Genomic DNA, 55,071 nt, shown 5'->3' with positions numbered 1-55,071 from the left:
CTCGCAGCCGTCCGCCGCGCCGCCCCCCGACTGCCCCTGGGCCTCGCCCCGTACGCCGGGCGCCTCGTCCCCGGCGGGCGGCGGGACGGAGGTGCGCTGGGCCGGAGGCCGCGCGGCGCACCACGCGCGGGCGACCCCCTGGGCGGTTCTCGTGCTCGACTCTGCTGGCCTTGTCATGTCTCGTATTCCGTCCCCTCGAACGGTGCGGTGCACCGCGTGGGAAGCATCGTGCCACCCCGAGTGCTCCCCATGTGTCCCACTGACTCCATTCGCTCCCTGATCGCCCGGTAGCGACCGCTTTAGGCGGGCACGTCCTCGCACGTCCGGGGCATGGACAGGCGGATAAACCCTTCCTCATACGGCCATAAGGGCTATTCCGCTGCACACGGGGAGGCACACCGGCGCACGGCGGCGTACGGAGGGAGCAGGGGGAGCCCGGAGGGAGCCCAGGGGAGCACGGTGCCGGGCGGACGCGGGGGCGCGCGGCCCGCACGGCACAATGGCGGCATGCGAGCGGTGGTGCAGCGGGTGGACGGCGCGAGCGTCCTGGTGGACGGCGAGACGGTCGGCGAGATCAAGGGCGAGGGGCTGTGCGTCCTGGTCGGGGTGACCCACGAGGACACCCCGGAGAAGGCGGCCCAGCTCGCCCGCAAACTGTGGTCGGTGCGGATGCTGAGCGAGGAGCGGTCCTGCTCCGACGTCGACGCGCCGCTCCTGGTCATCAGCCAGTTCACGCTGTACGGCGACGCGCGCAAGGGCCGCCGCCCCACGTGGAACGCGGCGGCCCCGGGCCCCGTCGCCGAGCCGCTGGTCGAGGAGGTCGTACGGCAGTTGCGCGCGCTGGGCGCGACGGTGGCCACGGGCCGCTTCGGCGCCTCGATGCGGGTGTCGCTGACCAACGACGGCCCGTTCACGGTCCTGCTGGAGATGTGAGCGCCACTAACGGACGCCCCGGCCAGGACGGCACGACACCCGCCGGGAGGCGAGGCCCCCCGGCCAGGGCGTACGGCCGCCCCGGCTACGGCGCGACGACGACCTCCTGTGCGGCGGCCGTGGCGTCGGCGAGCAGCGGGGCGTCCACCGGGACGTTGCGCTTGATGAGGGCCAGCGCGATGGGCCCCAGTTCGTGGTGGCGGGCCGAGGTGGTCACGAAGCCGAGCTTGCGGCCCTCCTGCCCCTCCTCGGCGAGGCGGACGGCGGCGCCGTGCGGCGGCAGCAGCACCTCGCTGCCGTCGAGGTGCAGGAAGACGAGGCGGCGCGGGGGCTTGCCGAGGTTGTGCACGCGGGCCACGGTCTCCTGGCCCCGGTAGCAGCCCTTGTCGAGGTGGACGGCGCTGCCGAGCCAGCCCAGTTCGTGCGGGATGGTGCGGTGGTCGGTCTCGAAGCCGAGCCGGGGCCGGTACGCCTCGACGCGCAGCGCCTCGTGGGCGAGCAGCCCGATCGCGGGCCCGGCGCTCCCGGCGAAGGACTCCAGGGCGGTACGGGGCAGGAAGAGGTCCCTGCCGTGCGGGGTCTCGCGGACGACGGCGCCCTCGGGGGCCGGGGTGATGGAGCCGGCCGGGAGGTGCACGAGGGCGGTGTCCCCGGTGCGGTCGGCGACCTCGACGCGGTAGAAGAACTTCATGCTCTCCAGGTAGGCGATCAGCGCCTCCTGGGTGCCGGGCTCGACGTGCGCCCACGTGGTCTCGCCGTCGTCGACGAGGTACAGGGCGTGCTCGATGTGGCCGTGCGCGGAGAGGATCAGCGCCTCGGTGGCCTGCCCGGTGGGCAGGGCGCTGACGTGCTGGGTGAGCAGCAGGTGCAGCCACGCGAGCCGGTCGGAGCCGGTCACGGCGACCACCCCGCGGTGCGAGAGGTCGACGAAGCCGGTGCCGTCGGCGAGGGCGCGCTGTTCGCGGAAGAGGTCTCCGTAGTGCGCGGCGACCCCGTCGTCCACGCCCTCGGCGGCGACGGCTCCGGGCAGCGAGAGGAACGGGCTCGGCCGGTGAGTCTTCATATCCACGAAGGGTACGACGGCGCGGCCCCGGCCCTTATTCCGCCCCGGGCCCCCGGGACTGCCCCGCCCCGGGCTCCCCGGGGGCCTTCCCGGCCGCTCCGGGGGCGTCCCCGGCCCGTTTCCCGCAGTCCGCGCACTGGCCGAAGATCGCGAAGTGCTTCATGTCGGTGTCGAAGCCGAAGGTCTCGCGGAGCTTCGCGGTGAACTCGGCGGCGATCCCGACGTCGGCCTCGATGACGTCGGCGCAGTTGCGGCACACCAGGTGCAGGTGGTGGTGGCGGTCGGCGAGGTGGTAGGTCGGCGCCCCGTGCCCGAGGTGGGCGTGGCTGACGAGTTGCAGCTCCTCCAGGAGTTCCAGCGTCCGGTAGACGGTGGAGATGTTGACCCCGGAGGCGGTTCTGCGCACCTCGCTGAGGATGTCGTCGGGGGTCGCGTGTTCCAGCGTGTCGACGGCCTCCAGCACGAGCTGGCGCTGCGGCGTCAGCCGGTACCCGCGCTGCCTGAGATCGCTCTTCCAGTCGGTGCTCACCACAGACCCAGTGTAGGCAGGCGAGTTCAGTCCAGGACGAGTCCGAGCCGATCCCGCAGGGCGGTGTGCCCCTTCCCGGTCACCGAGACGGCCCGGCCGCCGCCGATCCGCACCACCCAGCCCGCGGCGAAGGCCCGCGCGCACAGGGCGGCGCCCACCGCCCCGGCCAGGTGCGGGCGGCGTTCGGTCCAGTCCAGGCACGAGCGGACGGCGGGCCTGCGGGAGGCGCTGGGCAGGGTCACGCCGTTCTCCGCCAGCCACTCCTTCCCGGCCCCGGTGAGCCCGGGCCCGGCCGCCCAGTCGAGCAGCCCGCGCCCCGCCATCGCCTCGGTGACCGCGACGCCGAGGGCCCCCGCGAGGTGGTCGTAGCAGGTACGGCCCCGGGCCAGGGCCTGCTGTCGCCCGGCGACGGCGAGACCGCGCGGCGGGCCGGCGGCCGGGGCGAGGGCCGCGAGCGACTCGACGAGCTCCGCGACCCGCTCGTCGGCGATCCGCACGTACCGGTGCCGCCCCTGCCGCACCTCGCTCAGCAGCCCGCCGCCCACCAGCAGGTTCAGGTGCCCGGTCGCGGTGGACACGGCGACGCCCGCCGCGCGCGCCAGCTCGGTCACCGTCCAGGCCCGCCCGTCGAGCAGCGCGAGCGCGAAGGCGGCCCGCGTCCGGTCGGCGAACAGCCCGGCGACCGCCGCGAGATCCGGCGCCGTCTCCGCGACCGCCACCACCGGCCCCGCACCCGAAGTCGTCTTCATCCCTCCAGTGTCACGGACAAGCACTTCGGCGGCCGCCGAAGCGTCCGCGAGGGGGAAACCTGCGCCTCAGCCTTGAGATGCCGTTGAGGACGGCGATCAGTGGAGACTCACACCGCGATGTCGGCCACCAGTATTGGGGCAAATCCGCGAACTCACGCACGTTCCGTGGTCGAGGGCCGACCCTTCGTGAGGAGCGTCGCCACGGGGAGCCTCACCTCTGGGATCGTCCGACCCGCGCCGGGGTGGTGACGCGCAGGCAGCAGGAGCCCCCGGAGTTTCCTCCGGGGGCTCCTGGAATCTGTTGGCCTCGCCGTCCTACTTGAAGAAGGCGATCCCGTCGTCCGGCAGGTCCGGGAGGCTGCGGGCCATGTCGGCCACGTCCTCGGGGGAGACGACCTTCTTGAGGTGGGCCGACATGTAGGGGCGCAGGGTGACCTCGGGGGTCTGCTTCTCGCCGACCCACATCAGGTCGCTGTTGACGTAGCCGTACAGCCGCTTGCCGCCGCTGTAGGGGCCGCTGGCCTCGGTGCGGGCCACGGCGTCGGTGACGACGTCGACCTGGGGCTTCTTGTCGGCCAGTTCGCCGTACCAGACCTCGACGACGCCCTCGTCGCGGACCATGACGATCTCGACCTTGCGGTCCTTGCCCACCCGCCAGTAGCCGGACTCCGACTCCAGCGGCCGCACCTTGTTGCCGTCCTTGTCGAGCACCCAGGTGTGCGAGTGGTACTCCAGGAAGGGGCGGCCGTCGTGGCTGAAGGCGACCTCCTGGCCGAAGTTGCACTTCTCGGCGCCGGGGAAGTCGAAGACGCCCGCGCCCGCCCAGTCGCCCAGCAGGAAGGCGAGGGGGACGAGGTCGGGGTGGAGGTCGGACGGGATCTCGATCATGGTCTGCTCAGGCGATCTGTCGGAGACGACGGTCAAGGCGGCGGGGCCGCCGGGTGCGGTGCGCGACCGCGCGGCGGTACGGGGTCAGCGCTGGCCCTGGTACAGCTTCTTCAGGGAGAGCCCGGCGAACGCGACGACACCGACGCAGACGAGGACCAGCAGGGTGGTGAAGACGGCCTCAAGCACAGGTGCTCCTCGGGTGAGCGGTTGGGCGGCGGGACGGTAAAGAGCCGTGGCCCAGCTTAATGGGCCGGGCCCCGCCGCTCAGCCCGAGGTGGGCCGGTCGGGGCGGGGCGCCTCGCGGCGCGGCCCCGGCGGCCCGCCCGGCGCGTCCACGGCCGGTGGGCCGCCTCCGTACCGCCGCCCCGCCCCGCCCCGCCCCGCTCACTGCAACAGCTGCGTCTGGAGGATCAGCGTCTGGTGGAAGGGGACCGCCGGGAGGCCGCCCGCGCGGTCCTGGATCACCAGGGCCACCGTGTCGCCGCACTGGGCGTAGGCGTGCCGCACCCGCTTCTTCCCGTACGGCTTGGTCTCGGCGTACACGTGGAAGTCGCCCGTCAGGTCCCAGCCGTCCGGCAGGGACCAGCCCTCGTCCATGTCGCTGTAGTCGGACCCCACGGGCTCCTGCCCCGGCGTGGAGGCGGCCCCGAGCCGGGCCTCCACGAACCCTCCGGCGAGGCCCGCCGAGTCGAAGCGCAGCAGGTACACGCGGGAGTGCGTACCGTCCGGCATGGTCCAGCCGCGCGCCACGACCTGCCGGACCGCGTAGTCCTTCAACGCGGTACCGAGCCGGCCCCGGGCCTCGGCGGGGTACTCCGCGAGGAACCGCTTCTCCGGTACGAGGCCGCCGGGCAGGTCCTTGTCCGCGCGGGCCCCGTCGGGGGCCGGGAGCAGCAGGTCACGCGGGTCGGCGTAGTGCCGCCCCGCCTCGTTGGCCTTGTTGCCGGGGCGGGGTTCGCCGCTGTGGAGGGCGGGCAGCTTCAGCTCCGGGTAGTCCCAGCGGCCGTCGCTCGCGGTCGCGAGACCCGGTACGTCCCCCCGGTCCTGGGACGTCACCCAGGCCGCGGCCCCCGTCCCGAGCCCGGCGCACAGCACGACGGCGGCGCCCCAGCGCACCACCGCCCGCAGCGCGCGGCGGTCCCTGGGGGCGGCGGGCGGTCCTGCGGGCGGGGCGGCCTCGGGAACGGCGGACGGGGCCAAGGGCGCGTCCGGCAGAGGCGCCTGCGGCAGGGGCGCGGGGACGAGTTGTTCGGTCATGCCACCGCTCCTGTCGACTTGAGCCGCTCCACCTGGCGGCTGAAGAACGCCGCCGCCTCGTGCGTGTCCAGCTTCTCGGGTTCGCCGTCGGTGGCGGTGAACGCCAGGGTGAGGTCCCCGTGGCGCGCGATGCACTGCATCAGCGTGATCCCCGCCCCCGCCGGTGTGTCCCCCTCGTTCTCTCCGGCGTTCTCTCCGCCGTCCTGTGAGGTGGAGAGGGTCGCGCACCGGGTGTCCGCCCGGTGGCCCGCGATCACCGGGCCCGCCTTCCCGTACTTCTTCAGCGCGGCCTCCTTCAGGCTGTACCAGCCGGTGGCGCCCGCCGCCGACCTGGCCCGCATGACCTGCGTGCTGAGCAGGAGGGTCCGCCCGTCGGTGGTCGCGTAGGTGCGCTGCGCCAGTCCGCGCGGCGCGTAGCGCCCCACCGCCTCCTCCCACGACGTGTCGCTGCGGCCCCCGTGCAGGGCCTTGCCGGTCCCCTTGAGCAGGGCGGTCATCCGCCGTCCGTCGAGCATGGAGTCGTTGCCGTACTCGTCGAGGTCGGGTCCGAGCCGGTAGCCGTCCGGCACCGGCAGGAGCTGACGCGACAGCGCGGAATCGGTTCTGCCCTTGCCGTAGCCGCTCGCCGGGTCCTTGCCCGCCGGGTGCGGCCGGCCCCAGTTCCTGGTCGGCGCGGTCGTGTCCGCGCCCCGCGCCGCCGAACCGGCGTAGGCCCCGCCCACGCCGAGCGCGCCGAGCACGAGGACGACGGGCACCGCGACCGCGAGGACCCGGCGCGGCCGGCTGCGGCGGCGCGGGTCAGGCGGCGCGAGGACCGCTTCCCCGCCGCCCTCTGGCGACTCCTCCCGGCCCTGGTGGACCGGGGGCGCCTCGGAGGCCGGGGGCATCTCGGGGGCCGGGGGCGCCTCGGGGTCTTCCCCCCGCTGCCCGGACGGGCCGGCCGACGGGCCCACGGGGCCGGCCGCCTCGTTCTCCCCGGTCGTCACGGCCGCCTCTTCAGTTTCAGTCGTCACAGCCGCCTCCGCTGTGGTCACGGCCTCCTCCCCCGTCGTCACAGCCGCTCCAGTTGGTCTTCGGCCAGCTTCCGCAGCGCGGACTCGCTGACCGGCTTGCTGTCGTAGAGGTAGAGGGCGAAGGCGAGGTCCCCGCGCGCTCCGTACGCCTCGGCGGAGTACATGCCGGGGGTGCCCGGGTCGGGCTCGTCCCGGACGTAGAGCCGCCCCTCGTCGCTGCCCTTCAGCGGTTCGCCCGGCGGGTCCGTGTAGACCTGGTCGACCACCCAGGCCAGCGCTCCGGCACTTGAGCCGGGCGCGAACTGGAGGAGCCGGACCGATCCGCGCGCGTCACCGGGACCGGACCAGTCCCGGGTCGCGGTGCGCCGCAGCCCGTCCGTCATGAGCGACCGGAACGCGGGTCCGCTGTACCTGTACTCGTCGGCCGTCCGGGTCAGGTCCATGAAGCCGCCCCGTTGCGTGCTCGCGGGGCCGGAGTGGATTTCGTCGGTCTCGATGCTGCCCTCCGGCCGGGCCACGAGCAGCGTGCGCAGATCGCCCTCGGTGTGCAGGAGCCGGTCCTGACCGCGTTCCAGCGGCTTGCGCCCCTCGCCCTTCGCGAGCGGTTTCGCCGGGTACTCCAGCTTCGGCTGGGAGAGCGCGGGCAGTGGCTCGGGCGCGCGGTCGGCCTGCACCCCGTAGCCGTAGGCGGTGCCGCCCGCGAGGCCGAGCACGGCGGCACAGGCCAGGATCACGGCCGTACGGCCCCGGGGGCGCCGACGCGCCCCGGCCTCCGCCACCTCCACGGACGCCCCCGCGTCCCCCGCCGTCCCCACAGAACCCTGAACTTCCACAGAACCCCCCACAGGTGTGCGTGAAGCGTGGATTCCGCGTCCACGCGCACAGGAGACCTGCGGCCCGGGGATCTCGTTGTACGGAACATGATTACGATTCGGCCATGGCAGAGAAGCTGGTGATCAAGGTGACGGCCGGGGCCGACGCCCCCGAGCGGTGTTCCCAGGCCTTCACGGTCGCGGCGGTGGCCGCGGCGAGCGGGGTGGAGGTCTCGCTGTGGCTCACGGGCGAGTCCGCGTGGTTCGCGCTGCCGGGGCGGGCGGCCGCGTTCGAGCTGCCGCACGCGGCGCCGCTGCCCGAGCTGATCGAGACGGTCCAGGGCGGCGGGCTGATCACCCTGTGCACGCAGTGCGCGGCCCGGCGGGACATCACGCAGGCCGACGTCCTGGAGGGCGTACGGATCGCGGGCGCCCAGGTGTTCGTCAGCGAGATCATGAAGGACGGCGTGCAGGCGCTCGTCTACTGATACCGACACCGGCACCGGCACCGAAACGCCCGTCCGCCCCCGCCCGGGTCAGCGGCGCGGTCCCGGTCCCCTCGGGTCGTCCCACCACCGGTCCTCGGGGCCGCGGCGGTTCGCGACGATCGCGGCGACCGGGGGGATGACCATGGCCACGACGCACATGCCGACGGCCGCCGGGACCGACCAGATGCGGACGACCGTCCAGGCGAGGACGAACAGGGCCAGGCACACCCCCATCATCAGGAAGTAGCCGCGCCGCCGACGTGCGTACATGCCTTCAGCGTAGGTCCGTCGCGCCGCGGGCCCAACCGCTCACGTTCGCGGCCAACCGCGCGGCCCGCGACAGCCACAGGCCCGCGACGGCCGGAGGGCCGCCCCCGGGAAAGCCGGTCGGTGTCCGGCTTCCTCCGGGTGCGGCCCTCCGGCGCGCGCGACCCGTACTGCGGGGCGTCAGGGCGTCATACGGCGATGGCGACCTCGGCCAGGCCACCGGTCTGCGCGACGACCGTGCGGTCCGCCGTTCCGCCGGGGACGAGCGCGCGCACGGTCCACGTGCCCTCGGCCGCGTAGAACCGGAACTGCCCGGTCGCCGAGGTCGGGACCTCGGCGGTGAACTCGCCGGTCGAGTCCAGCAGCCGTACGTAACCGGTGACGGGCTCGCCGTCGCGGGTCACCTGGCCCTGGATGGTCGTCTCGCCGGGCTTGATGGTCGAGGCGTCCGGGCCGCCGGCCTTCGCTCCGCACATAGAACTTCTCCTGTAGCAGGTCGGGGGTGGTGAGGGGTGCGCCGGGAGGGCGCGTTACTTGTTGGCGCCCAGCTCGATCGGGACGCCGACGAGGCTGCCGTACTCGGTCCAGGAACCGTCGTAGTTCTTGACGTTCTGGACGCCGAGCAGCTCGTGCAGCACGAACCAGGTGAGCGCCGAGCGCTCACCGATGCGGCAGTACGCGATGGTGTCCTTCGCGAGGTCGACCTGCTCGTCGGCGTAGAGCTGCTTCAGCTCGTCGTCCGACCGGAAGGTGCCGTCGTCGTTGGCGTTCTTCGACCACGGGATGTTGCGGGCGCTCGGCACGTGGCCGGGGCGCTGCGACTGCTCCTGCGGAAGGTGGGCGGGGGCGAGCAGCTTCCCGCTGAACTCGTCGGGCGAGCGGACGTCGACGAGGTTCTCGGCGTTGATCGCCTTGACCACGTCGTCGCGGAACGCGCGGATCGAGGTGTCCTGCTGCTTCGCCTGGTACGAGGTCGCGGGGCGGCTGGGGACCTCGGAGCCGTCGACCAGGTCGCGGGAGTCCAGCTCCCACTTCTTGCGGCCGCCGTCGAGCAGCTTCACGGAGTCGTGGCCGTAGAGCTTGAAGTACCAGTAGGCGTAGGACGCGAACCAGTTGTTGTTGCCGCCGTAGAGAACGACGGTGTCGTCGTTCGCGATGCCGCGCGCGGAGAGCAGCTTCTCGAAGCCCTCCTGGTCGACGAAGTCGCGGCGGACCGGGTCCTGGAGGTCGTCCCTCCAGTCGATCTTGACCGCGTTCCTGATGTGGTTCTTGTCGTACGCGGACGTGTCCTCGTCGACCTCGACCAGGACGACCTTCGGGTCGTCAAGGTGGGCCTCGACCCAGTCGGCGTCTACCAGGACGTCACTGCGGCTCATACTTCTCTCCTCCGGGGCAGGTGGCGGCGGGCTGTTCGGGAAGGTGCGGGCGTGCGCTCGGGGCCTTGGACGCGACGGTCCCCGGACGGGGAGGCCGACGCGGACGGCGGCGGTGGCGTACGGCGCGGGGGAAGCGGGGCCCGGGCGGGGCCGGCTCCCGGGCGGGTGCCCGGTGGACGGGGCCCGCGGGGGCATCAGAAGTGGCGACAGAGCATGGCGGCGACGCGGCACAGGTCCACTGCCCGCCGCTTCGTGAGGTCCGCCTGGTGCGTCATGGTTTCGATCGTAGGGATCGTTTCCCGGGCATGTCACCGGCGTATCGCATGGTGAGACCAGATTGTCCATTTGCTGGTACGGGGTACGGGTTCCGCGTGCGGGCGGGCAGGGGGAGGCCCGGCACGGCGGCGTCCCCCGCTCCCGCTTCTGCGGTACGGACGGCTCTGTCTCGTACTGCGGACTCGTCTCGGACTGCGGACTCGTCTCGTACGCACGGCGAACGGGGCGGACGCGGGACGGTGCGGGGCCGGTACGGGTGCGGGGCGCGGGCGCGGCGGCGCCGGGCCCCGGTGCCGGGGTGTTGCCTACCCGTCGAGCCGCAGGTTGGAACCCTTCATCGTGATGCGGACCCCCTCGGGGGTCGCGCGCACCGAGTCCAGGCCGATCCCGGCCGGGAGGTTCCGGACGGCCTGCTGGAAGTCGGTGACCCCGCGCACCTCGCGTTCCGCGAGCGGTGCGCCCAGGTCGGGCAGGGTGTCGGCCCGTACGGTGATCCGGTCGCCGTCGGCCCCGAGGGTGCAGGGCACCACGAAGGTCTTCGGGAGGGTGCGGCCCAGGATCTTCGCCTTGACGCTGAGGTTGACGCGACCCTTGCCGCCGTCGGACAGGGCGGTGACCTCGGCCTCGATCCCGGGTGCGAGGTCGATGGGCTCGGCGCGGGCGGCCTTGAGGAGTTCCGGGTAGCCGACGAGGGCGGTGCCCGAGGCGCGTTCCGCGGTCGCCGAGGTCCAGTCGCCGCCGAAGTCGACCCCGTGCAGCGTGGCGTCGACCGACCTGATCCGCAGGTGCCCGCCGCCCTCCCCGGTGTCCGCGTCGTAGTCCTTGATCCGGATGCCGACCTCGTCGAGGGTGCCGCCCGCGAGCTGGGTGAGGAACGGGAAGCCGTGGATGTCGACGTCGGGGGTGGCGCCGAGCCCTTCCCGTGAGCGCAGTTCGTCGGCCGCCCGGTTCTGCGCGTAGTGGACGGCGATCCGGTCGGCGGCGACGGAGAGGCCGCCGAGGACGAGGACGACGACGAGGAGTATTCGCAGAGCACGCATGAGGCGCAGATTCCCCCGATTCCGCGTTCGAGTGACGGGCCGGTGAGACTACCGGCCCGGGCCCCCCGCGCCGGTGACCGTGACGGAACCACAGCAGAACCGGAGTACGGCCGGTACCGGGGCGCGCGGGGCGCGGGGTGCGCGCGAGGTTCCCCGGTACCGGCCGTCCGCCTGTCTGCCTGCTCGCCGGGCGGTCCGCCTGGCCCGGTCCTTTGGCCGTCCGTCAGCCGACGAGGCGGCCCAGCAGGTACACCGCGGGGGCGGCGGCCGCGAGGGGCAGCGCCACGCCCGCCGTCATGTGGACGAAGCGCGAGGGGTAGTCGTAGCTCGCGACCCGGTGCCCGATCAGCGCGCACAGCCCCGCGCCGAGGCCCACGAGCGCCCCGCCGGAACCGAGGCCGTTCACCGTGCCGGCCAGGGCACCGGCCCCGGTCGCGACGACGAGCGCCACGACCACGGACGCGGCGGCCGGCAGCGGCAGCGCCCGGACGAGGACCGTGAGGGCCACCGCGACGGTGCCCGCCTCGACCGCGTGGGGCGCGGCCGCGAGGTGCCCGGCCGCCAGGATCGCGAGGGCCGCGGACACGATCGTCGCGGTCAGTCCGTACAGCCGCTCGTCGGGAGAGGCGTGGCTCCTGAGCTGGAGGGTCACGCTCAGCAGGACCCACACGCCGAGGCTGCCGAGGATCGCCGCGGGGCCGTCGTCCCGGCCGGCCGCGAGCAGCGCGATGTCCGCGACGACCCCGCCGAGGAAGGCGAGCGCGATGCCCTGCCGGGCCGGCCACATGCCGTTGAGCCGGAACCAGCCGGCCGCCGTGACCGCCTGGAGCAGGACGAGCGGGATCAGCAGCGCGTACTGCCCGAGGGCCGCGCCCCCGCACATCAGCAGCGCGAGCACCGCGGTCAGCCCGGCCGGCTGGACCCCGGGCTCGATGATCGGCGAACGCCCCTCGGCCCGGGCCCGCTGAGCGTCGGTGACCCGCGCGTTCCCGGTCAGCGTGGGCGGACCGAACCCGGGCTCGGGGGCACCGGAGACGGCGACCGGCGGCACGGACGCGGCGGGGCCCGGCGCCGGGGCGCCCTGCGGCTGGACACCCTGCGGCTGCCCGTGGGCGTACACGGGCGGCTGGGGCTGAAGGTGGGGGTCCGGCTGAAGGTGAGGCTGGGGCTGGGGCTGAGGTTGCGGCTGCGGCTGGGGTGCCCGATGCGCTCCCGTACCCGCGCCCGCGCCCGCCCCCGTGCCGTACGTCTGCGGAGTGCCGTACGAGGGCTGCGGCTGGGCCGGCTGCGCAGTGCCGCCGCCGTAAGAGGGCTGCGGCTGGGCGGGAGCCCCATGGGCGCCGTGGGCCCCGCCGTACCCGTATCCGCCGCCGTACGGCTGCTGCCCGGCGACGCCGTGGCCCTGCGCGGGCGGCGGGGTCGCGGGGCCGACCGGGCCCGCCGGGTCCTCGACGGGAGGGGGCTTGGGCAGGTAGGCCGTCTCCTCGGCCGCGCTGACCGGTGCCTGGAACTGGGTCTCCCAGGTCTGGGACTGCCAGGTCTGGGTGAACTGCCGCGCGTCGTCCTGCGTCGCGCCCGGCTGCTCACCGATCGGCCACTGCTGCTGTCCCGTCGGCCACTGCCGCCCGTCGCCCGGCCACTCCTGCGGCTGGGGCGCCGGCTGCTGCTGCGCGTACGGATCGTGGGGCTGATTGCTCATGGTTGGGGGTTCACCCTCCTGCGAACGGCGGGAGCACCTCGACCGTGCCGCCCTCGGCCAGCCGTACCGTCTCATGCCGCCGGCCGCCCACCGGGTCCCCGTCGATCAGGAACGAGCAGCGCACGAGGACGCGGGACAGCTCACCGGGGTGGCGTTCGCGTGCCTCCGCGAGCGCCTCGGCCAGGGTCCGCGCGTCGTACGGCTCCTCGGCGACCCCGGCGGCGGCCTTCGCCGCGGCCCAGTACCGCACGGTGCCCACTGCCACTGGTCGCTCCCTTCTGCGTCGTACGGCTCCGGCGAGCGCCGCGCCCGTGGGCGGGCCGCTCGGGTCGGGTACGTCCTACACGTCAGCACGTTCGTACGTGCCGCACCCATCATGGCGCCTGTCCGGCCGGGCCCCGTAACGGGCGGGGCCGGACGGCGGCTCAGCCCCGCGCCGGGCGGGCCGGGACGGCGCCCCGCGCCCAGCGCGCGATCCGCTCCAGCAGCGCGTCGTCCGAGGCGTGCTCGGCGTGGCCCATGCCGGGTTCGAGCCACAGTTCCGCGTGGCCGTCCGAGGCGGCGGCCAGCATCCGGGGGTGGTCCACCGGGAAGTACGGGTCGCGCTCGCCGTGCACGAGCAGCAGCGGGGTCGGCGCGATGAGCGGGACGGCGGCCGTCGGCGACAGCGGCACCGGGTCCCAGTCGCGGTGGTGGATACGGGTGCGCAGCCCGACCCGGCCCACGACGCGGCCCAGCGGGCGGGTCACGAGCCAGTGCAGCCGCCGCATCGGGGCCGTACCCCGGTAGTACCAGCGGGCCGGGGAGCTGACCGCGACGACCGCGTCGGTCCTGGCCACCGAGGCGGACACGGTCCTGGCCCCGGGACGGTCGACACCGGGCACCTCGGGTCCGGCGTCCGGCCCAGCAGAGGCAGGCGCCTCGGAAACGGGCACCTCAGGGCCGGGCTCCCCGGAACCGGCGTCCGGCTCACCCGTGCCCTCCCGTTCCTGTTCCTGCTCCCCCTCCTCCTCGCTCACCCGGTCGGCGGTACCGGGCGCCCCGGTCCGCGCTTCCGTGCGCCCCCCGTCCGCCTCCACCGCCGGTCCGGACGCCACGCCGGGCGCGGGGGCGGGTGCCTCGCCGGCCGCCGCGCCGTGCAGGGCCGCGGCCGCAGGACGACGGAACCGCCCATCGAGAAGCCCACGGTGATCACGCGGCTGTGTCCGAGGGACCGCGCCCAGGTGACGGCGGCGGCCAGGTCCAGCACCTCGCGGTCGCCCACCGTGGAGCGGCCCCCGGAGCGCCCGTGGCCCCGGAAGGAGAAGGTCACGACCGCCGCGTGGCGGGCGAAGACGCGGGCCGCGCGGCGCACGTGCGGGCGTTCCAGATCGCCCGTGAAGCCGTGCGCGAGGACGATCACCGGCCCGCCGACCGGCCCGGGACCAGGCTCGTAGGCGGCCTCGATCCGCACCCCGTCGTCGGTGCGCAGCAGGGCCCTGGCGCGTCCCCGGGTAGCCGTGAAGGAACCGTTGGTGACCAGAGAGACGGCGTTCGAGTCTGCCGGCGGAGAACTCATGTGGGCTATTCTGCTCGGCAGAGGACCTGGGCAGTGAAGCCCCCGGGTCCTTTCGTGCTTTCCGGCGCGTTGTATACGACCGGGTTTCCTCCCGGCGTCTACCAGGCGGCGGAGTGCGCGGCGCACCTCCGGGACGCGGGGTGCGCCCGGCTTCCACGTACGAAGTAGTGCCGCATCTCCCTTGGCCCTCGGGCCGGGGGAACCCATCGGTACCGAGGAGGAACCACGTGATGGGCGAGCGAGACGAGCACCACCATCTGAGCCGGCCGGCCCCTGTACGGAAGGCAGGTGAGTCCCGATGAGTTCCCTGCTTCTTCTGACCAACGCCCTCCAGCCGTCCACGGAGGTGCTTCCGGCGCTCGGTCTGCTGCTGCACAACGTCCGGGTGGCGCCGGCCGAGGGGCCCGCGCTGGTGGACACCCCGGGCGCCGACGTGATCCTGGTCGACGGCCGCCGTGACCTTCCGCAGGTCAGGTCCCTGTGCCAGTTGCTGCGCTCCACCGGGCCGGGCTGTCCGCTGGTCCTGGTCGTCACCGAGGGCGGTCTCGCGGCCGTCACCGCCGACTGGGGCATCGACGACGTACTGCTCGACACGGCGGGCCCCGCCGAGGTCGAGGCGCGGCTGCGGCTCGCGATGGGCCGCCAGCAGATCACCGCCGACGACAGCCCCATGGAGATCCGCAACGGCGACCTCTCCGTGGACGAGGCGACCTACAGCGCCAAGCTCAAGGGCCGGGTCCTGGACCTGACCTTCAAGGAGTTCGAGCTGCTCAAGTACCTGGCGCAGCACCCGGGCCGGGTCTTCACCCGCGCCCAGCTCCTCCAGGAGGTGTGGGGCTACGACTACTTCGGCGGCACCCGCACCGTGGACGTCCACGTACGGCGGCTGCGCGCGAAGCTCGGTCCGGAGCACGAGTCGCTCATCGGGACCGTCCGGAACGTCGGCTACCGCTTCGTGACCCCGGAGAAGCCGGAGCGCGAGCGCACCGAGAAGACGGAGGCGCGAGGCGCCGAGGGGGCCGGGAGGACCGCGGCCCCCACGGCCCCCACGGTCGGCGAGTCCGCCGAGGTTCCGGCGAAGGCCGAGGTCAGGGCGGCTTCGGAGAGCTGAGCGAGAGGTCCGTTCCGCGCCGGCCGGCCACCCCCGTCCGGCGCGGGACGGGCTGCCGCGCACGGGGCCCCGGGCCCCGTGCGGGAGGGGCCCGTCTCGGCCCGTGGGACGGCTGTTCATCCCGCGTAGACTGCCCGGCGTGGCCAAGGTGACGAGGGACGACGTGGCGCGGCTGGCGGGGACTTCGACCGCCGTCGTGAGCTACGTCATCAACAACGGACCCCGGCCGGTCGCCCCGGCCACGCGCGAGCGTGTCCTCGCCGCCATCAAGGAGCTGGGCTACCGGCCCGACCGGGTGGCGCAGGCGATGGCCTCGCGCCGCACCGACCTCATAGGACTGATCGTCCCCGACGCGCGGCAGCCCTTCTTCGCGGAGATGGCGCACGCCGTCGAGCAGGCCGCCGCCGAGCGCGGCCAGATGGTCCTGGTCGGCAACTCCGACTACCTCGACGAGCGCGAGGTGCACTACCTGCGGGCCTTCCTCGGGATGCGGGTCTCCGGGCTGATCCTGGTGAGCCAGGGCCCGAGCGAGACGGCCGCCGCCGAGATCGACGTGTGGGACGCCCGTGTCGTCCTGCTGCACCGCCGCCCCTCCCCCATCGACGACGTCGCGGTGGTCACCGACGACGTGGGCGGCGCGCAGCTCGCGACCCGTCACCTCCTGGAGCACGGCGTCCCGTACGTGGCCTGCCTGGGCGGTACGGAGGAGACCCCGGCCGAGGGCGACCCGGTGTCCGACCACATCGAGGGCTGGCGCCGGGCGATGACCGAGGCGGGCCTGTCCACCGCGAACCGCCTGTTCCAGAGCCCGTACAACCGGTACGACGCCTACCAGGTGGGCCTGACGCTGCTGGCGGGGTCGAACCGCCCGCCGGCCATCGTCTGCGCGACCGACGACCAGGCCATCGGCATCCTGCGGGCGGCGCGCGAACTGCGCATCGACGTCCCCGGGGAGCTGGCCGTGGCGGGCTTCGACGACGTCAAGGAGGCGGCGCTCACCGATCCGCCGCTGACCACGGTCGCCTCGGACCGTACGGCGATGGCGCGCACCGCCGTCGACCTCGTGCTGGACGACGCGCTGCGCGTCGCGGGCTCGCGCCGCGAACGGCTGCGGGTGTTCCCCTCCCGGCTCGTCGTCCGCCGGTCCTGCGGCTGCGCCTGAGCCCACCGGCGCGCCCGCCCGCCGGGCGTCGTCCTTATATCGGGCAAACAAGGTTCTGCCGGGCTTCTCAGGACGGTCTCAGGGGACTCTCATGCTCGGCGGACACGCTGAGTGCATGACAGAGAGCCACCGCCACGAGGGCGGAACCCCGCAGCCGCAGTCCTCCTCCGCGTTCGACGGCGCCGGCTACCCGCCGCCGCCCGCGCAGCCTCCGTACGCCGACGCCTGGCAGGCCCAGGACCCGTACGCCACCGCCGGGCAGGCCACCGCGCAGGACCCGTACCCCGCGTACGCCTCCGCCGGTGGAGCGGGCGCGGCGGCCGCCCCGGCTCCGCGCCGGCGACGGCGGCTGGGCGGGCCCGCGGGGCTGCTCGCGGCGGTCGCGGTCGCGGCGGCGATGGTGGGCGGCGGGACCTCGTACGGCATCCAGCAGCTCACCGGCGGGCACGGCGACTCGGTGAGCGCGCCGGTCGCGGGCACCACGGTCTCGGCGGGCAGCAAGGGCACCGTCTCGGGCGTCGCGCAGGCCGTGAGCCCGGCCATCGTCGAGATCAGCGCGAGTTCGGACGCGGGGCAGTCGACGGGCGCGGGTGTCGTCATCACCTCCGGCGGCGAGATCGTCACCAACAACCACGTGATCTCGGGCGCCCAGCAGATCAAGGTGACGCTGTCGAGCGGCAAGTCGTACACCGCGAAGACCGTCGGCACCGACAGCGGCAAGGACCTCGCCCTCATCAAGCTCGAAGGGGCCTCGGGGCTGAAGGCGGCGACCCTCGGCAACTCCGACAACCTCAAGGTCGGCGACGACGTCGTCGCGATCGGCTCCCCCGAGGGCCTGAGCGGCACCGTGACCAGCGGTATCGTCTCGGCGCTCGACCGCGACGTGACCGTCGCGAAGGAGGGCGGCCAGGACTCGCAGCAGCAACAGCAGCAGCAGCGGGGCCAGGGTGGCTACGGCGGCGGCTCGGGCGGCGAGGAGCAGTGGCCGTTCTCGTTCGGCGGCGAGCAGTTCAACGGCGACACCGGCTCCTCCACCACGACGTACAAGGCGATCCAGACCGACGCCTCGCTCAACCCGGGCAACTCGGGCGGCGCGCTCATCGACATGAACGGCGCGATCGTCGGCATCAACTCCGCGATGTACTCGGCCGGTTCCTCGCAGTCCTCCTCCTCGGACGCGGGCAGCGTGGGCCTCGGCTTCGCCATTCCCGTCAACACGGTGAAGGCGGACCTGGACCACCTGCGCTCCGGCGCCCAGGACTGAGCGGGCCGGGACGGCGGGCCGGGGTACTCCCCGTGCGAGGCTTGGCCCCGTCGACGCGTCCGGACCGTCCGTCGCTCGCGGCGGACGGTCCGGACGGTGCGGAACAGGTACGGGACCTGCGAGGAGCGAGTGTCATGAGCCCCGCCGAAAGCGAGCGCGAGCAGCATCAGCAGCGGATTCTCGTCGTGGACGACGATCCCGCCGTACGGGAGGCGCTGCGCCGCAGCCTGGCCTTCGAGGGGTACGGCGCGGAGGTCGCGACCGACGGCCACGAGGCGCTGGCCAAGGCCGACAGCTACCGGCCCGACCTCCTCGTCCTGGACATCCAGATGCCCGGCATGGACGGGCTGACCGCCGCGCGCAGGCTGCGCGCGTCCGGTTCGACCACGCCGATCCTCATGCTGACCGCGCGCGACACCGTGGGCGACCGGGTCACCGGCCTGGACGCGGGCGCGGACGACTACCTCGTCAAGCCCTTCGAGCTGGACGAGCTGTTCGCGCGCATCCGGGCGCTGCTGCGGCGCAGCTCCTACGCGGCGGCCCAGGACGCGGCCGACGCCGACGAGGTGCTGTCCTTCGCCGACCTGCGGATGAACCTCGCGACCCGCGAGGTGTCGCGCGGCGAGCGGCCCGTCGAGCTGACCCGCACCGAGTTCACGCTGCTGGAGATGTTCCTCGCCCACCCCCGGCAGGTCCTCACCCGCGAGCAGATCCTCAAGGCCGTGTGGGGCTTCGACTTCGAACCGAGCTCCAACTCCCTGGACGTGTACGTGATGTACCTGCGCCGCAAGACGGAGGCGGGCGGCGAACCGCGCCTCGTGCACACGGTGCGCGGGGTGGGCTACGTGCTGCGCACGGGCGGGGCCGAGTGATCCGCCGCTTCAGCGCCCTGTCCCTGCGTTCCCGGCTCGGCCTGCTGACGGCGGCGGCGGTGGCGATCGCGGTCGCGGCGGTCTCGGTGGCGTGCTGGTTCATCGTGCGGGGGAAGCTGTACGACGAGATCGAGTCCGCCCTCAAGCAGAACGTGCCCACGGTGACGGTCCAGGATCTGCTGAGCACCCTGGACCAGTGCTCCTCCTCGCCGTCACGACCCGACGGGTTGCAGAGCCCGCAGGCGTACTACGTGGAGATCGTGCGCGCCGACGGGGTGCCGTGCGTGGCGCCCGGCTCCGCGGGCACGGTGCGGACCACGGAGAGCGACCAGCGGATCGCCGAGAAGGGCACGGGCTACGCCTTCCGCGACGGGACCACGACGGACGGGACGAGTGTCCGCGTCCTGACCACGGCCGTCCGGGGGCACGGGGTCACCTCGAACGTGGCCATGCTCACCGCTTATCCGCTCTCCGACACCCGCTCCACCCTCAACGAACTCGCCCTCATCCTCCTGCTCGTCTCCGGCGTCGGGGTCCTCGGCGCGGGCGGGGCGGGTGTCTGGGTCGCGCGCACCGGTCTGCGGCCGGTCAACGACCTGACGGAGGCCGCCGAGCACATCGCGCGCACCGACGACCTGACGACCCGCATCCCGGTCGAGGGCGACGACGAGATCGCGCGGCTCTCGCTGTCCTTCAACAGCATGACCGCGTCCCTCGCCTCCTCCCGCGAACTCCAGCAGCAGCTCATCGCGGACGCGGGCCACGAGCTGCGCACCCCGCTCACCTCGCTGCGCACCAACGTCGAACTCCTCGTCCGCAGCGAGCAGACGGGCCGCGCGATCCCCCCGGAGGACCGCAGGGAACTCCTGGAGTCGGTCAAGGCGCAGATGACGGAACTCGCGCTGCTGATCGGGGACCTCCAGGAACTGTCCCGCCCGGACGCGGGCCAGCACGGGCCGCTGGAGATCATCGGCCTGCACGAGGTCGCCGAGACGGCGCTGAAGCGGGCCCGGCTGCGCGGACCGCACCTCACGATCGACTCCGCCCTCTCCCCCTGGTACGTACGCGGTCAGCGGCCCGCCCTGGAGCGCGCCGTCGTCAACGTCCTGGACAACGCGGTCAAGTTCAGCCCCGAGGGCGGCACGGTCGAGGTGCGGCTGGAGGACGGCACGCTGACGGTGCGCGACCACGGCCCCGGCATCCCCGCCGGGGACCTGCCGTACGTCTTCGACCGCTTCTGGCGCTCCCCGTCCGCCCGCGCCCTGCCCGGCTCGGGCCTCGGCCTGTCGATCGTGGCCCGCACCGTGCGGGGCATGGGCGGCACGGTGGACCTCGCGGCGGCCGAGGACGGCGGCACCGTCGCGACCGTACAGCTGCCGGGCGCCCCGGCCCCGCCACCGGCCGAACCCCCGGGCGGCGCGACGGCGGCCGGACGCGCGGAGGGCTGAACGGGGGCGGGCGCGCCGCGCCTCAACGCCGCCCCGCGCTCCTGCGGGCGTCCGGGGCCGACGCGAGGGCGGCGCGTTCCTGTTCGCGGTCGATGTCGGCGGCGAGGTCCTCGCCGGACAGCAGGTCGTGCGAGTGGAGGCGGCGCTCGCGGTCCTCGTCGGTGGCCTGCTCGGGGTGGCGGGCGCGCCAGTACGGGTTGTCGTGCGGGAGGCGGCCCGAGACCCGGCCGTACATCCCGCAGCACAGGATCAGCAGGCCCACCACGAAGCTGAAGATGACGTTGCTCATCCGGAAGTCCAGGATGTTGGCCGGCCGGTCCAGGATGAAGACGTGCACGAAGCCGCTGAGCACGAACAGCGCGCCGACGATCATGTTCACCGTCGAGGCGACGTTCCCGCCGATGAACGCGGCGACCGCGAGGACCGAGCCGAAGACCAGCGAGAGCACGCTGAGCACCCCGTTGGTCGACAGACCGGCGATCTGCTGGCCGCTCGTGTCGAAGGGGCTGAGCTGGTCGGCGAGCCCGAGGCAGCCGAACACGACGAGCAGCAGCCCGCACAGCGCGGCGCCCCAGCGGTAGACCCCGGCCAGTTTGCGGTCCGTGGGCAGTCCGTCCTCTAGCTTCATCGCCGTCCTCCGTTTCACGGACCGCGCTCCGGCCCGTTTCGCGGGCCGCACTCCGGCCCACCCCTCTCAGCCTCGGCCCATCCGGGGCGGGACGCATCTCCTGTCCCCGGCCGCGGGGGCCCGGCCCGGGGCGGCCTCCCGGACCAGCTCAGCGGCCCGGCGGCCTCGCCGCGGCCGCCGACAGCTCCCGTACCGCCGCGTCCAGCAGCATCCGGTCCCTGGGCTGCGTCAGCAGCGCCCCCGCCCGGCCGGCGGGCAGCCAGCGGATCTCGTCCACCTCGTCGTTCGGCTCGAAGCTGCCGGAGACCGCCTCGGCGACCCAGTAGGCGACGGTCTTCGGGCGGCCGCGCGCCACGTAGTGCACCGTGGGCAGGGGCCGGCCCGGGCGGCACGCGCGGCCCGTCTCCTCGGCGACCTCGCGCAGGGCCGCGCCCAGGTAGTCCTCGCCCGGCTTCAGCTTGCCCTTGGGGTGGGACCAGTCGTCGTACTTCGGGCGGTGCACGAGGCAGAACTCGCGCCCCGCGCCGCCCGCGCGGCGCCACAGGACGCAGCCCGCCGCCCGCACCGGACCGGGCGTCCCCTGCCCGTCGGGGCCCGTCACCCCGCCCACGCCGCCTCCCGCTGCCAGGCCCGGTGGAAGGCGTACCGGGCGGCCTCGACCTCGTGGCGCTGGTCGGCGTGCAGGACACCGAGGGAGTACGCGGTGGCCGGGGCGATCCTCGGGGTGCGCGCGGCGGAGGCGGCGGCCGAGGCGGCCTCGGCGGCGTCCCGGTGGCGGTCCAGGGCCTGCGCGGCGCGGCGCAGTGCCGGATCGTCCTGACCGGTCATCGCCTCGACGGCGTACCGCCGCAGCCGCAGCAGCTGCCGCGCCCGCAGCCACGGCGTGTCCTGCGCCTCGGCGTCCTGCTCGCCGAGCACCAGCGCCTGCGCGTTGTACGGCACTCCGGCACGCCCCAGCGGCAGCTGGGTGACGGCCTCGCCGAGCCGCTCGGCGGTGCGCTCGGCGAGCGGGGCCGGCGCGACCGGCTCCCCCGTGCCCGTACCCGTACCCGCCCGCAGCGGCACCTCGCTCGCGAGGACGGCGACGCTGTCGGCGACCGCGTGGAAACGCCCGGAGCCGAGCGCGCCGAGCGCCGCCGAGTGCGCCCGGTTGCGGGCCAGCGTGAGCTGCCGCTCCAGCAGCGCCCCGGCGCGCGCGGCCCCCACCGAGAGCGCCCCCGAGGCGCCCCCGCCCGTTCCCGGGCCCTGGGCGGTCAGCACGGCCGCGGCGGCCCGGGCCTGCGGCAGCGCGGGGACGGGCGCCGTCTCCTGCGAGAGGCGGTGCAGCGCGCCGAGCAGCCGTTCGAGCCGTTCGGCGTAGGCGTGCTCCCGGCCCAGGGTGCCCGCGAGCCAGCCCAGCTCGGTGCGCAGGGTGTCGGCCCAGTCCGGGTCGAACAGCGGACGGAAGGTGTGCAGGGTCGCGTCGATCCTGCGCGCCGTGCGGCGCAGCGCGCGGGCCGCCTCGGCGGCGTCCGAGGCGACCGTCCCGCTCTCCCGTTGCAGGCGCAGCGCCCGCAGGAACCCGGTCGCCTGCTCCCGCAGGTAACCGGCGGCCGGCCCGCCCGGGACGGGGGGGTCAAGTGGTCGTGGTGCCACGCCTGCGCCTCCGCGCGTCGATGAGCAGTTCCTGCACATTGGGGAGCGGCTGCCCGTCCTGGTCGGTGGCGTGCCGGTTCCACTCGCCGTCGGGGCCCAGGTGCCACGAGGCGGTGGTGTCGGACATGCCGGTCTCCAGGAACCGGCCGAGGGCAGCGCGGTGGGCGGGGTCGGAGACCCGGACGAGGGCCTCGATACGGCGGTCGAGGTTGCGGTGCATCATGTCGGCGCTGCCGATCCACACCTCGGTCTCGCCGCCGTTGCCGAAGGCGAAGACCCGCGAGTGCTCCAGGAAGCGGCCGAGGACGGAACGCACCCGGATGTTCTCCGAGAGGCCGGGCACCCCGGGCCGCAGCGCGCAGATCCCGCGCACCCACACGTCGACGGGCACCCCGGCCATCGCCGCGCGGTAGCACGCGTCGATGATCGCCTCGTCGACCATCGAGTTGGCCTTGATGCGCACGAACGCGGGCCGCCCCGCCCGGTGGTGCGCCACCTCCTTCTCGATGCGCGCTATCAGCCCGTCGCGCAGCGACTTGGGGGCGACGAGCAGCCGCCGGTAGGTCTCCCGCCGCGAGTAGCCGGAGAGCCGGTTGAACAGGTCGGAGAGGTCGGCGCCCACCTGGTGGTCGGCGGTGAGCAGACCGAGGTCCTCGTAGAGCCTGGCGGTCTTCGGGTGGTAGTTGCCGGTGCCGACGTGCGAGTAGCGGCGCAGCGTGTCGCCCTCCTGGCGGACCACGAGCGACAGCTTGCAGTGCGTCTTGAGGCCCACCAGCCCGTACACGACGTGGCAGCCGGACTCCTCCAGCTTCCGCGCCCACTTGATGTTGGCCTGCTCGTCGAAGCGGGCCTTGATCTCGACGAGGACGAGGACCTGCTTGCCGGACTCGGCGGCGTCGATGAGGGCGTCCACTATCGGCGAGTCGCCGGAGGTGCGGTACAGCGTCTGCTTGATCGCGAGGACGTCCGGGTCGGCCGCCGCCTGCTCCAGGAAGGCCTGCACGGAGGTGGAGAAGGAGTCGTAGGGGTGGTGCAGCAGGACGTCCCGCTCGCGGACGGCGGCGAAGATGTCGGGCGCGGAGGCCGACTCGACCTCGGCGAGGTCGCGGTGGGTGCCCGCGATGAACTTCGGGTACTTCAGCTCGGGCCGCTCCAGCGAGGAGATCATCCCGAACAGCCCGGTCAGGTCGAGCGGACCGGGCAGCGGGTACACCTCGACGTCGGAGATCTTCAGCTCCCGCACCAGCAGGTCCAGGATGTACGGGTCGATCGACTCCTCGACCTCCAGTCGTACCGGCGGCCCGAAGCGGCGCCGCATGAGTTCCTTCTCCAGCGCCTTGAGCAGGTTTTCCGCGTCGTCCTCCTCGACCTCCAGGTCCTCGTTCCTGGTGAGCCGGAACATGTGGTGCGCGAGCACCTCCATGCCGGGGAACAGCTCCTCCAGGTGCGCGGCGATGACGTCCTCGATGGGCACGTACCGGTCGGGCGCGGCCTCCAGGAAGCGGCTGAGCAGCGGTGGGACCTTGACGCGCGCGAAGTGCCGGTGGCCGCTGACCGGGTTGCGGACGACGACGGCGAGGTTGAGCGAGAGCCCCGAGATGTACGGGAAGGGGTGCGCGGGGTCGACGGCCAGCGGCGTCAGCACCGGGAAGATCTGGTTGCGGAACAGCGTGAACAGCCGCGCCTGCTCCTTCTCGGTCAGCTCCGCCCAGCGCACGAGGTGGACGCCCTCGTCGGCGAGCGCGGGCAGGACGTCCTGCTGGAAGCAGGCCGCGTGCCGGGCCATGAGTTCGCGCGAGCGGGTCCAGATCAGGTCCAGCACCTCGCGGGGCAGCAGTCCGGAGGCGGAGCGGGTCGCGACGCCGGTCGCGATGCGCCGCTTGAGCCCGGCGACGCGGACCATGAAGAACTCGTCGAGGTTGCTCGCGAAGATCGCGAGGAAGTTGGCGCGCTCCAGCAGCGGGGTGCGCGGGTCCTCGGCCAGTTCGAGGACGCGTTCGTTGAAGGCGAGCCAGCTGCGCTCCCGGTCCAGGAACCGGTTCGGGGGCAGTTCCGCGCCGCCCGAGGTGTCCTCGTACACGTCGAGGTCGGAGTCGAGGTCCGGTTCCAGGTCCGAGTCCCCGGAGCGCACCACTGTCGGCCGGTGAGCGGCGAGCGAACCGGTGGAGGGCCGGGGATGGACCGAGGCGCTGCTGCTGGACTGGGTCATGAAGTCATTCTTCCGCGTGGAACCCGTTCCAGGCGCGTCGAAGGGGCCCTCTTCACCGGCGGCCCCCGGCGGGGAGGCGGTGAGACGGAGGGGCCCGTGGGGGGACGGTCCGGCGGTGGGGTCCCCGCTGGGACGGGGCTCGGGCACGGCGGGCTGCATTCCGCGAGCCTGCCGTGCCTTGCTGAATGACTGGTTACGGACACGTGGCGCGCAGTTTGCGCGCGGGGCTCCGGACGGGGGCGGGGGTCACCGCCCCACCTCCGGGCGGCCGGTTCAGCTCTCGGTGCGGTACATGAGGTCCGTCTCGTGCGTGGTGAAGCCGAGGCGTTCGTAGACGGAGACGGCGGCCGTGTTGTCCGCGTCGACGTAGAGCATCGCGGTCGGCAGTCCCTCGGCGGCCAGGTGGAGCAGCCCGATCGTGGTGAGCGCCTTGCCGAGCCCGCCGCCCTGCGCCCCGGGCCGCACCCCGACCACGTACACCTCGCCGAGCCGCTCCTCGGCGTGCACCTTGGTCCAGTGGAAGCCGACCAGCTCGGCGTCCTCGGTGCCCTCGTCGCGCACGGCGAGGAAGAAGCCCTTCGGGTCGAACCAGGGCTCGGCCATGCGGTCTTCGAGGTCGCGCCGCGTCAGGTTGCCCTGCTCGGGGTGGTGCGCGAAGGCGGCGGCGTTCACCGCGAGCCAGTCCGCTTCGTCCGCGCCGGGCACGAAGGCGCGTACGGAGACGCCCTCGGGCAGTACGGGCTCGGGCAGGCCGAGCCGGTCCAGGGGGCGGCGCAGCTGCCGCAGCTCGCGGAAGAGCGCGAGGCCGAGCACCTGCGCGAGGTGCCGGGCCGCCGGGTGCCCGCCGTGCGCCCACACCCGCAGCCGCTTCCCGCTCGCGGCGAGCAGCGCCTTGCCGAGCGCCCGCCCGTGTCCCCGGGCCCGCAGCGCGGGGTGCACGACCAGCTCGGCCGCGGGCGGCTCCACCGGGTCGCTCCCGTCGAGCTGCGCGTACCCCGCGAGCGTCCCGTCGGCGGCGGTCAGCAGCAGGTGCAGCACACCCTCCCTGGCCCCGCCCCGCAACCGCAGCCGTCCCTGCTCGGACACGGCCTGCCGCCCGTCCCGCCGGGCGGCCTCGGCCAGCAGCTCACCGACCTCCCCGGCCTGCTGCGGGCTGAGGACGTCCAGGGTCTCGATCCGACGGGGCGGCGTGGTCACGGCATCGCTGGTCATGGTCACGAGGGTACGGAAAGGGGCCGCGGGGGTCAGCTCGTGGGCTCCGTGCCCAGCACCGCGTCGGCCACCCGTGTGAGGTCCTCGGCGGAGGGCAGCAGTGCGCGCACCCGTTCGGGGACCCCGGACCAGGAGCTGACGGCCAACGGCTGGTTGTGGCCGCGCAGGGAGTACTCGACCATCGCCCGGTCACGGCTCCCGGCGATGAGGATGCCGATCGTGGGGCCGTCCACCTCGGCGTCCCTGAGGACGTCGTCGACGACGGCCGTGTAGAAACCGAGCTTGCCGATGTGCTCGGGCTCCGCCTTGCGGGTCTTGAGCTCGACTACCACGTAGCAGCGCAGCCGGCAGTGGTAGAAGAGCAGGTCGATCCGGTAGTCCGACTCCCCGACCCGCAGCGGGTACTGCCGCCCGACGAAGGCGAAACCCACGCCCAGCTCGGTGAGGAAGGGGACGAGCCGGGCGACGAGCGCCTCCTCCAGCTCCCGCTCCGCCACCTCGCCGCCCAGCCCGGTGAAGTCCAGCTGATAGGGGTCCTTGACGATCTCCTGGGCGGCGGCGGACGCCCCCGGCAGCGTCACGTCGAAGTTGTTGGCCGCCGCGCCTTCCCGCAGGTGCAGGCAGTTCTCGATCGCCGACCGCAGCCGGTCCCTGGACCAGCCGTGATGAACGGCGTGCTGGGCGTAGAAGTCCAGCTCGAAGCGGTCGCGGCACTTGTCGAGGAGGAGCTGGATATGGCCCCAGGGCAATTGGCCAGCAACTTGCTGGCCAATTGGCTCGGGCCAGGTGCGAGCACACTGCTGCATGTACTTGAGGTTGGCCGGCTGAACCCCCGCTGCCCGGGAAACTCCGTCCGCAGTTCGGCGGCGATCCGGTCGACGACCTTGGTGCCCCACTTCTCGGCGGCCTGACGTTCCAGAATGCGGTGCCCCAACTGCCAGTACATGGTGACGAGTTCGGTGTTGACGCGCAGAGCGGCCCGGACCCGGGCGGCGCGCACGGTGGTCTTCAGCTCGTCGAGCAGCTCGGTGAGGCCCGGCGGGACGGTGGACCCTTGGGCGGGTACCACCGGTTTGGCGGCGGTCTTCTCGGTCATACCGGACACCCTTGCGGAGGCCGCACACGCGGTGACGTTCCTGCACCCGACGACCATTCCTTCGAGTGAGTCGCGGGGGGCCGTGTCCCCGGCGGCCCCCCTCGGCAACCAGCTCGTAACCCGCATCCCCCTGTCGTGCTACGCGCGTTGACCATAGGCTGCGCTCCGCATGCCGCTTCTCGCCCGTCTCCTGGCGCGCTCAGCTCCCGCAGGACGGGCCATCACCGAGGGGAACCGACTTGTCAGCCACACCACTTCACCCGAGACGCCGCACCCGGCGCCTGCTGGCCGTCGCGGCGGGACTGGCGACGGTGGGCGCGCTGTCGGCCACGATGCCGGCCAGCGCCCAGACCGGCGGCCACGGACCCGGGTCCGCCCACCACGGCCAGGACCACGGGCACGGGCACGGGCACGGGCACGGGCACGGGAACGGGAACGGCGGTAAGGACAAGACCGTCGACGTCCAGCTCCTGTCCTTCAACGACTTCCACGGCAACCTGGAGGCCCCGTCCGGCTCCTCCGGCACGGTCAACGAGATCCAGCCGGACGGGACCACGAAGGCCGTCGCGGCCGGCGGTGTCGAGTACCTGGCCTCCTCGCTGCGCACGGCCCGCGAGGGCGAGAAGTACAGCGTCACGGCGGCGGCCGGCGACCTGATCGGGGCGAGCCCGCTGCTCTCCGGCCTCTTCCACGACGAGCCGACCGTCGAGGCGATGAACAAGCTCGGCCTCGACGTCACGAGCGTCGGCAACCACGAGTTCGACGAGGGCGCCACCGAACTCGCCCGCGTCCAGAACGGCGGCTGCCACCCCACCGACGGCTGCTTCGAGAAGGGGAAGAAGTTCCCCGGCGCCGACTACCCCTACCTCGCGGCCAACGTGACGCAGGAGAAGACGGGCAAACCCCTCCTCAAGCCGTACACGGTGTGGAAGAAGGGCGATGTCAGGATCGGCTTCATCGGGGTCACCCTCGAAGGCACGCCGGACATCGTCACCGCCGAGGGCGTCAAGGGCCTGACGTTCCACGACGAGGTCGAGACGGTCAACAAGTACGCGAAGGAGCTGGACCGCCAGGGCGTCAAGTCCATCGTGGCCCTCATCCACGAGGGCGGGCTGCCCGCGAACGGCGCGTACAACTACGACTGCGACTCCCCGGCGGCGGGTGGCGGGATCTCCGGCCCCATCGTGGACATCGCGAAGGGCATCAGCCCGAAGGTCGACGCCCTCGTCACCGGTCACACCCACAACGCCTACGTGTGCACGATCCCCGACCCCTCGGGCAGGCCCCGTCTGGTCACCTCCGCCTCGTCCTTCGGCCGGCTCTACACGGACACGACGCTGACGTACGACCGGAGGACCAGGGACATCGTCCGTACGAAGGTCTCCTCCGCCAACCACGTCGTGAGCCGCACCCAGCCCAAGGCGCCGGACATGACCTCGCTCATCAGCCGCTGGAACAAGCTCGCCGCGCCGGTCGCCGACCAGCCGGTCGGCTGGATCAGCGGGGACGTCCCGCGCGGTACGGGCCCCGAGCAGCCGCTCGGCGACCTCATCGCCGACGCGCAGCTCGCCCACGGCCAGACCCTCGACCCGAAGACCTCGCTGGCCCTGATGAACCCGGGCGGGGTGCGCGCCGACCTCGTGTACAAGGCGAGCGGCGCCGAGGGCGACGGCGTCGTCACCTACGGCGAGGGCTTCACCGTCCAGCCGTTCAGCAACACCGTCAACCTCGTGAGCCTGACCGGACGGCAGCTCGTCACCGCGCTCCAGCAGCAGGTCAGCGGCGCCAACGAGGCCGCGCCGAAGATCCTCCAGGTCTCCGAGGGGCTCACCTACACGCTCGACCTGACGAAGAGCGGCGCCGACCGCGTCGTGGCCGGCTCGGTGCGGCTGAACGGCGAGCCGATCGGCCCCGACACCACCTACCGGGTCGCGACGAACAACTTCCTCGCGGGCGGCGGCGACGGCTTCGCGGCCCTCGCCCAGGGCACCGACCCGCTCGTGGGCAGCGACGACCTGAAGGCGTTCAACGACTACCTGACGGCGAACTCCTCCGCCGCCGACCCCATCGACCCGCCGGCCGCGAACCGGATCACGGTCGTCAAGTAGGCACGCGTGCGGCCCTTCGCGCGGAGGGCCGTGTGACCCGTCTGTAAGAAGCGCGTCAACTAATGTGCGCATATGCCCGCTTAGCGGGCGCGGGGCTTGCGGTCGGGGGTCGAACGTATGGTCAACTGCGACGATGCGTTCCCCCCACCGCATAGCCCAGCCGTCCCCCGAGCCCTCCGCGTACGCGACGACCCCCCACCCGTCGCACGTGTCGCCCGAACCGTACGAGCCGTACCACGAGCCGTACGAGCCGCGCTACACGAACCCGTACGAGGAGCTCGCCGGGCTGGCCGACAACCCGCTCGACGACGTCCTGCGCTACGAGGACGAGGCCGAGGACGCCCCCGGTCACGAGGCGGGCTTCGACCCCGACGAGCCGTGGGCGCCGCCCAACCACCGGCGCGGCAGGCGCTGGTTCCGCCTCGCCGGGCTGCCCTTCGCGATCAAGGCGTCCATCGCGATCCTCACCCTGATCGCCTTCCTGGCCCTCGGTGACCGCTGGGCCGTGCTCTTCGCGGAGCACGAGGCGGCGGAGAAGATCAAGGACGCGATGCACCTGGAGGCCACGCCCGAGGTCGACATCGGCGGCTTCCCCTTCGTCACGCAGCTGGCCCGCAAACGGCTCGACTCCGTCACGGTGACCGTCCCGGACGTGGCCGCCGACCGCGTCTCCCTCGCGAAGGTCTCCGCGACGGCCGAGAACATCCGGATCGACGCCGACCTGCCGAGCACCTTCCGCAGCGTCGACGTGGGCCGGGTGCACGGCGAGGTACTGCTGTCCTTCGACGACCTCAACCGCGAGCTGGGCGCCTCGCAGGTCACCTTCACCGGCACGGGGCCGCAGCACGTACTGGCCCGGGGGACCGTACCGGTCGCGGGGCACGACCTGCGGGTGCGCGCCGACGCGACGCTCGCCCGGTCGGGCGACCGGGGCGTGGACATGCGCGTGGGCGGGATGCAGCTCACCGTCGGCGACCTCGCCACCTTCCGCCCCGGCACCAAGCGGGGGGACGGGCTGCACCTCACGGAGAAGTCCGCGCGCGCCGTCCAGCAGGAGACCGACAAGATCAAGGCCATGTTCGAGGTCCCCGCGATGGTCGACCGCCTCGGCGTCCCCAAGGACGCGGTGCGCACCGCGCTGGACAGCGACGAGAAGCTCCACGAGCTGACCGGAACCCCCCGCTTCCTGCACCAGCTCATGGACGTCAACCTCATCGACGCGGCCCTGGACCACCCCGAACTCCTGCGCCGCCTCGGCTTCGACCCGGCCCTCCTGACCGGCCTCTCCGAGCTGACACGCCCCCAGCTGGCCGACGAACTCTCCCTCGGCTTCCAGCTCCCCAAGATCCCCTCCCAGTCCGGCGACGTCTCCCTCAAGGACGTCCGGGTGGAGAAGACGGGCATCCGCGTGGACCTCTCCGGCCAGAACCTGGGCTTCGGAACGAAGTGACGCCTGGGTGAGGGGCCTGGGGTAACACCCACGTGAGGGCCCCGGGTCGTAGGTCGTGGCGCGCACCGGCCGGGGCGGGAAGGCGGCATCCCCACTCCGGCCGGTCACCACCCGCGCAGGTGGCTCAGCCCCGCCCCTCCGACGCGCCCCGCCCCCTCCTCCCGTCCCTCTCCCTCTCCGCGTCATGCGGATGCCGCCCGATGAGCACCCGGCAGTCGGTGGCCCGCGAGTAGTCGCGCCCGGCCTCGGCCAGGACCTCCTCCCGCCGCAACTCCGCGCACCGGGCGCACGCCTCCTCGCCCGTCTCCTCCACCCGTTCGCTCATCCCCGCACCTGCGCCCAGACCCGCTTGCCCCCCGGCTGCGGCTGCGCACCCCAGCACGCGGCGAACGCGGTGACCAGCAACAGCCCCCGCCCGCCGAGGTCATCGGGCCCGGCCATGCGCGGCACGGGCCTGACGCGCGAGGAGTCGGAAACGGACACCTCCACGGCGCCCCCGTCGAGCCTCGCGACGACGACACGGACCGTCTCGCCACACGCGTGCGCCACGGCGTTCGCGACCAGTTCCGAGACGACGAGCGCGGCCGGCTCGGCGAGCACGTCGAGCCCCCACACCCCGAGCGCGTGCCGCACCAGCCGCCGCGCGGGCTCGGCGGACGCCTCCGTACGGGAGAAGACCTCGTGGTACGCGGGGCCACCGATACCGGAGGCGCAGGGGTCCTGCCCCTTGGCGAGGCTGCTGTCGTACTCGTACATGGCGGTCCGGTCCCGTGAGAGCTGACGGCGGAGTCGAGGCGGGCGAGGGGGAGGAACAGGAGCGCTCCCGGCGGCCGAGGCCGCCTCGGGCAGTCCTTCTTTCGGGTGAGGAACGGCAGGAGACTGCCGCGCCCTTCGTAACGCCTCACCCTCACGGGCAGGGAGGGGAGGGCTGGGGGGCAGGTGCATGAATGACCTCGTCTCGCAGGTGAACGCGCCGCGACACGCACATTTCCGTGATCAAGCACACACGCTTCGTCACGTATCGCGTGAGAGGAGTCTGTCCTGCCTCACCTCAAACCGGCAAGTGAGTCACCTGAATAAGTAATCGATGATTTATTCGGTGGCGCGATTTCCACACCTGAGGCGATAGATTCGGCACCTGCGGGGCGAGAGGGGGACCTAAGCGTTCGTCAACTCACCTCGTAGCTGCGAAACTTCACCCGTGCGCACTCACCCAACGGAGGTGTCAGCACCACATGCCTAACCAGAGGGCGATCCCCACCTTGCGCCGCAGGCGTCTGGGCAACGAACTGCGACGCAGGCGGACCGCCGCAGGTATGGAAAGCCGCGCCGCCGCCGAGGCGATGGGCTGGGCCGAGAGCAAGTACTCACGCGTCGAGAACGCGAAGGCGCGCGTGACCCCGCCCCAGGTCGAGGAGTTGCTCAAACTCTTCGGCGTCGACGACCCGGAGGTCGGCACCGCCCTGACGAACCTGGCGCGCGACGCCGGGAAGCAGGGGTGGTGGCGTCCTTACGGGGACGTGGTCACTGAGTCGTATCGGGATTTCCTCGATTTGGAGGCAGATGCCGAGCTTGAGCAGGTCACCGCTCCGGGCCTGATCCCCGGGCTTCTCCAGACCGGCGGCTACGCGCGCGAGATCATCGCGGCTACGGGCCTCACTCTGACTCAGGACGAAGTGCACGCCTTGGCGGAGGTGCGCAGGGCGCGACAGGCGATACTCACTACGCGCCCAGGCAGGCAGGCGCCACTCAAGCTCTGGGCCGTGGTTCACGAGGCCGCCCTGCACATGACCTCGGCAGAGCAACCTCACATGATGTACGACCAGCTTCGCCATCTGCTCGACATGTCGGAGCTGCCGAACGTCACCCTCCAAGTGCTCGACCTGCGCGGAACAGCCAGCCCCGGTGTGGTCGGTCTACTGGAGATCGTGCACTTTCCTGCTCCCTGGCCCACGGTGGTCAACTTGGAGAATCTGCAAGGAAGCCACTTTGTGGAGGGCACCGAGGACGTGAAGGTGTTTGAGGATGCCTTCGCTCGCGTGGTCGCCGCAGCCTTGTCCGTGGGTGACTCACGTATGAAGATCAGAAACATCATGAACGGAATGAACAAGTGACAACACCTCCCGGAACGCGCTCGTACGACCTCTCGGATACCGACTGGTTCAAGTCTTCCTACAGCAACGCTGCCAATAACTGCGTCGAGGTTGCGGCCCTGCCCGGCGGAATCGCCTTGCGCGACTCCAAGGACACCTCCCGCACCCCCCTGCGCTACACCACCGCCCAGTGGACGGCCTTCTGCACGGGAATCGCCACCGGCACCCTCTGACCCGCTGGACGACGGGCCCTCTCCAGCCATACCGGAGAGGGCCCCGTACCGTCCCGCCAGCCCATTCCACGATCTCCACTCGTTGCAGCGGCACTTCACATGGGTAGCCCTCACCCATGACAAACCACCACAGCGCACCCACACCACGCCTCGCGGAAGCAACCTGGTTCAAGTCCTCGTACAGCGCTGGCGCCGAGAACTGCGTCGAGGCAGCGCCCCTCCCCAGCGGCATCGCCGTACGCGACTCCAAAGACACCTCCCGCACCCCGCTGCGCTACACCACCGCACAGTGGACGGCCTTCTGCACAGGAATTGCCACCGGCACCCTCTGACTCACAGGACGGCGGGCCCTCTCCAGCTTCCCCGCGCATCCCTCAACCTTCTGCTATTGAACCCCGACGCACACGGGTAGCCCTCCCCCATGACAACGAGCCGGACCGCCCCCACGCCATCCCCCGAAGAGGCAACCTGGTTCAAGTCCTCGTACAGCAGCGGGGCCGAGCAGTGCGTCGAGGCCGCAGCCCTGCCGGGCGGCATCGCCGTACGCGACTCCAAGGACACCACCCGCACTCCTCTGCGCTACGCCACCGCACCATGGACGGCCTTCTGCACGGGGTTCACCTCCGGAGCCCTCTGAACCCCGGCAACAGCGGGCCCGCCCCACTCCGCTCGCCGAATCGCCCAACTCCGCTCGTTGACGAACCCTTTCAAGGAGGTAGCCCTCACCCATGACAACCCACCGCACCACCTCCGCACCGCCCCTCGCGGGAGCAACCTGGTTCAAGTCCTCGTACAGCAACGCAGCCGAAAACTGCGTCGAGGCCGCGCTCCTGCCCGGCGGGCTCGCCGTACGCGACTCCAAAGACACCTCCCGCACCCCCCTGCGCTACACCACCGCCCAGTGGACGGCCTTCTGCACAGGAATCACCACCGGCACTCTCTGAACCCGCAGGACGACGGGCCCCCTTCCGGCCGAATCGGGCCCGTCCCGCCATGCCAGCGGCGCCTCCTCGAACACCGCACGTTGCAGCGGCACTTCACATGGGTAGCCCCCAGCCATGACAAACCACCACACCGCACCCACACCACGCCTCGCGGAAGCAACCTGGTTCAAGTCCTCGTACAGCGCTGGTGCCGAGAACTGCGTCGAGGCCACCCCCCTCCCCGGCGGCATCGCCCTGCGCGACTCCAAGGACATCTCCCGCTCCCACCTGCGCTACACCACCGCACCATGGACGGCCTTCTGCGCAGGAATCACCACCGGCACCCTCTGACCCACAAGACGACGGCCCCTCTCCAGCCACACCGGAGAGCCTCATCTTGCGAGCGAGCACCGAACTCCACTACTTGCAGCGGACGTTCACGGGGTATCCCTCACCCATGACAACCCACCGCACCGCACCCACACCGTCCCTCGCGGAAGCGACCTGGTTCAAGTCCTCGTACAGCACTGGCGCCAACAACTGCGTCGAGGCCACCCCCCTCCCCACCGGCATCGCCGTACGCGACTCCAAGGACACCTCCCGCACCCCCCTGCGCTACACCACCGCACCATGGACAACCTTCTGCGCAGGAATCACCACCGGCACCCTCTGACCCACAAGACGACAGGCCCTCTCCGGCCGGCCCCGGAGAGGGCGCCCCGCGCTCTTCCGCCGCGCGCCCCGAATCCGCGCGCCCCGAATCCGCGTACAGCGAGGCCCCTCCGCCCCCGGCACTCAGCGGTCAGCGGTCAGCACTCAGCGGCCAGCCCAGCGCACCCCGCAGAAGCCGTACTCCACGAGGAGGTTCTCGGCTTCGCTCGGCACCCGCCCGGAAACCGACCGGCCCGCCCCCTCAGGCCCGCACCGCCGCCGCCCCCGCCTCACTTCTCCGCCCGGAACCAAGTCGGCGCCACCTTCAGCCACACCGGTGGACAGTCCTGCGCGTAGCCACCCGTCCTTCGGACCGGAAGCGCTCGCCCAACGGAATGACACCTTCCCGCCGCGCCTCGGAGGCCCCGTTTGACATCAATGGAACACTGTTCCAGTATGGGTGGTGGAACAACGTTCCATGCTGTCCGTCCGGCGCTTGCCGGGTGGCCCGCCACGAGATGTCGGAGGAAGACATGGCACTACAGGACCAGCCCGCGTACCTCATCAGGATGCGCGCCAAGCCCGGGCTCGGCGACAAGCTGTTCACCCTGGCCACCGAGGGGATGGAGAAGTCGGGGGCCTCCGACCGGTACACCATCGTCCGCGAGGACGCCGACCCGGACGTGCTGTGGAACATGGAGGTGTTCCGGAGCCACGAGGCGAAGGACGCCTACGAGAACAGCCCGCTCGCCGACGAACTGCGCGACGAGATCATCGGCCTTCTCGCCGAGCCGCCCACGCGGATCGAGGTCCACCCGTACGCGGCGCTGCCCGCCGACCCGGCCTGAGCCGCCGACGGGTTTCCGCCACACCGCAAACCGCACCACCACCCGTAGCGACCGCCCAGACGGTCCGCGTCCGCGGGAACCGGGAACGCAGAGGCGCCCGGCACGAACCACCGTGCCGGGCGCCTCTGTGTTCCCGCGACCCCGCCGACCCCTGGTTCCCCGGTCCCCCCGGGGCCGGAGTCCGGGCACGCAGGCCGAGGCGAGACCGCACACGCCCCCGCCCGTCCGGCGCCTGAGAACCCCACCGCCCGCAGGCCCGACAACGAGACCGCACCACCCACCCAGCCGTCCGGCGCCTGAGAACCCCACGAGCCCCAGCCCCGGCACGAAACCCCACCCCCACCCAGCCCGTCCGGCCCCTGAGGACACCGAGCCCTCCGGCGCCTGAGGACACGGCCTGCCCCACGACGTCCGCCGAGGTTCACCCCCCGTTCACCGACGTCAGTCACCCGCTTCACCTGTTCTGCCTAATTTCGGCCTCACAGGACGCGGTCCCCGGGAGACACCGGTCGCCGCTCCCGCGCACTTGGTACCCCGGCCGAAGGCCACCCCGCACGCCGCGCCCCGCAGGGCCCGGCTCCTGGAAGGAACCCCAGACAGTGAAGCTCCCGCGCAAGACCCGGCTTCGCGCCCTCTCCCTCGGCGTCGTCGCCGTCTCCGGCGCCCTGGCCCTCACGGCGTGCGGCTCCGACGACACGAGCGGCGGACCGGACAAGGGCGACAGCAGCTCCAAGGCCGCCGCCGCCCCCGAGGCCGGCGCGATCGACTGCGCCGACGCCAAGGGCGAGCTGCTCGCCTCCGGTTCCTCCGCCCAGCAGAACGCGATCGACGCCTGGGTGAAGAACTACACGGCCGCCTGCAAGGACGTCCGGATCAACTACAAGCCCGACGGCTCCGGCGCCGGTGTCACCGCGTTCCTCCAGGGCCAGACCGCCTTCGCCGGCTCCGACTCGGCCCTCAAGCCGGAGGAGATCGCGAAGTCGAAGGAGGTCTGCAAGGACAGCCAGGCCATCGACCTGCCGATGGTCGGCGGCCCCATCGCGATCGGCTACAACGTCCCGGGCGTCGACAACCTGGTGCTGGACGCGAAGACCCTCGCCCACATCTTCGACGGCAAGATCGCGACGTGGGACGACAAGGAGATCAAGGCCCTCAACCCGGACGCGAAGCTGCCCGGCACGAAGATCCAGGCCTTCCACCGCTCCGACGAGTCCGGTACGACGGACAACTTCACCAAGTACCTCAAGGCCGTCGCCCCCGACGACTGGAAGTACGAGGGCGGCAAGGCCTGGCAGGCCAAGGGCGGCCAGTCCGCCTCCGGCTCCTCCGGCCTCGCCCAGCAGGTCAAGGGGACGGCCGGCGCGATCTCCTACTTCGAGCTGTCCTACGCCCAGGGCGGCATCAGCACGGTCGACGTCAAGACGAAGGCCGCCGAGCCGGTCAAGGCGACCACCGAGAACGCCTCGAAGGCCATCGCCGCCGCGAAGGTCGTCGGCACCGGCAAGGACCTGTCGCTCCAGCTCGACTACAACCCGACCGCCGACGGCGCGTACCCGATCACCCTGGTGACGTACGAGATCGCCTGCGAGAAGGGCAACAAGGCGGAGACCCTGCCCGCCACGAAGTCCTTCCTGAACTACATCGCGAGCGAGGACGGCCAGGGCATCCTCGCCGACGCCGGCTACGCGCCGATCCCCGACGAGATCGCCACCAAGGTCCGCGAGACCATCAAGACCCTCAGCTGACCCCGCGTGCGGGCGGCGGCCCACCGAGGCCGCCGCCCGCACCGTCCGGTGCACCGCCGCCAGCAGCCCCGCACCGCCGTACCGACGTGAACCACCGCCGGTGAGGGGCCCGCAGACCGGAGAATTCCGATGGACATACCCACCACCCCCGCGCCGGGCGCCGTGAGCGCGCCCCCGCAGCCGGGCCCCCCGGCACCACCACCGACGCCCACTCCCGAGCAGCGCCGTCAGGCCCGTGGCGCGACCCGCCCCGGAGACCGGATCTTCCTCGCCCTGTCGCGCGGCTCCGGCATCCTGCTGCTCGTCGTCATGGCGGCCATCGCGGTCTTCCTCGCGTACCGCTCCTCGCTGATCCTCTCGAAGAACGACGGGAACTTCTTCACGTCCTTCGAGTGGACCCCCGAGCTGAACCCGCCCGTCTTCGGCATCGCGGTGCTCGCCTTCGGCACCGTCGTGTCCTCGGTCATCGCGATGGCACTGGCCGTACCGGTCTCCGTCGGCATCGCGCTGTTCCTCACGCACTACGCGCCCCGCCGGGTCCGCGGCCCCATCAGCTACGTCATCGACCTGCTCGCCGCCGTACCGTCGATCATCTACGGCCTGTGGGGCGTCCTCGTCCTGGTGCCGCACCTGAACGGCCTGTTCGGCTGGCTCGACCGGTTCTTCGGCTGGACCGGGATCTTCTCCTGGCAGGGCGGCGCCCCCCGCTCCCTGTTCAGCGTCGGCATCCTGCTGGCCATCATGATCGTCCCGATCATCACCAACGTGAGCCGCGAGGTCTTCCGGCAGGTGCCGCAGGCCCACGAGGAGGCGGCGCTCGCGCTCGGCGCGACCCGCTGGGAGGTCGTGCGCACCGCGGTCCTGCCCTTCGGCCGCTCCGGAGTCATCTCCGCCTCGATGCTGGGCCTGGGCCGCGCGCTCGGCGAGACGATGGCCGTGGCCACCGTGCTCTCGCCGACCTTCGACATCCAGGCGAGCCTCCTGGAGCCGGGCGGCGGCACCTTCGCGCAGAACATCGCGAGCAAGTTCAGCGAGGCGAGCGAGCAGGGCCGCGACGCCCTCATCGCCTCCGGGCTCGTGCTGTTCGTCATCACGCTGCTGGTCAACGGAGCGGCCCGGGCCATCATCGCCCGCCGCAAGGACTACTCGGGGGCCGACGCATGAGCCACACACCCCTCAAGGACCGCCGCCCCGAACAGCCCGCGCCGCCCTCCGCGCTGCGTGGCGCCCGGCTGCCGCACTGGTCCAACTGGGCCGTGGCCGGCGCCTCGGTCGTCCTGGGCTGCCTGATCGGCCTGGCCGCCGGACTCGACTCGAAGGTCCAGTGGGGCCTGATCGCCGCCCTCGTCTTCCTGGCCGGCGGGTACGCCCTCGCCGCCCGCGTCGAAGGACGCAGGCAGGCCAAGGACCGCCTCGTCACGAGCGTCGTGTGGGTCGCCTTCCTGCTGGCCTTCATCCCGCTGGCCTCCCTCGTGTGGGAGACCGTCAAGCGCGGCGTCAAGGTCCTCGACCCGTACTTCCTGACCCACTCGATGGCCAACATCGGCTCCTACGACACCGGCGGCGGCATCTACCACGCCATCATCGGCTCGCTGGAGCAGGTGGGGCTGGCCACCGTCATCGCCGCGCCCATCGGCCTGCTGACCGCCGTCTACCTCGTCGAGTACGGGCGCGGGAAGCTCGCCAGGACCGTCACCTTCTTCGTCGACGTCATGACGGGTGTCCCGTCGATCGTCGCGGGCCTGTTCATCCTGAGCCTGATGCTGCTGTTCGACCTCGAACCCTTCGGGTTCGCCGGGTCCCTCGCGCTCGCCATCCTGATGATGCCGGTCGTGGTGCGCTCCACCGAGGAGATGCTCAAGCTCGTCCCCAACGAGCTGCGCGAGGCCTCCCTCGCGCTCGGCATCCCGAAGTGGCGCACCATCCTCAAGGTGGTCCTGCCCACCTCGATCGGCGGGATCATCACCGGGCTCATGCTCGCGATCGCCCGTATCGCGGGCGAGACCGCGCCCGTCCTGCTGCTGGTCTGGGGCTCCGCCTACATCAACATGGACCCCTTCTCGGGCGGCCAGTCCTCGCTGCCGCTGTACATCTACCAGCAGTACGCGACGAGCAGCGGCTCCGGAGCGGCGTACGACCGCGCCTGGGCGGCGGCGCTCACGCTGATCGCCTTCGTGATGATCCTCAACCTGGCGGCGCGCGGTGTCGCCCGCTGGAAGGCCCCCAAGACCTCCGGTCGCTGAGCGGCGCCGACGCCCTCGCGTCCCGCGCCGTACGCGATCCCCGCCCGCCTCGCGCAGACGACCGGCGGGAAGTCCCGAAAGAAGCAGTGATCCCCATGGCCAAGCGAATCGACGTCAGCGGCCTGACCGCCTACTACGGCTCCCACAAGGCGATCGAGGACATCTCGATGACCGTGGAGCCCCGCTCCGTGACCGCCTTCATCGGCCCCTCCGGCTGCGGCAAGTCCACCTTCCTGCGCACCCTGAACCGCATGCACGAGGTCACCTCCGGCGGCCGCGTCGAGGGCAAGGTACTCCTCGACGACGAGGACCTGTACGGCAGCCACGTCGACCCGGTCGCGGTGCGCCGCACGGTCGGCATGGTCTTCCAGCGGCCCAACCCCTTCCCCACGATGTCGATCTTCGACAACGTGGCGGCCGGCCTCAAGCTCAACGGCTCGTACAAGAAGTCCGAGCTGAACGACGTGGTCGAGAAGTCGCTGCGCGGCGCGAACCTGTGGAACGAGGTCAAGGACCGGCTGAACAAGCCGGGCGCGGGCCTCTCCGGCGGACAGCAGCAGCGGCTGTGCATCGCGCGCGCCATCGCCGTCGAACCGCAGGTCCTGCTGATGGACGAGCCCTGCTCGGCGCTCGACCCGATCTCGACCCTCGCGATCGAGGACCTGATCGGGGAGCTGAAGGAACGCTTCACCATCGTCATCGTCACGCACAACATGCAGCAGGCGGCCCGCGTCTCCGACCGCACCGCCTTCTTCAACCTCTCCGAGGTCGGCCGCCCCGGCCGGCTCATCGAGATCGACGACACCGAGCGGATCTTCTCCAACCCGTCCGTGCAGGCCACCGAGGACTACATCTCGGGCCGCTTCGGCTGAGCCGCCGGGCCGCACGGCCCCCCGACCCCTTCGCGGTGCTGCATGGCGGTGCCACCGCGAGGGAAACGAAGAGCCCGCCCCCGAACCATCCGGGGGCGGGCTCTCGTCCGTCTCGGGCACACGCGGAACGCACGGCGCCGGGCGCGGCCGGGGTCACAGGAAGACGAAGTTCACGATCCAGAAGGCCACCGCGCCGACGATGCCGGCCGCCGGCATGGTGATGAACCAGCCCAGGACGATGTTCTTGGCGACGCCCCAGCGGACCGCGTTGACCCGCTTGGTGGCCCCGACACCCATGATCGCCGAGGTGATCACGTGGGTCGTGGAGATGGGCGCGTGGAAGAGGAAGGCGGTGGTGAACATGATCGAGGCGCCCGTGGTCTCGGCGGCGAAGCCCTGCGGCGGGTCCAGCTCGATGATCTTCCGGCCGAGGGTCCGCATGATGCGCCAGCCGCCCGCGTACGTACCGAGCGACAGCATCAGCGCGCAGGAGATCTTGACCCACACCGGGATCGCGGCGCCCTGGTCCTGGACGTCCGCGATGACGAGCGCCATGACCACGATGCCCATCGTCTTCTGCGCGTCCTGAAGACCGTGACCGAGCGCCATTCCGGCGGCGGAAACGGTCTGCGCTATCCGGAAGCCCCTCTTCGCCTTGTGCGGGTTCGACTTCCGGAAGAGCCACAGGATGGCGCACATCACCAGATAACCGACCACGAGGCCGATCACCGGGGACAGGAACATCGGGACGACGATCTTCTCGACCACCCCGGACCAGATGACCCCGATCCCCCCGGCGAGCGCGGCGCCGACCATCCCGCCGAACAGCGCGTGCGAGGAGGAGGAGGGCAGCCCGAAGTACCAGGTGACCAGGTTCCAGACGACGGCGCCGACGAGCGCCGCGAACAGGATCCACATGCCCTTGTTGCCGTGCGGGGTCTCGATGATCCCCTCACTCACGGTCTTCGCGACCCCGTTGCCGAGGAAGGCCCCGGCCAGGTTCATGACGGCCGCCATCGCGAGCGCCGCCCGGGGCGTCAGCGCCCGGGTGGAGACGGAGGTCGCGATGGCGTTCGCGGAGTCGTGGAAGCCGTTGGTGTAGGTGAAGCCGAACGCGACCAGGACGGTCACGACCAATGCGAAGGTGTCCACCGGGTCAGGACTCCTTGACCGCGATGGTCTCCACCGTGTTGGCGACGTGCTCGAAAGCGTCCGCGGCTTCTTCCAGAACGTCCACGATCTGCTTGAGCTTCAGCACCTCCATCGCGTCGTACTTGCCGTTGAAGAGGTGGGCGAGCAGTTTGCGGTGGATCTGGTCCGCCTGGTTCTCCAGGCGGTTCACCTCGATCCAGTACTCGGTGAGATTGTCCATCGTGCGCAGATTGGGCATGGCCTCGGCGGTGAGTTCCGCGGCCCGGTTCAGCACCTCGATCTGCTGCTCGACGCCCTTGGGGAGTTCATCGACCTGGTAGAGCACGACCAGATCGACCGCCTCCTCCATGAAGTCCATGATGTCGTCGAGCGAACCGGCGAGGGTGTAGATGTCCTCGCGGTCGAAGGGCGTGATGAACGAGGAGTTCAGCTGGTGGAAGATGGCGTGGGTCGCATCGTCCCCGGCGTGTTCCGCGGCCCGCATGCGCTCAGCGATCTCGGCCCGAGCGGTGGGGTCCGCCCCGAGCAGTTCCATGAGGAGCTTCGAGCCCGTGACGATGTTGTCCGCGGATGCGGCGAACATGTCGTAGAAGCTCGTCTCCCTGGGGGTCAGACGAAAACGCACGTGGGGTCCTCGGGGTCCTCTGGATTCGGTCAGGCTGATGCTAGGCGCATCATCCGGCCACGGCTAACCGGCTTTCCCAGTGTCGCCCATCGGGCACAGTGATCAGCACAGGGCCCTTCAGCGGACGGAGAATTGGGTACGATATACCCACTAGGGGTATATCGACAGGGCGTTCCGGGCTGTTCCACACTGGCCCCAGCACCCCCGAGCCCCCGGGTACGGGACCTCGGCCACCGAGCACGCCGGACCCCGGCGCGGCTCAGTCACGGCACATCTCACACCGGGAGGACGCGATGACGACCACCGAGGCCGGCGCGACGGCGCCCGAAGCGCCCTCCGTGCACGGGTACCACGACCACAAGCAGGAGCACCTCAAACGACTGCGCCGGATCGAGGGCCAGATCAGGGGCCTGCAGCGCATGGTCGAGGAGGACGTCTACTGCATCGACATACTCACCCAGGTCTCGGCGTCCACGAAGGCGCTGCAGTCCTTCGCGCTCCAGCTCCTGGAGGAGCACCTGCGGCACTGCGTCGCCGACGCGGCCCTCAAGGGCGGCGACGAGATCGACGCGAAGGTCGAGGAGGCCACCAAGGCCATCGCCCGGATGCTGCGCACCTGAGCGCAGGGCACCACCAAGGCCGTCGCCGGGACAGAGCGCGCCTGAGCGCAGGCCACCGAGGCCGTCGCCGGGATGCGGCGCACCTGAGCACGGGGACCGCGTTCCTCGGTGGCGGGTCGAAGCGGTCGCGTGGCACCTGCCGACAGAGGGAAACCGTCCGGCCCTCAGCCCCGGCCCTGGTCCTGGTCCTGGTCCTGGTCCTGGTCCTGGTCCTGGTCCTGGTCCTGGTCCTGGTCCTGGTCCTGGTCCTGCTCTTGGTCCCCTTGCCCGCGGCTCCCCCGGCCTCCGCGGTCTCCCCGCTCTCTCCGGTCCCCGCTCCGGTCACGGTCCTCGGACCGCTCGTCGCGGCTACGGCCCGGTCGTACGTCGAGGAGTTCGTCGATGCGGTCGGGGCTCAGCCGGTCCTCGTGGGCCGTCGCCGCCGCGATCATCAGCTCCCCGCACAGTTCGATCTCCGCGAGGGCCACGAGATCCTGCACCGCCGAACCGGTCATCACCGTCACCGTGCCCTCCCCCTTCCCGACCCGTTCACGACTCAGCCGGTTATCCAGGGTAGGGAGCGGCGTACGCCCCGCGCATGGCACGGACGGACCATTTCCGGGTCATACGCCCCCGGCGCACACCCCCCACCCGGGTGGCACGGGAAGCACGGCGGGGGCCATGGGGCGCACTACTCGTCGGCGATCCGCCCGGTGTAGATGTCGCCCGCCGCCGGCAACCCGACCACGGGGGCAGGGCCGAAGTCGAACAGCAGCGTGGTCGAGGCGACCGACAGCGCCCGGCGCGGGGCGGCACCGGCCGAGGCGGAGGCCCCGGGAGCGCCCGACCGCTCCGCGCCTCCCGCACCCTCCGCGGCGTCCCGCACCGCGAACCGGTGGCGGACCTTGCGCAGCAGCCCCTGTTCGTCCAGGTACGCGTCGAAGGGCACCGAGCGGCGCGCGAAGCCCCGCGCGGCCGACTCCAGCGTCGCGCGGTCGGCCCCCTCCAGCGCCGCCGCGGCCCTGAGCAGGTCGACGGTCCCCCGGTAGTGCCGCACCCGGGTCCCCGCCAGGTCCTCCGTGCCGACGTACGTCACGCGCCCGGCGCCGCGCAGCAGCCCGGCCGCGAGCAGCGGATCGGTCGCCCCGCCGGTGACCAGGTTCCCGTCGGGCAGCCCCGAGGTGTCCACCCGCACCCATTTGTCCGCGGGGACGCCCTCGCCGCGGTTCTTCATGTAGAGCGCCCCGGGGGCGAGGAGTTCCTTCACCGGCCGGTGCTCGCGCACCCCGGAGACGTCCCTCGGCAGCAGGACGGTCAGCTCGGCCCGCCGCCCCGCGAAGTCGTAACGGCCCCGGCTGCGGATCGTGACCCGGGTGCCGCCCGAGTCGACCTCCATCGCGGTGCGGGTGCCGGCCCCCTCGGCCTTCGTCAGGCGGTCCGCGGCGCCCCGCACGCGGGCCAGCGCCTCGCCCGCGTCGGGCTCCTGGGCCGCCCCGGCCCCGCCGCATCCGCCGAGCACCGCCGTCAGCCCGAGCACCGCGAGCAGCGCCTGCCCCGCGCCCGCCGCTCGCCGCCGCTGCCGGTGCGCCGTCATCGTCCGTCCACTCCCTGGGCTTGTGTCTCTCTCTTAACGAGAGGTACCCGGGCTCGTCACGCGAAGGACGGCGACGGCTCTCACGGCCGGAGTTACGGTGGCGGGGTGGCGCAGCAGGAGCAAACAGAACGAACAGGACCTGAAGAACACCGCACGACTACGGTCGAAAACGGACACTTCTGTGTGGCGGAGTGCGTGTGCGGCTGGCACGGACCCGCCCGCAGAGCCCGTTCCCGGGCCCGCTCGGACGCGGCCGGACACCTGACCGAACTGTCCGTCGCGCCGGGTTCCTAGGTTCCGGGGCACGGGCCCGGAGGTTCCGGGGCACGGGCCCGGAGGTTCCGGCGGGGGACGGGTCCGGACGGACGGGACCCCGGCGGCCCTCAGGCAGCCAGGTCGCGGTCGTCCTCCGGGGGGACGGTGCGGGCCGCTCCCGGCCGCTCGCCCTCGCCCTCCGCCGCACGCCCGCCGCCCTCGCCCGTCGCGGCCCGGCGCCCGGGGCCGGCCCACACGAGCCCGCCGAGCCGGCCCGCGCGTCCGACCGCCCGCAGTACGGGGGTGAGCAGCGCGGTCGCGACCGGGGACAGCAGCAGGGCCACCGCCGTCGCCAGGGCGAAGCCGCCGATGACGTCGGTCGGGTAGTGCACGCCCATGTAGACCCGGCACGCCCCCTCCAGCAGGGCCACCCCGATGGCGGCCAGGCCCAGCTTGCGGTGGGCGAGGAAGAGACCGACGCCGACGGCCATGGTGAGCGTCGCGTGGTCGCTCACGAAGGAGTAGTCGTTCTTGCCGTCGACGAGCACGTCGAGGCCGCGGTGGTCGACGAAGGGGCGGGGCCGCTGCACGAAGCCCCGGATCGGGATGTTCACGAGGACCGCCACCCCGGCGGCGAGCGGCGCCCACAGCACGGCGGCCACGGAGGAGGCCGCGTCGTCGAGGCTGCCGCGGCGCCGCACGCCCCACCAGCACCACAGCACGAGCAGGACGGAGGCGAGCAGCAGCCCGTACTCACCGGCGTACTCCATGAACCGGTCGACCCAGCCGGGCGTCGAGTCGGTGAGCCCGTTGATGTCGAACAGCAGGCTGACGTCGGGGTTCGACCCGGAGGTGTCGAGTCCAGCCATCGTGCTGCGGCCCCTTGTCTTTCGTCCCGGGACGCACAGGTCGCACGTCCCTCACCAACCCCCGTGGCCGGCACCGCCGCGCCGCACGCGCGCACCTGTCCAGAACAGGAAACGCCCGACCCCTGCCCCGCCGTTCCGCTCTCCACCGAATGATCACGCAGACGTTATCGAAGAGAGACGGGTCCCCCCAGCTCAGGGGGTGGCTCGCACGGAGCGCACAGGTGCACCGGGGGGCGCGTCGACGCCTTCCGGACGGCCGTGCGGCCGGCCCAGGGCCAGGGACGCGCGGGAGGCCACCGAGGCCCCCGTGGGCGCGGATGTGGGCGTGGGCACGGGGGCCTCGGTGGCCTGCCCGCCCTGAGGCGCGGCAAGAGCCTGGCCCGCGTCGCCCGCGTCGCCCGCGTCCCCGGCGTCGCCCGCGTCCGGCTGCGTGGAGGCGTCCCCGTCCGGCGCCGCGGCGGCGCGGTCGACGGGCCGTCCGGTCTCCCGGTCCTCGGGCTTGTCGGTGGGCAGCGCCTCGGCCCCGCCCTGGGTGACCCGGGTGGCACCGAAGTAGTCCGGGGTGTCGACCGGGTCGAAGCGGATGACGGCCCCGGTCCGGGGCGCGTCGATCATGTAGCCGCCGCCGACGTAGATCCCGACGTGCCGGATGGCCCGGGAGTCCCGCAGGTCGTCGGAGAAGAACACGAGGTCGCCGGGGAGCAGCTCGGCGCGGGCCGGATGCGGGCCCGCGTTGTACTGGTCGTTGGCGACGCGGGGCAGCTCGACCCCGACCGTCGCGTACGCGGCCTGGGTGAGCCCCGAGCAGTCGAAGCGCCCGCCCTGGCCCGCCGTCCCGGTCCCGCCCCACAGGTAGGGGGTGCCGAGCTTCTTCTGCGCGTAGTAGATGGCGGCCGCCGCCTGCCGCGAGGGCGCGACCCGGCCGACGGGCTTCGCGAAGCTCTCCTCCAGGTTCCGGATGATCTTCACGTAGTTCTGGGTCTCGCGGTACGGGGGGACCCCGCCGTACTTGATCACCGCGTAGGAGCCGGCGTTGTAGGCGGCCAGCATGTTGCTGGTGATGTCGCCGGGGACGTCCTTCACGTACGAGGCGAGTTCGCAGTCGTAGCTCGCGGCGGAGGGGATGGCGTCGGCCGGGTCCCACACGTCGCGGTCCCCGTCCCCGTCCCCGTCCACGCCGTGCGCGGACCAGGTGCCGGGGATGAACTGGGCGATGCCCTGCGCGGCGGCCGGGCTCCGCGCCCGCGGGTTCCAGCCGCTCTCCTGGTACAACTGCGCGGCGAGCAGCGCCGGGTTGATGGCCGGGCAGAGGTTGCCCCACTTCTGCACGATCGGCTGGTACGAGGCGGGCACGGCGCCCTTCGCGAGCCCGACGGCCCGGCCCGCCCCGCCCGAGGCGAGGTTGCCGGCGGCGACGAGGGTGCCGACGACGAGCAGCGCCACGAAGCCCGCACCGAGCAACGCGACGACCCCACCGGCCAGCCAGTACTTCCGCACCCCTCAACTCTCCCCCACCCGAGCGCCCCGCACCGGACTTTTCCCGACCCCCCGTGTCGCCTGCGCCCCGTTCCTGACCTCACGTCACCTCAGCTTCACCCCGGCCCCCTTCCTCCCGCGACCCCCCGGGCACGCCGCCCGTCGAATTCCAGCCAGACCGCCACACCGGCAGGCCGGGAACACATGTACGAGGAATATGCGGACGCCCCGTCAGGTCATCTGACCGCGCGTCACCCACACGACGGACACGCGCCCCTGCGGCGCACCTCATTGCCCGGCGTCACCCTCCGTGATACACAGAGTTACCGTACGCATCTTCGGATCCGGGTCCCGCAGCAGGCCGCCACGGAGGGTGATCCAGAGGGGCGACGCGAAACTCGCCAACAAATGACGCCAAGTCGACAGGCACAGGCGCCGGAGTCGGCGACAATGAGCGAGACCTCTGCGCTGGTGCAGAGGGTGTGGAACAACCCGTTAGGGGCGGTGAGTTACATGCTTATGGCAGCCGAAAAGGGCGATATCACCACGATCATCGGCGGGATCGCCCCGGACTGGGGCCCCTTCGGGAGCCTGGGCAACGAGGCACGCGTGATGATCCAGGTCGTCATGGCCTTCGCGATCATCCTGTGCCTCGCGATCGCCATCTGGGGCGCGGCAAAGCAGCGCATCGGCGCGACAGCCCTCCGGGACACCTTCAGCGCCGAGCAGGGCAAGGGACTGATCATCGCCGGACTGACCGGCGTCTTCATCATCGGCTCGCTCGGCACCGTGTTCACCATCGTGTACGGCATGGCCGTCTAACCGGCGGCGGAGCACGCCCGGGGCCTCGGGGGCACCCCACGTGCACCCCGCGTCCCCCTGTCCCCGCGTGCACCACGGCCGAGGTTGCGTTTCCCTGATGTCCAGTCACCACACCCCGCGCGAACACCCGCTGACGCGGCTACCTTCGTACTACGCGGTTCACCGAGAGGCCGAGGGAGCGCAGCCGGGATGAGCATGGGCGACGATCACGAGTACGGCAGCCGGCCGCCCCTCTCCGACGACTACGGCGGCACCGGCCAGACCCGCACCCGCATGCCCGACCGGGCCGGCCCGGTGCAGAACGCGGCGGGCCGCCGCCCCTCGCGCGGCCTCGTCCTGCTGGCCGCCGTCGTGGCCCTCCTCATCGCCGCGATCGCGTTCGCGAACCAGGGCGGCGGCGAGGACGACAACTCCTCGGACAGCCCCGGAGCGGCGGCCCCCGCGACCGACCCGACGGCCCCCTCCGGCAACCGCCCCACCACCCGGCCGAAAACCACGACGGGCATCCCGACGGGCTTCGCCCACTCGAAGGAGGGGGCGCAGAGCGCGGCGGCGAACTACGCGGTCAGCCTCGTGTCGGCGGACATCCTGAAACCGGACCGGCGCGAGCAACTCGTCAAAGACCTCTTCGTGGCGGACCGCGGACAAGCGCTCAGAGAACAGTTCGACAAGGCCTACACCCCCGACTTCCTCGCGAAGATCGGCCTGGACGCCGACGGGAACGCCGCGTCCGGCCAGACCTACGTCTCCCGCACCCTGCCCATCGGCACCAAGGTTCCCGCGTACTCGGAGTCCGCGGCCACCGTGGAGGTCTGGTGCACGGGGGTCTTCGGCACAGCGGCCGCGGACAGCACCAACCCGGTCACCAGCGACTGGTTCACCATGACCCTGAAGCTGCGCTGGGAGAACGAGGCCTGGAAGGTCGACAGCTTCTCCCAGAAGAGCGGACCCGCGCCCGTGAACGGCGACAACAAGGTCTCCACCGCCGACGAGATCGCCAAGGCTGTCGAGGAGTACGGAGGGTTCACCTATGCTCGGTAGCCCACATCGAGGCCGGGGCGCCCGCCTCGCGGCCCTCGCGACGTCCGTCCCCGCGGTTCTGCTCCTGTTCGCGACACGGGCCCAGGCAGCGCCCAAGGACAACTGCGACCTCATCGTCGGCCCCGCCAAGTCCTACTGCGAACGCGACGACGGCTCCTCCGGTTCCTCCGGCGACAAACCCAGCATCCTCCCCGACACCCTCGACCCCGTAGCCTCCCTCGCCAAAGGCTGTGCCGACGCCGCCTCCTGGACCGTCGAGAAGCTCTCGGACGCCGTCAAGGACACCGCGAACGTCGACTTCACCAACCCCAAGTTCCTCCAGCAGTACGCCGTCGTGTTCGCCGCCTCCACCGTCCTCACGCTGATCCTGTGGCTGCTGGCCGTCGCCAAGCGGGCCGTGCGCGGCGTCCCGGTCACGACGGCGATCAGTGAGGCCATCGGCTTCCTGTGGCTGACCGTCCTGGCCTCCGCCTTCACCCCGCTCATCCTCTACACCGTCGTCTCCGCGACCGACGGCGTCACCGCGGTCCTCGCCAGATCCACCGGCGGCCAGACCGACGTGTTCTTCGGCTCCTTCTCCAAGGCCCTCAACAAGGGCGACGACATCGGCGGCGGACCGATCATGCTGATCGTCGTCTCCCTCGTGTCGATCCTCGCCGCCGGCGTCCTGTGGCTGGAGCTCGTGATCCGCGCCGCCCTGCTCTACGTCGGCGCCCTCCTCGGCACCGTCGTCTACGCGGGGCTCGTCGACAAGAACATGTGGGGCCACGTACGGCGCTGGGCCGGCGTCATGATCGCGGTGATCCTCGTGAAACCCGTCATCGTGATCGTCCTCGGCCTCGCCGGGGCCCTCGCGGGCGGTGACGGGCCGAACGCGTTCTCCGCGGTCGTCTCCGGCCTCGCGATCATCCTGCTGGCGATCTTCGCGAGCGCCATGATCTACCGGTTCGTCCCCGGCTTCGGCGACGAACTCGTGGCCTCCCGCGGCAACCGCATCCAGCAGGGCGCGGAGAGCCGCGCCGCGGCCGTCCTCTCCTCCCCCGCCTCCCTCCTCTCCCAGGGCATCAAGACCCACAGCAGCCGCAACTCCGGCGGTGGAGGCGGCGGCGAGGGCGGGGGTGGCGGCGGCCAGTCCAAGGCCCCCAACCCGGCCGGCGGCGGCATCGCCGCGCACGGCAACCGCGGTGGCGGCTCCGGAGGTGGCGGCGCGACCGCCGCCGCCCCCGCGCCCCGCTCCGCCACCGGCACTCCGCACGCCGCGAACCGGGGCGGATCAGGATCAGGCAACAAAAGCACCGGAGGTGAGGGGCGTTGACGACCCCGTCCCCAGCGTTCGCGCCCCGCCGTACGTATCTGATCGGCCGGGCCAGGCCCAACGCCGTCATCGGCCGCAACCGGGAGACCGGCGAGATCGCCCTCATCATCGCGGGCGCCTTCGTCGGCATGATGTGCGGGCTCCTCGTGCCCGTACTGGCGCTGCGGCTCGTCCTCCTCATGGGCTTCCCGCTCATCGCGCTCGCCGCCGTCTACGTCCCGTACAAGCGCCGCACCTTCTACAAGTGGTACGAGATCAACCGCTCGTACAAGCGGATGCAGCGCAGCGGCGCCGCCTACCGTTCCACCGCGCCCGAGGCCGGGGTGCGCCTCGACGGGCGGGAGGTCGAGATCGGCCCGCCCCCGGGCATCGGCCGCATCAGCTGGCTCGCCGCCCCCTTCGGCCCCGACGAGATCGCCGTACTCCTGCACGCGGACCGCAAGACGGTCACCGCCGCCATCGAGATCGAGGGCCCCGGCGTGGGGCTGCGCGACTCCGAGGACCAGGAGGCGCTCGTCGACCGCTTCGGGACGCTCCTCAAGCACGTCGCGAACGGCGACGGCTTCGTCACCCGCATCCAGATGCTCGCCCGCACCCTGCCCGCCGACCCCGACGCGCACGCCAAGGACGTCGCCCAGCGCGGCGACCAGCGCGCCCCGCTCTGGCTCCAGGACAGCTACGAGCAGCTCCAGTCGATGGTGTCGACCTCCAGCGAGCAGCACCGCGCCTACCTCGTGGCCTGCATGCACTTCAACCGCGAACTGGCCGCCGAGGCCAACGCGATGGCCCGCGCCGCCCGCCCGCAGGGCGGCCGCAAACTGGACCGCGACGCGGGTCTCGCGATCGTCATGGCCCGCGAGCTGACCGACATCTGCTCACGGCTCCAGGAGGCCGACATCCGGGTGCGCCAGCCGCTCGGCCAGGGCCGGCTGTCCTCCCTCGTGCACTCCATGTACGACCCGGACCACCCCATCGACCACCTCCAGGCCATGACCAAGCGCAACGCCTGGCCCGCCGAGCTGGACGCGACGCAGGCCACGTACCTCCAGGCGAAGACCCGCGAGTCCTCGACCCGCGAGCCGTGGTGCCACGCCACGGCCTGGGTCAAGGAGTGGCCGATGACCCCGGTCGGCGTGAACTTCCTCGCCCCGCTCCTCGTCCACACCCCCGACGTCATCCGCACCGTCGCCGTGACGATGGACCTGGAGCCGACCGAGATCGCGATCGAGCGGATGCTGACGGAGAAGACCAACGACGACGCGGAGGCGAGCCGCGCCGCGAAACTCAACCGCACCGTCGACCCGCGCGACATGGCCGCGAACAACCGTCTCGACCAGCGCGGCGAGGACCTCGCGAGCGGCGCCGCCGGCGTCAACCTCGTCGGCTACATCACGGTGTCCTCGCGCGACCCCGAGTCCCTCGCCCGCGACAAGCGCACGATCCGGGCCTCGGCCGGGAAGTCCTACCTGAAGCTGGAGTGGTGCGACCGCGAACACCACCGCGCCTTCGTCAACACGCTGCCGTTCGCGACCGGCATCCGCCGCTAGGCACTCAGCCGCGAGGCACCCGCCGCTAGGAGGCACGCCAGATGAAGGACCCGCTGACACTCTTCACCGACGCCTTCACCGGTTTCCTGTTCGGGAAGGTGGAGACGACCCGGCTGCCCGTGCGCACCTCCACGGGCCAGGCCCAGGCCGTGTACCTGCCCACCGCCGCGCCCGGCCTCGGCGACTCCGGGGTGATCATCGGACGCGAGGTCTACAGCGGCAAGGGCTACATCTACGACCCGTTCCAGCTGTACGGGCAACAGCTGCCCGCCCCGCACTGGCTCGTCCTCGGTGAGTCCGGCAACGGGAAGTCGGCGCTGGAGAAGACGTACGTCCTGCGCCAGCTGCGCTTCCGCGACCGGCAGGTCGTCGTCCTCGACGCGCAGGGCGAGGACGGCGTCGGCGAGTGGAACCTCGTCGCCTCCGAGCTGGGCATAACGCCGATCCGCCTCGACCCGACGGCCGCGCTCGACATGGGCATCAGGCTCAACCCGCTGGACCCGGCGATCACCACGACGGGGCAGCTCGCCCTGCTGCGCACCATCATCGAGGTCGCGCTGGGCCACGGTCTGGACGAACGTTCCGGCTTCGCCCTGAAGGTCGCGCACTCCTACGTCCACGAGACGATCCGGGACCGGCAGCCGGTCCTGACCGACATCGTGGAGCAGCTGCGCCACCCTGAACCGGAGTCGGCCGAGGCCATGAACGTGGCCCTGGACGACGTACGCGCCTGGGGCCTGGACGTGGCCCTCGTCATCGACCGCCTCGTGGACGGCGACCTGCGCGGCATGTTCGACGGGCCGACGACGGTCGGCATCGACCTGGACGCGCCGCTCATCGTGTTCGACCTGTCCCACATCGACCGCAACAGCATCGCGATGCCCATCCTCATGGCGATCGTCGGCGTGTGGCTGGAGCACACCTGGATCAGGCCGGACCGCAAGAAGCGCATCTTCCTCGTCGAGGAGGCCTGGCACATCATCAACAGCCCCTTCGTCGCACAGCTCTTCCAGCGCCTGCTGAAGTTCGGCCGCCGGCTCGGCCTGTCCTTCGTCGCCGTCGTCCACCACCTCTCGGACGTCGTGGACGGGGCGGCCGCCAAGGAGGCCGCGGCGATCCTCAAGATGGCCTCGACCCGCACGATCTACGCCCAGAAAGCCGACGAGGCCCGCGCCACGGGCCGCGTCCTGGGGCTGCCACGCTGGGCGCAGGAGATCATCCCGACGCTGACCCCGGGCATCGCGGTGTGGGACGTCAACGGCAACGTCCAGGTCGTCAAGCATCTCGTCACGGAGGCGGAGCGCCCGCTCGTCTTCACGGACCGCGCGATGACGGAGACCTCGGCGGAACGCGACCAGATCTCCGCCGAACTGCGCGCCGCCGAGCAGGAGGCGGAGGAACGCGCGGCCTTCATGGAGGCGCAGCTCAAGGCGGCCGCCGAGTCCGAGTCGACGGTCGCATGACGGAACGCGGCGCCGGGCGCGCGCCGCGAGCAGCGGGGAAGCGACGGGGAGCAGGCACATGAACGAGCAACGCAAGCCGTCGTCCGGCGGGGCCGGCCAGGCCCGTTCCACCGTGTCGGACGGCCTGCTGCTCGGCGTCCTCGGCCTGATCCTCGGCGTGACCGTCCTCGTGTGGATCGCGACCGGTCTCGCGGCGCTCCTGGCACACGGCGACTGGCCGGCGGCCGTGAGCTTCACGCACACCCCGCAGGCGCTGCGCCGCCTCCTCCAGTCCCCGCAGGACCTCCCCGCGGCCTGGCCGGACGCCCCGAAGGGCTCCCTGTCGGGCTACGGCCTGTTCTGGGGCCTCCTCCTGGGCCTGTTGATGGTCCTCGCGGTCCTCGCCGTGTTCGTCCTCGGCACGGCGGCCCGCTGGCGCGCGCGACGCCGCACCCCGGCCGCCACCACGCCACACGCCCGGGCACAGGAACCTGAACGCGCACCGCGCACGGTCGCCCTGGAGAAGGAACCGGACCACGAGACGCCGAGGCCGACACCGAGGCCGAGTCCGACAGGGACGCCGACGCCGCCGGTGACTCCCCCGGAGCGGGAAGAGCCCTCGCCCCCGGCGGACGTCCCGGCCGCGGCCGTCCCGTTCCCGGCGCCGCGCGGCCCGCTGTTCCTCGGCCCGCCCGGCGACCGCGCCCCGGTGGCGATCGAGGCGGTACGGGACGCGGAGGGCGCCGCACTCGTCGTCACCTCGGACCCGGCGGTGTGGGAGGAGACGAGGGACGCCCGCGCGAAGCTCGGCCCGGTCCTCGTCTACGACCCCTCGCACCTGTGCGACACCCCGGCGCGGCTGCACTGGTCCCCGTCCGCGGGCTGCGTGGACCGTACGACGGCGGCGCACCGCGCGACGGCCCTGCTGGCCCCGGTACGCCCGGCCTCACTGCTCGACGCGGCGACGGCGGACACGGCGGAGACCCTGCTGCGCTGCTTCCTGCACGCGGCGGACGTCGACGGCCGCCCGTTCAAGCACGTGCACCGCTGGGCCCAGGGCAACCAGCTCCAGGACGCGGTACGCATCCTGCGCACGCACCCGGCGGCGACCTCGGGCACGGCCGGCGAACTGGAGTCGGCGCTCACCGCGTATCCGGAACGCCGCGACCTGGCGCAGAAACTGACGGCGCGCGCCCTGTCCGCCCTCTCCTCGGTCCACATCCGGGAGTCCTGCGTCCCGAACCGAACCGATACCGCCTCGGTGGAGTCGTTCCTCGCCGAGGAGGGAACACTGTATGTGGTGGGCGAATCCATCGAGGACCCCAAGTCCCGTCCCGGCGCCATGCCTTTGCACACGGCACTGGCCTCCAGCGTGGTCGAGCACGGCCGCCGCATGGCCGCACGGTCATCCTCCGGCCGGCTCGACCCACCACTGACGCTGGTGCTGGACGACGTCGCGGCGGTCGCCCCCCTGCCCCAGCTCCCCGAACTGCTGGCCTCCGGCCCGGCCCTGGGCCTGCCGACGCTCGCCCTGCTCCGCTCCCGCGAACAGGCCCGCGCCCGCTGGCCCCACGCGGAGCTACCGGCCTGAGCGGGGCGGGTCCTCCTCGGTCCTGAGCCCTCAGCCCTCAGCCCTTCCGCACGTATTCCAGCTCGTTGCCGTGGTCGCCGACGACGCGGACGCCGGTGGGGACGAAGCCGAGCTTGCGGTACGCCGCGGCGGCCCGCCCGTTGTCCTCGTGCACGAACAGCCGGATCCGACGCACCCCGATGCCGGTGGCCCAGTCGACGGCGGCCCGGAACAGCCCGCCCAGGAGCCCGGTGCCGCGCTGCCCGGGCCGTACGTAGACGCCCACGATCTGCACCTGGCGTTCTTCGACGGGGTTGCCGAAGAAGTCCAGCCCGCCGGCGTCCTCGACGATGCCGGTGACGGTGCCCACCCAGTTCTCCTGGGCGTCGACGGCCACGAACTGCCGGCTGGCGAGCCCGGTCGAGCTGCGGGCGGCACGGTCCTTCCAGAACACGTCGGGCCGCGCGAGGGCCTCCTCCGTGGTCTCCAGGAACGCGAGGTGTGCGACGGGGTCCTGGAGGGCGGCGAGCCGCAGCTCCTTGACCTTCCGCCACTCCTCGGCACGAATGGGCCGTATCTCGTACGGCGACTGCTGATCCATGACGCGAATTTACTCGAAGGGGTCCGGAACGCGGAAAAGCCCCGCACCATAAAGGTGCGGGGCTTCCCCAGCAAAAATTGTTCGGCGGCGTCCTACTCTCCCACAGGGTCCCCCCTGCAGTACCATCGGCGCTACGAGGCTTAGCTTCCGGGTTCGGAATGTAACCGGGCGTTTCCCACGTGCTATAACCACCGAAACACTATGAAACACATCAACCGCACCACCCCGTGACCAAACCGGGTGGGGTTGTTCGTGGTTTCAGAACCAACACAGTGGACGCGAGCAACTGAGGACAAGCCCTCGGCCTATTAGTACCGGTCAACTCCACCCCTCACAGGGCTTCCATATCCGGCCTATCAACCCAGTCGTCTACTGGGAGCCTTACCCTCTCAAGGAGGTGGGAACACTCATC

General features: G+C 72.2%; 58 protein-coding genes, 2 rRNA genes and 2 pseudogenes. 29 read left to right on the top strand and 33 right to left on the bottom strand.

Going from position 1 to position 55,071, the window contains the following annotated elements; all coding sequences use genetic code 11:
• Positions 1-507: 507 nt before the first annotated feature.
• A complete protein-coding gene (dtd, locus tag AB0J21_RS03660; RefSeq protein ID WP_363144154.1) occupies positions 508-933 on the top strand; it encodes a D-aminoacyl-tRNA deacylase in 426 nt (141 codons plus the stop codon).
• Between the two features lie 85 nt (positions 934-1,018).
• On the opposite strand, the gene AB0J21_RS03655 is transcribed toward dtd, so the two are convergent.
• From AB0J21_RS03655 to AB0J21_RS03625, 7 genes are all read right to left on the bottom strand, one after another.
• On the bottom strand, positions 1,019-1,996 hold the full coding sequence (locus AB0J21_RS03655) for a folate-binding protein (protein ID WP_363144153.1): 978 nt from the start codon (positions 1,994-1,996) through the stop codon (positions 1,019-1,021).
• 34 nt (positions 1,997-2,030) lie between these two features.
• Positions 2,031-2,528: a transcriptional repressor gene (locus AB0J21_RS03650; RefSeq protein WP_363144152.1), complete on the bottom strand. Its 498-nt coding sequence runs from the start codon at positions 2,526-2,528 to the stop codon at positions 2,031-2,033.
• A gap of 23 nt (positions 2,529-2,551) precedes the next feature.
• The gene (locus AB0J21_RS03645; RefSeq protein ID WP_363144151.1) at positions 2,552-3,274 is read right to left on the bottom strand and encodes a helix-turn-helix transcriptional regulator; all 723 of its coding nucleotides are present in this window, start codon (positions 3,272-3,274) and stop codon (positions 2,552-2,554) included.
• Positions 3,275-3,589: 315 nt separating this feature from the next.
• Positions 3,590-4,162, bottom strand: a complete 573-nt coding sequence (locus AB0J21_RS03640) for an FABP family protein (RefSeq protein WP_363144150.1) — start codon at positions 4,160-4,162, stop codon at positions 3,590-3,592.
• A gap of 384 nt (positions 4,163-4,546) precedes the next feature.
• Positions 4,547-5,419: a hypothetical protein gene (locus AB0J21_RS03635; protein ID WP_363144149.1), complete on the bottom strand. Its 873-nt coding sequence runs from the start codon at positions 5,417-5,419 to the stop codon at positions 4,547-4,549.
• Complete coding sequence (locus tag AB0J21_RS03630; RefSeq protein WP_363144148.1) at positions 5,416-6,432, bottom strand: hypothetical protein; 1,017 nt, start codon at positions 6,430-6,432, stop codon at positions 5,416-5,418. Before AB0J21_RS03630 ends, AB0J21_RS03635 begins: the two co-directional genes overlap by 4 nt.
• Before the next feature lie 38 nt (positions 6,433-6,470).
• Positions 6,471-7,217, bottom strand: a complete 747-nt coding sequence (locus tag AB0J21_RS03625; RefSeq protein WP_363144147.1) for a hypothetical protein — start codon at positions 7,215-7,217, stop codon at positions 6,471-6,473.
• A 152-nt stretch (positions 7,218-7,369) separates the two neighbouring features.
• Between AB0J21_RS03625 and AB0J21_RS03620 the strand changes: the two genes are divergently transcribed.
• Positions 7,370-7,732 (top strand): DsrE family protein, encoded by a 363-nt coding sequence (locus AB0J21_RS03620; RefSeq protein ID WP_363144146.1) that lies wholly within the window; start codon positions 7,370-7,372, stop codon positions 7,730-7,732.
• A gap of 48 nt (positions 7,733-7,780) precedes the next feature.
• On the opposite strand, the gene AB0J21_RS03615 is transcribed toward AB0J21_RS03620, so the two are convergent.
• From AB0J21_RS03615 to AB0J21_RS03580, 8 genes and pseudogenes are all read right to left on the bottom strand, one after another.
• Positions 7,781-8,002, bottom strand: coding sequence for a DUF3099 domain-containing protein (locus AB0J21_RS03615; protein WP_363144145.1), 222 nt, complete (start codon positions 8,000-8,002; stop codon positions 7,781-7,783).
• Between the two features lie 185 nt (positions 8,003-8,187).
• A complete protein-coding gene (locus AB0J21_RS03610) occupies positions 8,188-8,475 on the bottom strand; it encodes a DUF1416 domain-containing protein (RefSeq protein WP_054232391.1) in 288 nt (95 codons plus the stop codon).
• Between the two features lie 54 nt (positions 8,476-8,529).
• Complete coding sequence (locus AB0J21_RS03605) at positions 8,530-9,375, bottom strand: sulfurtransferase (protein ID WP_363144144.1); 846 nt, start codon at positions 9,373-9,375, stop codon at positions 8,530-8,532.
• A 194-nt stretch (positions 9,376-9,569) separates the two neighbouring features.
• Positions 9,570-9,650, bottom strand: coding sequence for an Ms5788A family Cys-rich leader peptide (locus AB0J21_RS03600; RefSeq protein ID WP_363144680.1), 81 nt, complete (start codon positions 9,648-9,650; stop codon positions 9,570-9,572).
• Between the two features lie 306 nt (positions 9,651-9,956).
• Positions 9,957-10,691: a DUF2993 domain-containing protein gene (locus AB0J21_RS03595; RefSeq protein WP_363144143.1), complete on the bottom strand. Its 735-nt coding sequence runs from the start codon at positions 10,689-10,691 to the stop codon at positions 9,957-9,959.
• A gap of 223 nt (positions 10,692-10,914) precedes the next feature.
• Positions 10,915-12,390 (bottom strand): hypothetical protein, encoded by a 1,476-nt coding sequence (locus AB0J21_RS03590; RefSeq protein WP_363144142.1) that lies wholly within the window; start codon positions 12,388-12,390, stop codon positions 10,915-10,917.
• A 10-nt stretch (positions 12,391-12,400) separates the two neighbouring features.
• Positions 12,401-12,655 (bottom strand): MoaD/ThiS family protein, encoded by a 255-nt coding sequence (locus AB0J21_RS03585; RefSeq protein WP_363144141.1) that lies wholly within the window; start codon positions 12,653-12,655, stop codon positions 12,401-12,403.
• Between the two features lie 160 nt (positions 12,656-12,815).
• Positions 12,816-13,843, bottom strand: a pseudogene (locus AB0J21_RS03580) (alpha/beta fold hydrolase).
• Positions 13,844-14,246: 403 nt separating this feature from the next.
• Between AB0J21_RS03580 and AB0J21_RS03575 the strand changes: the two are divergent.
• The 5 genes from AB0J21_RS03575 to AB0J21_RS03555 all read left to right on the top strand — a co-directional run bounded on the left by AB0J21_RS03575 (position 14,247) and on the right by AB0J21_RS03555 (position 19,805).
• Positions 14,247-15,059 carry a response regulator transcription factor gene (locus AB0J21_RS03575; protein WP_363144140.1) on the top strand — a complete coding sequence of 271 codons (813 nt, stop codon included), beginning with the start codon at positions 14,247-14,249 and terminating at the stop codon, positions 15,057-15,059.
• A 139-nt stretch (positions 15,060-15,198) separates the two neighbouring features.
• Positions 15,199-16,221: a LacI family DNA-binding transcriptional regulator gene (locus AB0J21_RS03570; protein WP_363144139.1), complete on the top strand. Its 1,023-nt coding sequence runs from the start codon at positions 15,199-15,201 to the stop codon at positions 16,219-16,221.
• Positions 16,222-16,336: 115 nt separating this feature from the next.
• Positions 16,337-17,485 (top strand): trypsin-like peptidase domain-containing protein, encoded by a 1,149-nt coding sequence (locus AB0J21_RS03565; RefSeq protein ID WP_363144138.1) that lies wholly within the window; start codon positions 16,337-16,339, stop codon positions 17,483-17,485.
• 134 nt (positions 17,486-17,619) lie between these two features.
• Complete coding sequence (locus AB0J21_RS03560) at positions 17,620-18,357, top strand: response regulator transcription factor (protein WP_363144137.1); 738 nt, start codon at positions 17,620-17,622, stop codon at positions 18,355-18,357.
• Positions 18,357-19,805 (top strand): HAMP domain-containing sensor histidine kinase, encoded by a 1,449-nt coding sequence (locus AB0J21_RS03555; RefSeq protein ID WP_363144679.1) that lies wholly within the window; start codon positions 18,357-18,359, stop codon positions 19,803-19,805. The genes AB0J21_RS03560 and AB0J21_RS03555 overlap by 1 nt, the downstream gene beginning before the upstream one ends.
• A 22-nt stretch (positions 19,806-19,827) precedes the next feature.
• On the opposite strand, the gene AB0J21_RS03550 is transcribed toward AB0J21_RS03555, so the two are convergent.
• From AB0J21_RS03550 to AB0J21_RS03520, 7 genes and pseudogenes are all read right to left on the bottom strand, one after another.
• Positions 19,828-20,433 carry a DUF4383 domain-containing protein gene (locus AB0J21_RS03550; RefSeq protein ID WP_363144136.1) on the bottom strand — a complete coding sequence of 202 codons (606 nt, stop codon included), beginning with the start codon at positions 20,431-20,433 and terminating at the stop codon, positions 19,828-19,830.
• A 148-nt stretch (positions 20,434-20,581) separates the two neighbouring features.
• A complete protein-coding gene (locus AB0J21_RS03545; RefSeq protein ID WP_363144135.1) occupies positions 20,582-21,043 on the bottom strand; it encodes an NUDIX hydrolase in 462 nt (153 codons plus the stop codon).
• Complete coding sequence (locus AB0J21_RS03540; protein ID WP_363144134.1) at positions 21,031-22,068, bottom strand: CHAD domain-containing protein; 1,038 nt, start codon at positions 22,066-22,068, stop codon at positions 21,031-21,033. Before AB0J21_RS03540 ends, AB0J21_RS03545 begins: the two co-directional genes overlap by 13 nt.
• A complete protein-coding gene (locus AB0J21_RS03535; protein ID WP_363144133.1) occupies positions 22,049-24,436 on the bottom strand; it encodes an RNA degradosome polyphosphate kinase in 2,388 nt (795 codons plus the stop codon). Before AB0J21_RS03535 ends, AB0J21_RS03540 begins: the two co-directional genes overlap by 20 nt.
• A gap of 114 nt (positions 24,437-24,550) precedes the next feature.
• Complete coding sequence (mshD, locus tag AB0J21_RS03530) at positions 24,551-25,489, bottom strand: mycothiol synthase (protein ID WP_363144132.1); 939 nt, start codon at positions 25,487-25,489, stop codon at positions 24,551-24,553.
• Positions 25,490-25,521: 32 nt separating this feature from the next.
• Positions 25,522-25,986, bottom strand: a complete 465-nt coding sequence (locus AB0J21_RS03525) for a PDDEXK nuclease domain-containing protein (RefSeq protein ID WP_363144678.1) — start codon at positions 25,984-25,986, stop codon at positions 25,522-25,524.
• A 171-nt stretch (positions 25,987-26,157) separates the two neighbouring features.
• Positions 26,158-26,585 (bottom strand): annotated as a pseudogene (locus tag AB0J21_RS03520) (DUF1016 N-terminal domain-containing protein); the annotation flags it as partial.
• Positions 26,586-26,824: 239 nt separating this feature from the next.
• Between AB0J21_RS03520 and AB0J21_RS03515 the strand changes: the two are divergent.
• Both AB0J21_RS03515 and AB0J21_RS03510 read left to right on the top strand, forming a co-directional pair.
• Positions 26,825-28,693 carry a bifunctional metallophosphatase/5'-nucleotidase gene (locus AB0J21_RS03515; RefSeq protein ID WP_363144131.1) on the top strand — a complete coding sequence of 623 codons (1,869 nt, stop codon included), beginning with the start codon at positions 26,825-26,827 and terminating at the stop codon, positions 28,691-28,693.
• A 133-nt stretch (positions 28,694-28,826) separates the two neighbouring features.
• A complete protein-coding gene (locus AB0J21_RS03510) occupies positions 28,827-30,143 on the top strand; it encodes an LmeA family phospholipid-binding protein (protein ID WP_363144129.1) in 1,317 nt (438 codons plus the stop codon).
• Between the two features lie 124 nt (positions 30,144-30,267).
• Here AB0J21_RS03510 and AB0J21_RS03505 read toward each other — a convergent pair whose 3' ends face one another.
• The gene (locus tag AB0J21_RS03505) at positions 30,268-30,468 is read right to left on the bottom strand and encodes a hypothetical protein (RefSeq protein WP_363144128.1); all 201 of its coding nucleotides are present in this window, start codon (positions 30,466-30,468) and stop codon (positions 30,268-30,270) included.
• Entirely contained in the window at positions 30,465-30,899 is a 435-nt protein-coding gene (locus tag AB0J21_RS03500; protein ID WP_363144127.1) for an ATP-binding protein, read from the bottom strand. Before AB0J21_RS03500 ends, AB0J21_RS03505 begins: the two co-directional genes overlap by 4 nt.
• Before the next feature lie 479 nt (positions 30,900-31,378).
• On the opposite strand from AB0J21_RS03500, the gene AB0J21_RS03495 reads away from it, so the two are divergent.
• The 12 genes from AB0J21_RS03495 to pstB all read left to right on the top strand — a co-directional run bounded on the left by AB0J21_RS03495 (position 31,379) and on the right by pstB (position 39,751).
• Positions 31,379-32,257: a helix-turn-helix transcriptional regulator gene (locus AB0J21_RS03495; RefSeq protein ID WP_363144126.1), complete on the top strand. Its 879-nt coding sequence runs from the start codon at positions 31,379-31,381 to the stop codon at positions 32,255-32,257.
• Complete coding sequence (locus AB0J21_RS03490) at positions 32,254-32,469, top strand: DUF397 domain-containing protein (RefSeq protein WP_363144125.1); 216 nt, start codon at positions 32,254-32,256, stop codon at positions 32,467-32,469. The genes AB0J21_RS03495 and AB0J21_RS03490 overlap by 4 nt, the downstream gene beginning before the upstream one ends.
• Positions 32,470-32,585: 116 nt before the next feature.
• On the top strand, positions 32,586-32,801 hold the full coding sequence (locus AB0J21_RS03485) for a DUF397 domain-containing protein (protein ID WP_363144124.1): 216 nt from the start codon (positions 32,586-32,588) through the stop codon (positions 32,799-32,801).
• A gap of 89 nt (positions 32,802-32,890) precedes the next feature.
• Complete coding sequence (locus AB0J21_RS03480) at positions 32,891-33,106, top strand: DUF397 domain-containing protein (RefSeq protein WP_363144123.1); 216 nt, start codon at positions 32,891-32,893, stop codon at positions 33,104-33,106.
• A gap of 91 nt (positions 33,107-33,197) precedes the next feature.
• On the top strand, positions 33,198-33,413 hold the full coding sequence (locus AB0J21_RS03475; RefSeq protein WP_363144122.1) for a DUF397 domain-containing protein: 216 nt from the start codon (positions 33,198-33,200) through the stop codon (positions 33,411-33,413).
• Between the two features lie 114 nt (positions 33,414-33,527).
• Positions 33,528-33,743, top strand: coding sequence for a DUF397 domain-containing protein (locus AB0J21_RS03470; RefSeq protein ID WP_363144121.1), 216 nt, complete (start codon positions 33,528-33,530; stop codon positions 33,741-33,743).
• Between the two features lie 106 nt (positions 33,744-33,849).
• Positions 33,850-34,065, top strand: coding sequence for a DUF397 domain-containing protein (locus AB0J21_RS03465; RefSeq protein ID WP_363144120.1), 216 nt, complete (start codon positions 33,850-33,852; stop codon positions 34,063-34,065).
• Positions 34,066-34,576: 511 nt separating this feature from the next.
• On the top strand, positions 34,577-34,891 hold the full coding sequence (locus AB0J21_RS03460) for a hypothetical protein (protein ID WP_363144119.1): 315 nt from the start codon (positions 34,577-34,579) through the stop codon (positions 34,889-34,891).
• 599 nt (positions 34,892-35,490) lie between these two features.
• Positions 35,491-36,636, top strand: a complete 1,146-nt coding sequence (gene pstS, locus AB0J21_RS03455; RefSeq protein ID WP_363144118.1) for a phosphate ABC transporter substrate-binding protein PstS — start codon at positions 35,491-35,493, stop codon at positions 36,634-36,636.
• 129 nt (positions 36,637-36,765) lie between these two features.
• The gene (gene pstC / locus AB0J21_RS03450) at positions 36,766-37,800 is read left to right on the top strand and encodes a phosphate ABC transporter permease subunit PstC (protein WP_363144117.1); all 1,035 of its coding nucleotides are present in this window, start codon (positions 36,766-36,768) and stop codon (positions 37,798-37,800) included.
• Positions 37,797-38,879 (top strand): phosphate ABC transporter permease PstA, encoded by a 1,083-nt coding sequence (gene pstA / locus AB0J21_RS03445; protein WP_363144116.1) that lies wholly within the window; start codon positions 37,797-37,799, stop codon positions 38,877-38,879. Before pstC ends, pstA begins: the two co-directional genes overlap by 4 nt.
• 95 nt (positions 38,880-38,974) lie before the next feature.
• Positions 38,975-39,751, top strand: a complete 777-nt coding sequence (gene pstB / locus AB0J21_RS03440) for a phosphate ABC transporter ATP-binding protein PstB (RefSeq protein WP_363144115.1) — start codon at positions 38,975-38,977, stop codon at positions 39,749-39,751.
• Between the two features lie 153 nt (positions 39,752-39,904).
• On the opposite strand, the gene AB0J21_RS03435 is transcribed toward pstB, so the two are convergent.
• On the bottom strand, positions 39,905-40,903 hold the full coding sequence (locus tag AB0J21_RS03435; protein WP_363144114.1) for an inorganic phosphate transporter: 999 nt from the start codon (positions 40,901-40,903) through the stop codon (positions 39,905-39,907).
• 4 nt (positions 40,904-40,907) lie between these two features.
• Entirely contained in the window at positions 40,908-41,528 is a 621-nt protein-coding gene (locus AB0J21_RS03430) for a DUF47 family protein (protein WP_363144113.1), read from the bottom strand.
• Between the two features lie 293 nt (positions 41,529-41,821).
• Between AB0J21_RS03430 and AB0J21_RS03425 the strand changes: the two genes are divergently transcribed.
• Entirely contained in the window at positions 41,822-42,148 is a 327-nt protein-coding gene (locus AB0J21_RS03425) for a metal-sensitive transcriptional regulator (RefSeq protein WP_363144112.1), read from the top strand.
• 164 nt (positions 42,149-42,312) lie between these two features.
• On the opposite strand, the gene AB0J21_RS03420 is transcribed toward AB0J21_RS03425, so the two are convergent.
• Together AB0J21_RS03420 and AB0J21_RS03415 are read right to left on the bottom strand one after the other, a co-directional pair.
• A complete protein-coding gene (locus AB0J21_RS03420; RefSeq protein ID WP_363144723.1) occupies positions 42,313-42,651 on the bottom strand; it encodes a hypothetical protein in 339 nt (112 codons plus the stop codon).
• Between the two features lie 167 nt (positions 42,652-42,818).
• Positions 42,819-43,721 carry a hypothetical protein gene (locus AB0J21_RS03415; protein WP_363144111.1) on the bottom strand — a complete coding sequence of 301 codons (903 nt, stop codon included), beginning with the start codon at positions 43,719-43,721 and terminating at the stop codon, positions 42,819-42,821.
• A gap of 105 nt (positions 43,722-43,826) precedes the next feature.
• Between AB0J21_RS03415 and AB0J21_RS03410 the strand changes: the two genes are divergently transcribed.
• Entirely contained in the window at positions 43,827-44,015 is a 189-nt protein-coding gene (locus tag AB0J21_RS03410) for a hypothetical protein (protein WP_363144110.1), read from the top strand.
• 89 nt (positions 44,016-44,104) lie between these two features.
• Here AB0J21_RS03410 and AB0J21_RS03405 read toward each other — a convergent pair whose 3' ends face one another.
• Together AB0J21_RS03405 and AB0J21_RS03400 are read right to left on the bottom strand one after the other, a co-directional pair.
• A complete protein-coding gene (locus AB0J21_RS03405) occupies positions 44,105-44,845 on the bottom strand; it encodes a phosphatase PAP2 family protein (protein WP_363144109.1) in 741 nt (246 codons plus the stop codon).
• A gap of 192 nt (positions 44,846-45,037) precedes the next feature.
• Entirely contained in the window at positions 45,038-46,342 is a 1,305-nt protein-coding gene (locus tag AB0J21_RS03400; protein ID WP_363144108.1) for an NlpC/P60 family protein, read from the bottom strand.
• A 492-nt stretch (positions 46,343-46,834) separates the two neighbouring features.
• On the opposite strand from AB0J21_RS03400, the gene AB0J21_RS03395 reads away from it, so the two are divergent.
• The 6 genes from AB0J21_RS03395 to AB0J21_RS03370 all read left to right on the top strand — a co-directional run bounded on the left by AB0J21_RS03395 (position 46,835) and on the right by AB0J21_RS03370 (position 54,079).
• Positions 46,835-47,143, top strand: a complete 309-nt coding sequence (locus AB0J21_RS03395) for a hypothetical protein (protein WP_363144677.1) — start codon at positions 46,835-46,837, stop codon at positions 47,141-47,143.
• A 189-nt stretch (positions 47,144-47,332) separates the two neighbouring features.
• Positions 47,333-48,184: a hypothetical protein gene (locus tag AB0J21_RS03390; protein ID WP_363144107.1), complete on the top strand. Its 852-nt coding sequence runs from the start codon at positions 47,333-47,335 to the stop codon at positions 48,182-48,184.
• Positions 48,174-49,499 carry a hypothetical protein gene (locus AB0J21_RS03385; RefSeq protein WP_363144106.1) on the top strand — a complete coding sequence of 442 codons (1,326 nt, stop codon included), beginning with the start codon at positions 48,174-48,176 and terminating at the stop codon, positions 49,497-49,499. Before AB0J21_RS03390 ends, AB0J21_RS03385 begins: the two co-directional genes overlap by 11 nt.
• Entirely contained in the window at positions 49,496-51,046 is a 1,551-nt protein-coding gene (locus AB0J21_RS03380; protein ID WP_363144105.1) for an SCO6880 family protein, read from the top strand. The genes AB0J21_RS03385 and AB0J21_RS03380 overlap by 4 nt, the downstream gene beginning before the upstream one ends.
• A gap of 41 nt (positions 51,047-51,087) precedes the next feature.
• Positions 51,088-52,509: an ATP-binding protein gene (locus AB0J21_RS03375; protein ID WP_363144104.1), complete on the top strand. Its 1,422-nt coding sequence runs from the start codon at positions 51,088-51,090 to the stop codon at positions 52,507-52,509.
• Between the two features lie 58 nt (positions 52,510-52,567).
• On the top strand, positions 52,568-54,079 hold the full coding sequence (locus AB0J21_RS03370) for a type VI secretion protein (RefSeq protein ID WP_363144103.1): 1,512 nt from the start codon (positions 52,568-52,570) through the stop codon (positions 54,077-54,079).
• A gap of 37 nt (positions 54,080-54,116) precedes the next feature.
• Here AB0J21_RS03370 and AB0J21_RS03365 read toward each other — a convergent pair whose 3' ends face one another.
• The 3 genes from AB0J21_RS03365 to AB0J21_RS03355 all read right to left on the bottom strand — a co-directional run.
• Complete coding sequence (locus tag AB0J21_RS03365) at positions 54,117-54,659, bottom strand: GNAT family N-acetyltransferase (RefSeq protein ID WP_363144102.1); 543 nt, start codon at positions 54,657-54,659, stop codon at positions 54,117-54,119.
• A gap of 79 nt (positions 54,660-54,738) precedes the next feature.
• Positions 54,739-54,855: ribosomal RNA gene (gene rrf / locus AB0J21_RS03360) — 5S ribosomal RNA — on the bottom strand.
• Between the two features lie 92 nt (positions 54,856-54,947).
• Positions 54,948-55,071: ribosomal RNA gene (locus tag AB0J21_RS03355) — 23S ribosomal RNA — on the bottom strand; the annotation flags it as partial.

This window comes from Streptomyces sp. NPDC049954, assembly GCF_040656295.1.
In the GTDB taxonomy this organism is placed as follows: Bacteria; Actinomycetota; Actinomycetes; order Streptomycetales; family Streptomycetaceae; genus Streptomyces.
This window is presented reverse-complemented; position numbering and strand designations above follow the sequence as displayed.

Excerpts from the sequence above, each read along its gene's own strand:
- dtd (WP_363144154.1), top strand. The coding sequence starts at position 508 with ATGCGAGCGGTGGTGCAGCGGGTGGACGGCGCGAGCGTCCTGGTGGAC.
- AB0J21_RS03655 (WP_363144153.1), bottom strand. The coding sequence starts at position 1,996 with ATGAAGACTCACCGGCCGAGCCCGTTCCTCTCGCTGCCCGGAGCCGTC.
- AB0J21_RS03645 (WP_363144151.1), bottom strand. The coding sequence starts at position 3,274 with ATGAAGACGACTTCGGGTGCGGGGCCGGTGGTGGCGGTCGCGGAGACG.
- AB0J21_RS03640 (WP_363144150.1), bottom strand. The coding sequence starts at position 4,162 with ATGATCGAGATCCCGTCCGACCTCCACCCCGACCTCGTCCCCCTCGCC.
- AB0J21_RS03635 (WP_363144149.1), bottom strand. The coding sequence starts at position 5,419 with ATGACCGAACAACTCGTCCCCGCGCCCCTGCCGCAGGCGCCTCTGCCG.
- AB0J21_RS03620 (WP_363144146.1), top strand. The coding sequence starts at position 7,370 with ATGGCAGAGAAGCTGGTGATCAAGGTGACGGCCGGGGCCGACGCCCCC.
- AB0J21_RS03615 (WP_363144145.1), bottom strand. The coding sequence starts at position 8,002 with ATGTACGCACGTCGGCGGCGCGGCTACTTCCTGATGATGGGGGTGTGC.
- AB0J21_RS03610 (WP_054232391.1), bottom strand. The coding sequence starts at position 8,475 with ATGTGCGGAGCGAAGGCCGGCGGCCCGGACGCCTCGACCATCAAGCCC.
- AB0J21_RS03605 (WP_363144144.1), bottom strand. The coding sequence starts at position 9,375 with ATGAGCCGCAGTGACGTCCTGGTAGACGCCGACTGGGTCGAGGCCCAC.
- AB0J21_RS03600 (WP_363144680.1), bottom strand. The coding sequence starts at position 9,650 with ATGACGCACCAGGCGGACCTCACGAAGCGGCGGGCAGTGGACCTGTGC.
- AB0J21_RS03595 (WP_363144143.1), bottom strand. The coding sequence starts at position 10,691 with ATGCGTGCTCTGCGAATACTCCTCGTCGTCGTCCTCGTCCTCGGCGGC.
- AB0J21_RS03590 (WP_363144142.1), bottom strand. The coding sequence starts at position 12,390 with ATGAGCAATCAGCCCCACGATCCGTACGCGCAGCAGCAGCCGGCGCCC.
- AB0J21_RS03575 (WP_363144140.1), top strand. The coding sequence starts at position 14,247 with ATGAGTTCCCTGCTTCTTCTGACCAACGCCCTCCAGCCGTCCACGGAG.
- AB0J21_RS03565 (WP_363144138.1), top strand. The coding sequence starts at position 16,337 with ATGACAGAGAGCCACCGCCACGAGGGCGGAACCCCGCAGCCGCAGTCC.
- AB0J21_RS03560 (WP_363144137.1), top strand. The coding sequence starts at position 17,620 with ATGAGCCCCGCCGAAAGCGAGCGCGAGCAGCATCAGCAGCGGATTCTC.
- AB0J21_RS03550 (WP_363144136.1), bottom strand. The coding sequence starts at position 20,433 with ATGAAGCTAGAGGACGGACTGCCCACGGACCGCAAACTGGCCGGGGTC.
- AB0J21_RS03535 (WP_363144133.1), bottom strand. The coding sequence starts at position 24,436 with ATGCAGCCCGCCGTGCCCGAGCCCCGTCCCAGCGGGGACCCCACCGCC.
- mshD (WP_363144132.1), bottom strand. The coding sequence starts at position 25,489 with ATGACCAGCGATGCCGTGACCACGCCGCCCCGTCGGATCGAGACCCTG.
- AB0J21_RS03510 (WP_363144129.1), top strand. The coding sequence starts at position 28,827 with ATGCGTTCCCCCCACCGCATAGCCCAGCCGTCCCCCGAGCCCTCCGCG.
- AB0J21_RS03505 (WP_363144128.1), bottom strand. The coding sequence starts at position 30,468 with ATGAGCGAACGGGTGGAGGAGACGGGCGAGGAGGCGTGCGCCCGGTGC.
- AB0J21_RS03500 (WP_363144127.1), bottom strand. The coding sequence starts at position 30,899 with ATGTACGAGTACGACAGCAGCCTCGCCAAGGGGCAGGACCCCTGCGCC.
- AB0J21_RS03495 (WP_363144126.1), top strand. The coding sequence starts at position 31,379 with ATGCCTAACCAGAGGGCGATCCCCACCTTGCGCCGCAGGCGTCTGGGC.
- AB0J21_RS03485 (WP_363144124.1), top strand. The coding sequence starts at position 32,586 with ATGACAAACCACCACAGCGCACCCACACCACGCCTCGCGGAAGCAACC.
- AB0J21_RS03480 (WP_363144123.1), top strand. The coding sequence starts at position 32,891 with ATGACAACGAGCCGGACCGCCCCCACGCCATCCCCCGAAGAGGCAACC.
- AB0J21_RS03475 (WP_363144122.1), top strand. The coding sequence starts at position 33,198 with ATGACAACCCACCGCACCACCTCCGCACCGCCCCTCGCGGGAGCAACC.
- AB0J21_RS03470 (WP_363144121.1), top strand. The coding sequence starts at position 33,528 with ATGACAAACCACCACACCGCACCCACACCACGCCTCGCGGAAGCAACC.
- AB0J21_RS03465 (WP_363144120.1), top strand. The coding sequence starts at position 33,850 with ATGACAACCCACCGCACCGCACCCACACCGTCCCTCGCGGAAGCGACC.
- AB0J21_RS03460 (WP_363144119.1), top strand. The coding sequence starts at position 34,577 with ATGGCACTACAGGACCAGCCCGCGTACCTCATCAGGATGCGCGCCAAG.
- pstC (WP_363144117.1), top strand. The coding sequence starts at position 36,766 with ATGGACATACCCACCACCCCCGCGCCGGGCGCCGTGAGCGCGCCCCCG.
- pstA (WP_363144116.1), top strand. The coding sequence starts at position 37,797 with ATGAGCCACACACCCCTCAAGGACCGCCGCCCCGAACAGCCCGCGCCG.
- pstB (WP_363144115.1), top strand. The coding sequence starts at position 38,975 with ATGGCCAAGCGAATCGACGTCAGCGGCCTGACCGCCTACTACGGCTCC.
- AB0J21_RS03425 (WP_363144112.1), top strand. The coding sequence starts at position 41,822 with ATGACGACCACCGAGGCCGGCGCGACGGCGCCCGAAGCGCCCTCCGTG.
- AB0J21_RS03415 (WP_363144111.1), bottom strand. The coding sequence starts at position 43,721 with ATGACGGCGCACCGGCAGCGGCGGCGAGCGGCGGGCGCGGGGCAGGCG.
- AB0J21_RS03405 (WP_363144109.1), bottom strand. The coding sequence starts at position 44,845 with ATGGCTGGACTCGACACCTCCGGGTCGAACCCCGACGTCAGCCTGCTG.
- AB0J21_RS03395 (WP_363144677.1), top strand. The coding sequence starts at position 46,835 with ATGCTTATGGCAGCCGAAAAGGGCGATATCACCACGATCATCGGCGGG.
- AB0J21_RS03390 (WP_363144107.1), top strand. The coding sequence starts at position 47,333 with ATGAGCATGGGCGACGATCACGAGTACGGCAGCCGGCCGCCCCTCTCC.
- AB0J21_RS03385 (WP_363144106.1), top strand. The coding sequence starts at position 48,174 with ATGCTCGGTAGCCCACATCGAGGCCGGGGCGCCCGCCTCGCGGCCCTC.
- AB0J21_RS03375 (WP_363144104.1), top strand. The coding sequence starts at position 51,088 with ATGAAGGACCCGCTGACACTCTTCACCGACGCCTTCACCGGTTTCCTG.
- AB0J21_RS03370 (WP_363144103.1), top strand. The coding sequence starts at position 52,568 with ATGAACGAGCAACGCAAGCCGTCGTCCGGCGGGGCCGGCCAGGCCCGT.
- AB0J21_RS03365 (WP_363144102.1), bottom strand. The coding sequence starts at position 54,659 with ATGGATCAGCAGTCGCCGTACGAGATACGGCCCATTCGTGCCGAGGAG.